The following is a 57,671-nucleotide window of genomic DNA, read 5'->3' as shown; positions in this document are numbered from 1 at the left end:
ACGAACTTTTGTCAACATACCACCACTGCCCAACACCCCAGCACCACCACTCGCCATAGCTTCCAAACGCTCATCGGAAGCAAGAGCATGCGATATTAATATTGCATCTTTATGATCACGGGGATTTTTATCAAATAGCCCCTGCTGGTCCGTCAAAATAATCAATACATCCGCTTCTACCAAGTTGGCAACCAAAGCTCCCAGAGTATCGTTGTCACCAAAACGAATTTCATCGGTTACAACCGTATCATTTTCATTCACTATGGGTACAACACCAAGACCAAGCAAGGTTCTCAAGGAAGACCGTGCGTTTAAGTAACGTCGACGATTGGACAAGTCATCATGGGTAAGCAAAATCTGAGCGGTACATAAGCCATGTTTTTCAAAATGCGACTCATACACACCCACCAACTCCATCTGTCCAACCGCGGCAGCGGCCTGCAACTCATTAACCTGAGTCGGTCGAGAAGAAAAGCCAAGGCGCTTCATACCCGCCGCAATGGATCCAGAAGACACTAAAACCACCTCCTTACCTTGCGCACGCAACTGCGCAATTTGCGCCACCCAGAGGCCAATTCGAGCAACATCCAAGCCCTGACCATCATTGGTCAATAATGCGCTACCTATTTTGACAACTAGACGTTGCGCCTTTGCTATTTTATCTCGCGTTCCCATGCCTTCACTTCACCTACTAAGCCACTTCACTCATCAAACCAACGCACCGGATCAATTTAGCCAACGTACTCTACATCTACGTCGTAATCATCTTCATCAAAATCGTCATCATCCAACAATTTGCCCGCTTTACGACGCTTTTCACGCAACGACATAATACGGTTGCGACCTTCCTCATCAATCAAAGCACGCATCGCCTTCTCTTGTTCACGTGCCTCAGGATCCTCCGCTAGCAGCTCACGCTGAGCCTCCAGAGCAGTCATTAAGTCAAGGCAAAGCACTTCTGTTCCCTCACCTGATATGGCCGAGATACGATAAGCCTTACCTTCCCACCCAAGAGCATCAATCACACTCTGGCAGCGTCCTTCTAATTCATCTTCAGGCACCATGTCAGTTTTATTCAAAACCAACCAACGATCACGCTGTGCTAAAGCAGGACTAAATTGATGCAATTCATTCACCGCAATAACGGCTGCCTCAGCTGGAGTAATTTCATCCCAAGGCGCCAAATCAACAATGTGCAGCAAAATACGGTTACGCACCAAATGCTTCAAAAAGCGAATACCAAGGCCAGCCCCTTCTGAAGCCCCTTCAATAATCCCAGGAATATCCGCAATAACAAAACTCTGATGCTTTTTCACTTTAACCACGCCCAGATTAGGCACCAAGGTAGTAAAAGGGTAATCAGCTACTTTTGGTTTTGCTGAAGACACAGCACGAATGAAGGTCGATTTACCCGCATTAGGCAATCCCAACAAACCCACATCCGCTAGAACCTTCATTTCAAGTTTGATGGTACGCTCTTCACCAGCAGTACCTTTAGTCGTTTGGCGAGGCGCACGGTTAGTACTGGATTTAAAGCGAGTATTGCCTAGTCCGTGATGACCACCCTGCGCAACTTTCAATGACTGGCCAACTTTCACCAAGTCACCTAAGGTTTCACCTGTATCCTCATCAATAACCGTCGTCCCCACAGGCACCATTATTTCTAGATCAGGCCCCTTAGAACCCGTCATATCACGACCTTGACCACCTTCACCTGACTCAGCGATGTACTTTTTCGTAAAACGAAAATCAATCAAGGTGTTAAGAGACTCATCCGCCACCAGCACAACACTGCCACCGTCTCCGCCATCACCACCATCAGGACCGCCTTTTGCAACGAATTTTTCACGCCAAAAGCTCAAGCAACCATTTCCGCCTTTACCTGCTCGCACATAGATACTGGCTTCATCAACGAATTTCACAGAGACACCTCTTCGGTGGGTTATCAGAATTAACAAACTCTGATTATAGAATTTTTCCAAAAAAAAAGCCCCGCGTTGCGGAGCTCTTTTTAAGTTTTTAGTAGCTATTAAGCAGCGACAACAGAAACTGTACGACGCTTAAACTTACCTTTTACTTCAAACTTCACTTGACCTTCAACAACAGCGAACAAAGTGTGATCTTTACCAATTTTAACACCTGTTCCAGGGTGGAACTGAGTACCACGCTGACGAACAAGAATGTTACCTGGGATCACTACTTGACCACCAAAACGTTTGACACCTAATCGTTTCGACTCGGAATCGCGACCGTTACGAGTACTACCACCCGCCTTTTTATGAGCCATGACTTACCCCTTGAATTTGAATAATTTAGCTTAGCGCTTAGTTAATACCAGTTATTTTCACTTCCGTGAACCACTGACGATGACCCATACGCTTCATAGAGTGCTTACGACGACGGAATTTCAAAATTTTCACTTTGTCACCACGACCGTGTGCAACAACCTCTGCTGTTACCTTAGCGCCTTCTACAATAGGAGCACCAACTTTAACGTCGTCGCCATTGCTTACAAGAAGAACGTCATCGAATTGAATCGCGCCACCTTCTTCAACAGCTAATTTCTCAACCTTAAGGGTTTGGCCTTCTTCTACACGGTATTGCTTACCGCCAGTTTTGATCACTGCAAACATGTTCTTCTCCAATAAGATTTACCCGGCTACTGAAATTGAATTTGACCTACTTCTAGTGGTACCAAATCCCTGCCCTAACCGGACAAGAACTCACTAACCATATGATAGGGAGCAAAATGTGGGTAAATCGGACGCGAGATTGTACAAAATCACACCACTTAAAACAAGCACAAAGACAAAGCTTTGTGCATTTTTCGTATTTTAGGTTGACCGCAGCCACCCCCTTACCTAGCATGGTGCCCACTTGCTGTTCAGCTTGAGACTATTTAGCTTCGGAAATCGCATGCAACCTACAGAAATCCATGACGTTGTCGCCAATGAATTTGGTCAGGTCAATGAATACATAATGTCACAGCTTAGCAGTGATATTCCTTTAATTGAGCAAATCGGCTATTACATTATCAGTAACGGCGGAAAGCGCTTAAGGCCTCTATTAGTATTATTGGCTGCACGAGCCAGTGCACAGCTAAATAATATGCAATTGCATCAAAGCATACAGATGGCGACCATTATTGAATTCATTCACACTTCAACTCTATTACATGACGATGTCGTTGATGAATCAGACATGCGCCGAGGCAAAAAAACCGCCAACGAAGAATGGGGTAATGCACCCAGTGTTTTAGTTGGTGACTTTCTCTACTCTAGAGCTTTCCAGATAATGGTAGATGTGGGCAGCATGCAGTGCATGGACATCCTCGCTAAAACCACCAATGTGATTGCTGAAGGTGAAGTCCAGCAACTCATAAACTGCGGCGACCCTGATACAACAGAAGAAAGCTACCTAAAAGTCATTCAATACAAAACAGCCAAACTGTTTGAAGGCGCTGCCTTATGTGGTGCTGTTATTGCGCAAGCCAATACAGAGCATCAAGAAGCACTAAGGTGCTACGGAATGTATGTCGGTACCGCATTTCAATTAATTGATGATGTGATGGATTACACTAGTACGGCAGAAGAAATGGGCAAAAGCGTTGGCGATGACCTTGCTGAAGGTAAACCTACTCTGCCTTTGATTTTTACCATGAAGCACGGAACCCCTGAGGCAATAAAACGAGTGAAACAGGCCATTTTAACCGGCGGCCTCGAGCAACTGGAGACCATCATCAGTGATGTGCAACACTGTGGTGCCATCGAATACACTCAGCAAAAAGCACAACAACAAGCCGATTTGGCAATTAAAGCCCTTACCTGCTTACCTGAATCTAAATATAAAACAGCACTTATTGCATTAGCCAATGCATCAGTGAAACGTCGAAACTAACTTCCTACTCCATGTTATGGTCACCAAGGGATAAAACACACATCAAGATGTGCTTCTTTATCCCTTACTTTCATCTAAAACATCCAAAACCAATCGCGCTGCCTTCTCAGTATCTTGCAACATAAAGCAATGTCCACCTTCGGCTTCAACAACCCTAATATTAGGATTCAAATGTGCCGCAAGCTGATAAGCTTCCTTGAAATGCTTATAAGTATCCTTACCTTGAATAATAAAAGTCGGCACCGATATTCGGCGAATAGCTCGCCAGACACCCTTTGGGGCAGAAGCAAAAATAGCCGCCTCCATCCAAGCAGGGCAACCAAGCTGATAATGTCCTTTACTATCTTGCTTCGTTGCATAAGTAATATAATCGTCTAAACAGGCCTCTTCCCATCCTTTAAAGGTCCCCCGCTCATAAAAATTGTTTTTCACCTGAGCAAAACTGTCCCATTGAGTACGACGACGCAGCGCCTGCTTTGCTAAAGGAGTATGGTAAGCCACCCCTAGAAGCTTAGCGGCATGCATCATCCACAGAAGCCTCGGAGGAAAAAGAGCTGGATCCAACAACACAAGCCGACTAAACAGCTTGGGGTCTCGCTCACTCATCAAGGTCGTCATAACACCGCCGAAGCTGTGCCCTATTCCAATCAATTCCGAACTCTTTAATCTTTCTTTTTGAGACTTTAAAGAATTAGAGAAGCGTTTCTCGGTGCCATTCCAGCCGACAAATTGTTTTCCTGATGGCGACATTCCATGCCCTGCGGCATCCTGCATCAGCAAATTATAACCGTCCAGTTTTAACAAAAAGCGGCGGTAAGTTTGTACGGCAAAACCATTCCCATGAAGGAAGTGAAGTGTTGGTTTGTTTTCATCAATTTGACTGCGATAGCCCTGAATATAACCTTCCCCGAACTCATGTTTCCATGGCTCTAACGCTAGACCTTTTTCCCTATTCATACAGATACTCAAATTCACTTAAAAGGTTTCAAACCATTAGATTACCAGAAAAAAACAGGCCAATAATAACCAGAGCAAAATCAATGTTTTCTTCAATACACCACAAATACTTCACCAATCTCTAAATAAAAGGCAAAAACAATCAGATTTCATACAGTTGAGATGGTTTTTTTCAGCGCAAACATTCATATTAGAGCCCCAACCCGATATAATTAGCTAGATTTTATACTGCTAACTGAACCACGCAAATCAGCCAGGCTATTTAGGTCACCGGCTAGATGTGGATATAGGACTATAATGACTACAGCTTCATCATTTGAAAAAGACGAACTATTAAAGTGCGGCCACGGAGAAATGTTTGGTGCAGGTAATGCACAACTTCCTGTCGGTAACATGCTAATGATGGATCGTATCACAAACATCACAGTCGACGGCGGCGAACACGGTAAAGGCGAAATCATCGCTGAACTCGACATCACTCCTGATCTTTGGTTTTTTGCTTGCCACTTCCCTGGCGACCCAGTTATGCCTGGTTGTCTTGGACTAGATGCTATGTGGCAATTAGTTGGCTTTTTCCTTGGCTGGAAAGGCAACAAAGGTCGCGGGCGTGCTTTAGGTTCAGGTGAAGTGAAGTTCACCGGACAAATCCTCCCAACCGCTAAAAAAGTCACCTTCCACATTCAACTTAAGCGTGTCATTGAGCGTAAGTTGGTAATGGGAATTGCAGATGGAAGCGTATCCGTTGATGGTCGTGAAATTTACACAGCAAAAGATTTGCGTGTAGGTCTCTTCACTTCTACAGATAACTTCTAAAGACTAAGAACAAAAAGAGGCAAATATATGCGTCGTGTAGTAGTAACAGGCCTTGGCATTGTCAGCTGCCTAGGCAATGACAAAGAGAGCGTTTTAAATTCCTTGCGCGAGGGCCGTTCTGGTATTCGTTTCGCTGAAGATTACAAAGAATATGGCTTTCGTAGCCATGTTTGTGGTCGCATTGATTTAGACGCAGAGAGCATTGATCGTAAAGTTCGCCGTTTTATGGGCGACGCTGCAACATATGCCTATGTGTCTATGCAACAAGCCATCTTGGATTCAGGATTAACAGAAGACCAAGTGTCCAACATCCGTACTGGCTTAGTCGCCGGCTCTGGCGGCGCATCTGCTAAAAACTTAGTAGATTCAGCGGACACTCTTCGCAACAAAGGCGTCAAACGCGTCGGTCCTTACCGTGTGACCCAAACCATGGGCAGTACAGTCTCTGCTTGTTTAGCAACACCTTTTAAAATCAAAGGCGTTAACTACTCAATCACATCCGCTTGTTCTACCAGTGCACATTGCATTGGTAATGCCATGGAGCTTATCCAATTAGGCAAGCAAGATGTTGTTTTTGCTGGCGGCGGCGAAGAAGAAAGCTGGACTCAAACCTGTATGTTTGATGCCATGGGTGCTCTATCTTCTAAGTACAATGAAACACCAGAAAAAGCCTCTCGTGCTTACGATGCAAACCGTGATGGTTTTGTTATTGCTGGCGGTGGCGGCATGCTCGTTATTGAAGAACTAGAACATGCAAAAGCTCGTGGTGCAAAAATCTACGCGGAACTAGTTGGCTACGGCGCAACATCCGATGGTTATGACATGGTAGCCCCTTCTGGTGAAGGCGCAGTACGTTGTATGCAAATGGCAATGAGCACCATTGATGGTGACATTGATTATATCAATACCCATGGTACAAGCACTCCCGCTGGAGACATGAAAGAGCTACAAGCTGTAAACGAAACCTTTGGTGAGAACATTCCATTGGTTAGTTCTACGAAATCTTTATCAGGCCACTCACTAGGTGCCGCAGGCGTTCATGAAGCTATCTACTGCTTGCTCATGATGGAAAACAAGTTCATCACGGCTTCTGCAAACGTAGACGAGCTTGACCCTGCTGCTGGCAATATACCTGTAGTGACAACTCGTAAAGATAATGCAGATCTTAACTTGATAATGTCGAACAGCTTCGGATTTGGCGGCACCAATGCTAGCCTAGTATTTAAAAAATACGACGCATAAATCTACCTGTTTCTGAAAAATCAAAAAAGCCGCATTATCAATGATGCGGCTTTTTTATTATTCTTGTCCCGTCCTGAAATAGGTTTACAGCTGGCTAACTAAAATTAGTCTATTCCTTTCGGCAATTTTGCCATTTCTGCTCGCATCCACGCACTCATTTCATCATGTAACTCAGATGTTTTCTTACCTTCCGATTCAATCACGGGACCAATCACCAGACGAATCGAGCCAGGAAATTTAAAAAAGCTCTTACTTGGCCATGCATATCCCGCATTGTGTACAACAGGTAAAATCGGCACCTTAGCTGAAGTCGCCAACATAGCCGCGCCTTTATTAAACTCTTTCTCTTCCGTAGGCTTAATACGTGTTCCTTCAGGAAAGATTAATACCGACCGTCCATCCTCTAATCGCTCTTTACCTTGGCTAATAATTTGTTTTAGCGCATTGGTGCGTTTGGAGCGGTCGATGGCAATAGGCTGTACCATTTTCAATCCCCAACCAAAGAAAGGCACAGACAATAGCTCTTTCTTTAACACTGTTGATACCGGTGCCATTAACACTTGCAGTACATAGGTTTCCCATTCACTTTGATGGTTCGCCACCAGCACAACAGGACGATTTTTATCAATATGCTCTCGACCAATAATTTCAACCTTCACACCACAAAAAATCCGAAAGACAAACAACAAACCTTTGTTATGCTGATTAAGTACTGGCTGGCGATAATCTTTTGGCAATAGTAGCGTCGCAATCGGTGCGAGTATCCCAAACAGCGCCGTGGATAACATATAGTAAACAAAGAAAATGATTGAGCCGACCCGTGATCTTAATGACATACCTACACTCACAATAGCTACCTCAATTCTTATACATTTAGATATTTTTTCTGCTGTTTCAACGGGTTGGCATACATTGCCAGCACAGTCTCTCGAAGGTCTTCTGGGCAGCTATCAAGGTAACCAGAAAATGCACTGTCAGTTGAGGGCAAGCCTTGCTGAAGAGCCAACGCTGCCTGATGGGTCGGTTGGATGGCATAATTCGTAATAATCTGGCGATCCACCTCCTCTACAAACTCTTCAGCCGTTTCAAAGCCTTCTTTAATCACATCACCAAAGGTAACAACTACCTTACCTTTTTGACCGACAATGCCATTTTTAATACTGTCAATATCTTCAAACTCTGCTTTTTCATAATTTCCTGTGGTCGACTTTTGATGGAGCTCATTGGCTTTATCAAAAGCACAAGGGTCATATTCATAGGAAATAGAAACAGGCACCACTTTCAAATTCGCCATGGCAGTAGAAAAAGAGACTTTTTCTTTCTTTTGACTCATGAAAAACATTTTAATAATAGCGGGGTCGGTTTGATCAAGACCGTCTTTAGCCCGACCCTCTTTTTGCGCAATCCAAATATTGCATTGATCCTGCGTTAAAGATTGTGTGATATAGCCCGATAGCTGGCCAAAAGCCGCCATCATTTCACGAATACCATTTGCCGAACGTTTAACGATAAAGCTTTTATTCAAACGCATCAGATCCGACACAAAAGGGCGGCGTAAGAGGTTATCACCTATCGCAATTCGTACCGTATTCAACCCCGCCAAATACAGACCATAGTTAACAAAAGCGGGGTCCATCGCAATGTCTCTATGGTTCGAAAGAAACAAATAACCCGTTTCTTTATCCAGTTTTTCAATACCACGATACTCCACACTAGATGTCGTGGTTTTGATCATACGTTCCATATAGTTTGCAACAATCATCTGAAAATCATGGACGTTAGAAATTTTGGATATTTGACGCTTTAGAACCAACTTCACACAAAAAGCCAAAGGCGCTTGTAGAAACTTCGGCCACTGGGCGAAACGAAAACCAATAATCGTATTAATAAAGTCTGGCGTTTCTACCAGGTTACTCAATACCTCAGCAACTTCAGCGTCGTTGTAAGGGCGTATATCGTGAAACTGATCCATTTAATTTTCCGTAAGTTAAAAAACTAGCTCGTTTTTATTATCTGATTTTATGCTTCAAGTGCTTGAATCTCGAAGCCTAAAGCCTCTAATTCATCGCGTTTCGCTGTTGCCGTTACCACTGCAACACTTTCATTTTCTTTTGTCAGATAAGCTCTCGCGACTTTCTTCAACTCATCGATCGTCACCGCTAAAATATTAGCTCGGTACTTTTCTCGATAAGCCAAAGAGCGACCATGCAAATCCACATAGAAATCGCCTTGCGCTTCACCTGCGGGAGAACCAGGCTTATCCATTGAACCTATTACACCAAGAATCGCTTCTTCTAAAGATTCCTCTGAATGGTCTTCACTTAATAGCCACTCAATGGAAGCATCAAAGTCCGCTAAGGTTTCTGTTAAACGCGGGTCACGATAGGAATAAAAACGGAAAGCGCCGGTGCTGCCATCAAAACTAGCACCACCACCGTAGGCACCACCTTGCTCACGAATAGTACGATGCAGGAAACCATTACGTAGAAAACCACCCAATACGGTTAACGCCGCTACATCAGGGTGATCACCAGACACGGTACGAAAAGCCTTACTACAGAAGCTTACTTGTGTGGAGGTTAACCATGCTGTTTTAATTGATTGATTCACTTTAGGGAAAGTAAAGTGATTAACATTTTCGCCTTGCGGTAAATCAGCAAATACAGGTAGAACATCCGTTAAAATCTGCTCTTCGTATTGCGGCTCTGCCACCATAAGTAATTGCTTCGATGCTTTTAATATCTTGCCATGTAAGCGAGAGAAAATAGTCAATACCGCCATTGCGGCACTATCGTCTGCCTTCAGAGCATCATCCAATGCTATCGCAGAGCGAATACCCGTCATACCTCCCCATGCTTCTTGCTGCGCAGAATAACCAGAAATACCACTTGCTGCGGCCGTCATTGCTAAAGAGTGGCCTTGTCCAGTAATAGACTGCTCACGACGAGCACGACGTTGAGCCACCAGCTCTTTTACTCGTGAAACTTCGTCAAAGCGCACATTCATGATGGTGTCTTTTAACAATTCACTCATCGCCACTACGTTGGACACCAAAGCTTTTGAGTTCAATACAAAGTAACCGTTAACCGACTGGCGATCTTCCAAGGTAGCACGAATTGAATTAGACGCACCCAAACCACCACACACCTGAGCCTGACGCTCCTGAACCGCTAAATAATCTTGCTCACCCACACCTAGCTCGGCAATTAAAGAAGAAAACAAAGGTAAATAGCTCATTTCCTCTTCATCCAATTCAGGTAAGGCAATCACTAACTGTTGATAAACTAAACCATTCGTACCCTGTGGATAAAAAGTAACAGGCAAATCACCTGCTTTTTTATGCTTATCGTATTGAGGCAAACGCGCCGGGACATCCTCTAAACCGACCTTGGGTAAGATACTCATATCATCGACTTGCGACTGACGCTCTTTCAACGCCGCACTACGCTCAATAATGTTTTGTTTTTGCTCATCCGATAACGCCGCTTTAATTCGGCTCAAGCGATCTTTTTCCGCCTTATTACGGCGTGCCTCAAGGACGTCATCAGGGCTCAATGTTAAGGTCACTCGATGAGCATTCGATAACAGCAAGCTTTTAATCAAATTAGGAATATATTGGCGATCAAGCACCTTCCCACGCATGTCCGCAATCACAGGGTCCAAATCAAGCTGAGCAATCACATCACCAGAATGCACCGCAGTAGATAACCCAGCCAGAATCAATTGCAAACCGTAAGGGTAGCCGTCACCACCAATTTCACGTTGGCTCAACTCCAGTTGATGCAACATGGCATCAACCATATCCTGCGGCACGCCATTTTCAGCAATGTCTTTCAATGTCGATACAATAAGCGCTTCGACTTTTCCTGCATCTTCTCGCTTCACACCTTCAAGACCACACATAAAACTCATTTCTTTATTGCTGTCTTCTAAGCCACATAACGGCGAAGGTGCTCGGCCTAGATCGCTGCCTTCCAATACACGAAGCAATGGCGAAGCACTGTTATCTAGCAATACATTAGACAACAACTGGGCTTCAAACTGCTGCGCAAGATCAGTGCTCTCACCCAACAACCAAGCTAACACCACATGGCTACCATCTTCCTTCACTTCTTCTGCCGCATAGCCTTCTTCGACACGAACGGGAGAGAAATAACGCTTAGCATTTGGCACACTAATCTGTGTATCAAGACGCTCAAAACGACTCAAAACTTTCGTTTCAAATTCGGCTTGTAAGGCTTCAGCAGAAATATCGCCAAAAGTCATAAATACAGCGTTAGAAGGATGATAGTGAGTGCGATAAAAGGCCAAAAGGTCCTGATAAGACAAATCAGGAATGTCCGTTGGCTCTCCACCAGAATTAAAGTGATAAGTATTACTGGGGAATAAATACTTAGTTAACGTCTGCCACAGTACTGATGTAGTGGAACTCATCGCACCTTTCATCTCATTAAACACAACGCCTTTGAAAGTCAGATCAGACTCAGCATTCTCCGGTTCAGCAAACTCCAAGCGATGCCCTTCCTGAGAAAAATCCAATTCATCAAGACGAGAGAAGAACACAGCATCTAGATAAACCCCCAAAAGGTTATTAAAATCTTTTTTGTTCTTACTCGCGAATGGATAAGCCGTCCAATCTGAAGACGTAAAAGCATTCATAAAGGTGTTCAGGGAACGACGAATCATCATAAAGAAAGGGTCACGGACAGGAAAACGCTCAGAACCGCACAATACAGTGTGCTCTAAAATATGTGCGACACCACAGGAATCTGTCGGTACCGTTTTTAGTCCCACCAAAAAGACATTTTCGTCATTATCAGAGGCAATATGAAAATGCTTAGCACCAGTAACGGTATGTTCAAACTCTTGAACGGTAACATTAAGAGCGTCGATGAACTCACTGCGAAGAAACGTGAACGCAGGATGGTGCGCGGTGTGATTTGCCATTATCTACCTCGATAGAATTAGAATACGATGACTAAAATGTTTGGGGCAGCTTGAACAATCTCAAGACAGCAAAGTGACGGGATTATAGCAAAATTATGGCTTTTACTGCACGAACAAACGTGAAGCTTTCATTTTGAAACACGCAAGAAGTTAACGCTTTTGATGCTGCTCCCAATTCTCCAAACGTACTTTTTCACTTTTTTTAAAAAGAACGTACACAGCGCCTAGACCACCATGATGCTTTTGCGCACTATGAAACGCCATCACAGTATCAAGATCCCGCAACCACTTATTAATATAACTCTTAATCATCGCCTGATTCGCAGGATCTGGAGTACGATCTCCCTTACCATGCACGATAATAGCAACACGAATGTCGTTACGCAGACAATCGTCAGCAAATTGATATACCTGATCACGGGCCTGAGCCACAGTATGACGATGTAGATCTAACCGCGCCTCAATACCATATTTTCCTTGTCGAAGACGTTTAAATACCCCCTCCTGAACACCAGATCGTTTATATCCCAGCACATCATTAGGTTCGACTTTTTCGACATAGTCTTGTGACAAATGATTTTTATCTGCTTCTTTAACGATCAAAGCTGCTGTTTGACGAACTTGAAAATCAACCTGAGGACCTTTCTTCCTCAAATACACCTCGTTCTTTTCAAGTTGCTTAATACCAGCCACTTCTTCAGCAAACAAAGATGCATCATCTTCGTCATTCACAACCTACACCCTCTTTGAACCCATTCATCACATTAATGATACGACCCGTTACTAACAAAGGCCCCAAAATAGGAGCCTTTACTAGGAAAACATTAGCTTTTCAAAAAATCAAAACGGAATATCATCGTCAAAATCATCAAAATTTGGTGCTTGTTGTGGCTTTGGCTCAGGAGCTTTAGGGGCTGGAGCACGTTGCGGTGCGGCTTGAGCTGGAGCCTGTTGTGGTGAGTTGCCCCAACTACCGAAAGATTGTGGTTGAGCCTGAGGAGCAGCTTGTGGCGCTGCTTGAGCTGGAGCTTGATAACCTCCTTGAGGCTGATTAAAGCCTTGCGGTGCTGCCGCAGCAGGCGCTTGCCCATAACCACCCTGTTGAGGGGCTTGTTGTGGCGCATTACCATAACCCCCTTGACCAGCATCATAACCACCTTGCTGAGCATTCCCCGCGTCATTACGACCATCTAGCAATTGCATTTCACTGGCAATAATTTCTGTCGTATAACGTTTAATGCCGTCTTTTTCCCACTCACGGGTGCGCAATGAACCTTCTACGTAAACTTTTGAACCTTTCTTAATGAAATCACCCGCAATTTGCCCTAGGCGGAAGTTACCACGATCCATAAAAGACACTCGGTGCCATTCTGTACGCTCTTGCATCTGACCTGTTTGCTTATCACGCCAGCTTTCGGTTGTTGCCAAACTAACATTGGCAACCGCTGCACCAGATGGCATAAAACGTACTTCGGCATCGTTGCCTGCGTTCCCAACTAAAATTACCTTGTTTACTCCACGAGCCATGATGTTCTCCAACTAAAATACAATAATGTTTTTTAAAGATTCACTTGCGGTGCAAGACTCGACAAAGTGTCTTTATCTAATATTTTTTTATCTACTTTAAGATAAGCCGTTCGCTCATCTATAAAAATTTGCATATCTTCCACGCCTTGGACTTGAGCCAACTTATCCGCCAGACTAGAAACATCCTCGTCACTAATATCTGGCAAGCTAAATGCTAAACTACTCAACTGAGGTGGTTTAGGCTGAATTAGAGATACCAACGCCCACGCGGCAAACACAACGCCAACCACCCAAAATACAGCACTACTAGAATGATGTTGCAGCAACCAACCACCGACGACACCACCAATAAAAGACCCCATGAATTGGTGGGTTGAAAATACCCCCATTGCGGTACCTCGATAACCAACAGGAGCAAGCTTACTTACAAGAGAAGGTAAAGTGGCTTCTAGGCTATTAAAACCAACAAAATAGACCCATAACAATAGACCAAACACCCAAACATGGGGCGCCCATTGTAATAATACAGAACTAAAGCCTAACAGAACCATCACCGCCACCAATACGGCTTTCATTTGTCCCTTAGACTCAGCAATAATCACTAATGGTAACATACCGACAAAGGCAAAACCCATGACAGCTAGGTAAAGCCAGCTATGACTAGGTAAAGGGAAATCATACTGATTAATGAGCAGATTGGGAATGGTAATAAACAAAGCCGTCAAGCTAGCATGCAATAACAACACACTGATATTTAAAAAACGTAATTGCGCATTTTTTAATACTCGACCTAGTGCAACAAGGCTCGGGGTCGTATCACGACGAAAAGTATGCTGCACCACATTAGGCACAGCAAACAAAATGAGCAAAATACCAAACAAAGAAAAGACAAATGATAGGTAGAAAAGACCTGACAAGCCAACTAGAGAAAACACCCAAGGTCCTAACACAAGAGACAACATAAAAGAGGCTCCTATACTAATACCTACCATCGCCATGGCTTTGGTCCGATTTTGCTCACGGGTCACATCACTCAATAACGCCATCAAGGTACTTGCAATAGCACCTGCACCTTGAACTGCCCGTCCCATAATGAGTATCGTGATGTTATCCGCATTGGCACAAATCAAACTGCCTAAAGCAAACAGCACGAGGCCAATGACAATGACACGCTTACGACCAATCTTATCCGACCACATTCCCATAGGAATCTGCAAGCTAGCTTGAGTGAAACCATAGATGCCAATCGCCATGCCAATAAGGGCCGCATCTGAGCCATCCAAACCATCTGCCGCGACACTAATCACAGGTATAATGAGGAATAAGCCAAGCATTCTGAACAAATAAATTAACGCTAACGCCAATACAGAACGTCGTTCGAGTAGATCCATAAGGAGATTTACAACCGCTTAACTTAAAGATGAATAAAGAAAGATGTCCATTTTACAAAAAATACCGTTGAAGCTCCATTTCAACTACTGTAAAAATAGACAGTTATTTAATTTACTAACAGATTCTCTCTGTTGATCGAATTCACATTGGAGACACATGGATACCATTACCATTCGCGGGGCCCGCACCCACAACCTAAAAAATGTGGACCTAGATATTCCAAGAGACAAGCTTGTGGTGATTACTGGCCTTTCTGGGTCAGGCAAATCCTCCCTCGCCTTCGACACCTTGTATGCAGAAGGACAACGTCGATATGTGGAGTCCCTATCGACTTACGCTCGACAGTTCTTATCCATGATGGAAAAACCAGACATCGACCACATTGAAGGTCTATCACCAGCCATTTCTATTGAACAAAAATCCACCTCTCACAACCCTCGCTCAACCGTAGGAACCATCACAGAAATTTATGATTACTTACGCTTGCTGTTTGCACGAGCAGGTCAACCCCGTTGCCCAGATCATGGTGAGCCATTAGAGGCGCAAACCATATCACAAATGGTTGATAAGATACTCTCCCTGCCCGAGGAAACAAAAATGATGCTGCTGGCACCGATCGTAAAAGATCGCAAAGGCGAGCACTTACACACCATCAGCGATTTGTTATCCAAGGGTTTCATCAGGGCTCGTATTGACGGCATAGTGGTTGATCTAGATGACGCCCCTGCTCTAGAAAAAAACAAAAAACATACTATCGAAGTCGTCATTGACAGATTTAAAGTAAGAGCAGACCTACAGCTACGCTTAGCAGAATCTTTTGAAACCTGCTTAGGCCTGTCCGATGGTATCGCCAAAGTCATCAACATGGATGACGAAAAAGATGTCCATATTTTTTCTAGCAAATTCGCCTGTCCAGTTTGCGGCTACAGCTTAACTGAGCTAGAGCCTAGACTATTCTCCTTTAACAACCCCAATGGAGCCTGCCAAACCTGTGACGGCCTTGGCACCCATCAGATGTTTGACCCAGATAGAATCATTCAAGACGAAACCCTAACCTTAGCGGAAGGAGCAATTCGTGGCTGGGGACGACGTAGCATTTTCTATTACCAACAACTATCTGCGCTGGCAAAACATTATGGCTTTGATATTGACTCAAAATACCAAGACATTCCAGAGGATTTCAAAAAGCGCATTTTACAAGGCTCAGGAAAAGATAAAATAGACTTCGTCTATATTAACGAACGCGGCGATAAGATGATCCGCTCACACGCCTTTGAAGGAGTCATTCCAAACCTGCAGCGTCGTTACCATGAAACAGAGTCTGACAGTGTTCGAGATGATTTATCTCAGTATATTAGCAATCGCTCTTGTCCTGACTGCCATGGTTCGCGGCTAAATCGCTCCGCACGTAATGTTTTCATAGATGAGCAAACATTACCTGAAATTGTGACTTACCCTATTGCTGAATGCTTACAATATTTTGAAGAGCTTATTCTGCCGGGTTCACGCGGTGAGATCGCGTCAAAGATCCTCAAAGAAATTCGTGACCGCCTCACCTTTTTAGTCAATGTCGGCTTGGAATACCTAACACTCGACCGTAAAGCAGATTCGCTTTCCGGTGGCGAAGCTCAGCGCATTCGATTAGCAAGTCAGATCGGCGCTGGTTTGGTTGGTGTTATGTACATACTTGACGAGCCCTCCATTGGCTTACATCAAAGAGATAATGAGCGTCTCATTGCCACACTGACGAGATTGCGAGACTTAGGTAACACAGTCATTGTTGTTGAACATGATGAAGATGCCATACGTGTCGCTGACCATGTCGTTGATATTGGTCCAGGCGCTGGGGTTCATGGTGGTCAAATCATTGCCAGTGGTACACCGCAAGATATTATGGCTTGCACAGAATCCATTACTGGCCAATTCTTAACTGGCAAACGTAAAATCGAAATCCCCGCCATTCGACACCAAGCAAAAGAGAAACAATCCCTTAACTTAATTGGCGCAACAGGGAACAACCTCAATACTGTCGACTTAAAAATCCCCGTCGGTGTCATGACCTGTATAACTGGCGTATCGGGCTCAGGTAAATCGACCTTAATTAACGGCACACTATACCCGCTTGCCGCCACAGCATTAAATGGCGCAACCACATTAAAAGCAGCCCCCCATGAGCGCATTGAAGGTTTAGATTTATTTGATAAATGTGTCGATATAGATCAGAGCCCAATCGGTAGAACACCACGCTCTAACCCTGCCACTTACACTGGCATCTTCACCCCAATGCGGGAGCTCTTCTCGGCAACACAAGAAGCTCGCTCACGGGGCTATAAACCAGGGCGTTTTAGCTTTAACGTAAAAGGTGGACGCTGTGAAGCCTGCCAAGGTGATGGCGTTATCAAGGTTGAGATGCATTTCTTACCAGATGTCTATGTACCATGTGATATCTGCAAGGGCAAACGCTATAACCGTGAGACATTGGAGATTCATTACAAAGGCAAAAACATCCATCAATGCTTAGATATGACTATTGAAGATGCCCGTGAATTCTTTGACCCCGTCCCCTCTATTGCTCGAAAATTGCAAACCTTAATGGATGTAGGGCTGGGCTATATCCGCCTTGGACAAGCCGCAACAACACTTTCTGGCGGTGAAGCCCAACGGGTCAAGCTAGCCAAAGAATTATCTAAACGAGACACAGGCACAACACTTTATATTTTAGACGAACCAACTACCGGACTACATTTCGCCGATATCGAACAGTTGTTGAAAGTACTACATAGACTGAGAGACCATGGCAATACAGTCGTTGTTATTGAACATAACCTAGATGTAATCAAAACGGCAGATTGGATTGTTGATTTAGGCCCTGAAGGCGGTAGCGGCGGGGGCTATATCATTGCAGAAGGAACACCAGAAGAAATTGCCAAGTCTAAAAAGTCTCACACTGGACGTTTTTTAAAAGAGGTGCTCAATCAATAGAGAAAAACCTCTACCAAAGAAAACAATACAAATAGCCCAGAAGTAATTCGCGGGCTATTTTTTTGTGTCTGCTTTTTAGACAAAATTCAGGCACAAAAAAAGCCGAGCTAAGAAGCTCGGCTTTTTTGTTACAAACTGATATTACTCAGCCGCTTCCGTAACTGGTCTGTCGACCAATTCAACGTAAGCCATAGGTGCATTATCACCAGTACGGAAGCCACATTTAAGAATGCGAACATAACCGCCTGGACGAGTTTGGTAACGAGGACCAAGCTCAGAAAACAATTTACCTACTGCATCTTTGCTACGAGTACGAGCAAATGCAAGGCGACGATTCGCAACGGAATCAATTTTCGCCAGTGTGATCAAAGGCTCAGCAACACGACGTAATTCTTTTGCTTTTGGCAACGTAGTCTTAATAACTTCGTGCTCAAACAAAGAAGCAGCCATATTTTTAAACATCGCTTTACGATGTGAGCTAGTACGGTTTAAGTGACGTCCACTCTTACGATGACGCATTTTATATTCCTTACCAAACTACGGTGGTCAGGGAACAATGACCTAGCGAGCTAGAACTTTGCTATCGTCTTTCAAACTAGCCGGTGGCCAATTTTCTAGACGCATTCCCAAAGACAAACCACGCTGTGCTAAAACATCTTTGATTTCAGTTAACGACTTTTTACCCAGGTTAGGCGTCTTAAGAAGCTCAACCTCAGTGCGTTGAATCAAATCACCGATGTAATAAATGTTCTCTGCTTTTAAACAGTTAGCACTGCGAACGGTTAATTCAAGATCATCAACCGGGCGTAGCAAAATTGGATCAATCTCATCTTCTTCTTCTTCAACAGGTGTTTCACTTTCGCTTTCAAGGGCGACAAAAACAGCAATCTGTTGTTGAAGAATAGTCGCAGCACGACGAATAGCTTCTTCAGGATCGATCGTACCATTAGACTCGATGTCTAAGACTAACTTATCCAGATCAGTACGTTGCTCTACTCGAGCATTATCGACACTGTAAGCCACTCGGCGCACAGGGCTGAATGAGGCATCCAGTTGCAAGCGACCAATAGGACGAGTCTCATCGTCACCAGCAACACGAGCGTCAGCAGGCTCATAGCCTCGACCACGTGCTACTTTGATCTGCATATTTAATTCTGCAGTATCATCTAAGTGAGCAATAACATGATCTGGGTTAGCGATCTCTGCATCAGCAACTAACTGAATATCACCAGCCGTTACGATACCAGGACCCTTCTTACTTAAAGTAAGAGTTGCTTCATCTTGCCCGTGTAGAGCGATCGCAACTCCTTTCAGGTTAAGAAGAATCTCAATTACATCTTCTTTAACCCCTTCGATTGCACTGTATTCATGTAATACACCGTCAATTTCGACTTCAACAATCGCACAACCAGGCATTGAAGACAAAAGAATACGGCGTAACGCGTTACCTAAAGTATGACCAAAACCACGTTCTAGTGGTTGTAGCGTCACTTTAGCACGCGTATTACCCAGTTCTTGTACTTCAATGTTGCGTGGGGTTAACAATTCGCTCACTGAACGCTGCATAGATCCACCTATTTCTTAATCCCAATCACCAACTTACTTAGAGTAAAGTTCGACGATTAGGTTCTCATTAATTTCAGCTGATAAATCGGCACGTTCTGGGGCAGCTTTATAAGTTGCTTCCAGTTTAGTTGAATCAACTTCGATCCAATGGATCGGTGCACGACCTTTAGATAGCTCTAGTGCGTTTTGTACACGCAATTGCTTCTTGGCTTTTTCACGAATCGACACTACATCACCAGCTTTAACTTGGTAAGAGGCAATGTTAACTGTTGCGCCGTTCACTAGAATGCCTTTATGGCCAACTAGTTGACGAGCTTCGGCACGTGTAGAGCCAAAACCTGCACGGTATACAACGTTATCTAAACGTGATTCCAAAAGTTGCAAAAGGTTTTCACCAGTTGCGCCTTTTAGACGAGCGGCAGATTTGTAGTAATTACTAAATTGTTTCTCAAGAACGCCGTACATACGACGAACTTTTTGCTTCTCACGTAATTGTAAGCCGTAATCAGAAAGACGACCGCGACGTGCACCGTGCACACCAGGAACCGTATCTGCTTTACATTTTGACTCAAGAGCGCGAGAACCGCTCTTCAATTGCAAGTCGGTACCTTCACGACGAGACAACTTACAAGTTGGACCTATATAACGAGCCATGTATCTGTCTCCTCAGTTAAACGCGACGTTTCTTAGGTGGACGGCAACCGTTGTGCGGGATTGGCGTCACATCTGTGATGTTATTGATACGCAAGCCCAATGCATTCAATGCACGAACTGCGGACTCACGACCAGGACCTGGGCCCTTAATCATTACGTCAACGTTTTTAAGGCCGAATTCTTGTGCGACAGTACCGGCACGTTCCGCGGCTACCTGAGCTGCGAAAGGTGTACTTTTACGAGATCCGCGAAAACCAGAACCACCGGCAGTAGCCCAAGACAAAGCGTTGCCTTGGCGATCGGTGATAGTCACAATAGTGTTGTTAAATGATGCGTGTACATGAGCAACACCATCGACAACCGTCTTTTTGACTTTTTTCTTGGTATTGCGCGTAGCTGGCTTAGCCATATTGCACTTTCCTATTTAATGCTCAGCTTTAACTAACTTATGTAGTTAAAGCGAAAACGCGTTTAAATTACTTACGAATAGGCTTACGAGGGCCTTTTCGTGTACGGGCGTTCGTTTTGGTACGTTGACCACGAACTGGTAGACTGCGGCGATGACGAATACCACGATTACAGCCTAGGTCCATCAAACGTTTGATAGACATACTGACTTCACGGCGTAAATCACCCTCTACAGTATACTTAGCAACTTCGCCACGAAGTTCATCTAGCGTATCATCGCTTAGAGAACCAATCTTGGCAGTCTCTGCAACACCTGACGCGGCGCAAATTGCGCGTGAACTAGTGCGACCAATTCCGAAGATGTAAGTCAGAGAAATGACCGCATGTTTATTGTCAGGAATATTGACACCGGCTATACGAGCCATTCAATTTACTCCGTTGTTATGGATGATTAATCATCACTTTGCTTTCACGAGGGCGGCTGATTATGCCTATCTTTAGACTATAAATCAACCACCCTTACCTATCATTGAGCGAGCTCGTTCTTAACCTTGACGCTGTTTGTGACGAGGCTCAGAACAAATCACTCGAACTGCACCGTTACGACGAACGATCTTGCAGTTACGACAGATTTTCTTTACAGATGCACGTACTTTCATGTTCAACTCCAACCCATGCTATGGCATTAGGCTATTTGGACCATAACCAGTCAAATTAGATTTCTTCATTAATGACTCGTATTGCTGACTCATCAGATGACTTTGCACTTGCGACATAAAGTCCATGACAACCACCACTACGATCAACATAGAAGTACCGCCAAAGTAGAATGGAACATTCCACGCAACAACAAAAAACTGAGGCATCAGAGACACTAGAGTGATGTATAAGGCACCAAACAATGTCAAACGGGTCATTACACCATCAATATATCGAGCTGTATGATCGCCTGGACGAATACCCGGTAGGAACGCACCGGATTTTTTCAAGTTATCTGCCACATCTTTAGGATTAAACACCAGCGCTGTATAAAAGAAGCAAAAGAAAACAATTGCTATCGCAAACAACAGCACATAGAGCGGTTGTCCAGGAGCTAGTGCCAAAGAGATGTTTTGCAACCATTCCATTCCTTCACCTTGACCGAACCATTGTCCAATCGAAGCAGGAAACAAAAGGATACTTGAAGCAAAGATAGGTGGGATAACACCCGCCATGTTCACTTTAAGTGGCAAATGACTCTTTTGTGCGGCAAACACTTTTTTGCCTTGCTGACGTTTAGCATAATTAACCGTAATGCGACGTTGACCACGTTCGATGAAAACAACGAAAGCGATTGTCGCAATGGCCATGATACCAATCAGCAACAAAGCAAGAATATTAATATCGCCTTGACGAGCCGACTCAAATGAACGACCTAAAGCAGAAGGAAGACCTGCAACGATACCGGCAAAAATCAGAATGGAAATACCATTACCAATGCCTTTTTCCGTTACCTGCTCACCTAACCACATCAAGAACACAGTACCAGCAACCAGAGTCACTACAGCAACGCCGTAAAACTCTAAACCACTGTTAAAGGAAATACCTTGACTGGCCAAGCCAACCGCCATACTGGCAGACTGAACAAGTGCAAGAAGCACCGTGCCGTAACGAGTGTATTGAGTAATCTTACGACGACCCGCTTCACCCTCTTTCTTTAACTGCTCTAGCTGCGGACTCACAACCGTCAATAACTGCATAATAATAGAGGCAGAAATATAGGGCAGAATACCGAGCGCAAAAATACTCATACGCTCGAGCGCGCCCCCTGAGAATACGTTAAATAAACTCAGAATTGTGCCTTCATTTTGATCAAACAATGCAGACAATCTATCAGGATTAATCCCTGGAACAGGAATGTGTGCACCAATGCGGTATATAATAATTGCTAGAAAAACGAAACGAATGCGAGCCCAAAGCTCGCTTAATCCATTTTGCATTCCAGCAGGTAGTGAGCCACGCTTTGCCATCTATTCCTCGACTTTTCCGCCAGCTGCTTCAATAGCGACACGAGCACCTTTAGTCACTTTAAGACCACGAATAGTAATCGCTTTGTCGATAGAACCTGACAAAATTACACGCGCTGTCTTAATTTGATGACCAAGAATGTCGGCGCCTTTAAGAGCAGCCAAATCTACAACTTCAGCATTTACAGCAGCAAGTTCGTTTAAGCGAACCTCAGCAACATATTTTGCCTGACGTGAAGTAAAACCAAATTTTGGCAGACGTTTCTGCAAAGGCATTTGACCACCTTCAAAACCAGGTTTTACTGAGCCACCAGAACGAGACTTAAGACCTTTATGACCACGTCCGCCGGTTTTGCCCAAGCCGCTACCAATACCGCGACCAACACGTTTAGCAGCATGCTTGCTGCCTGCAGCAGGTTTAATAGTATTCAAGAACATTTTATTCCCCTACCACTTTAACCATGTAATAAACTTTATTAACCATACCACGTACAGAAGGAGTATCTTCCAACTCACGTGTTTGGCCAACTTTGCGCAAACCCAAGCCTTTAACGGTTTCACGGTGTTTTGGAAGACGACCGATCGGGCTACGGGTTAGTTGAACTGTGATGGTATTATTCGCCATGACACATTACCCCAAAATTTGATCGACTGACTTACCGCGTTTTGCCGCGATTTGCTCAGGCGCTTTCATATCCTGCAAACCTTTAATCGTAGCGCGAACTACGTTTACTGGGTTTGTAGATCCATAACATTTTGCCAATACATTGTGAACGCCAGCGATTTCTAGAACCGCACGCATTGCACCACCGGCGATAACACCAGTACCTTGAGAGGCAGGCTGCATGTAAACTTTAGAAGCCCCATGAGACGCTTTAACAGGATACTGAAGAGTGTCACCATTAAGTTTCACAGAAACCATGTTGCGGCGAGCCTGTTCCATAGCTTTTTGAATTGCTTGAGGAACTTCACGCGCTTTACCGCGACCAAAGCCAACTTTACCATTACCATCACCCACAACTGTCAAAGCAGTGAAAGAGAAGATACGACCACCCTTTACAACTTTAGCAACGCGGTTTACTTGAACTAGCTTCTCTTGGAGGTCGCTAGTTTGTTGATCATTTGCCATTTGCTACCCCTTAAAACTCTAAACCGGCTTCACGAGCAGCGTCAGCAAGAACTTGAACGCGACCGTGGTATTTAAAGCCAGAACGGTCAAAAGCGACCGCAGTGACACCTGCTTCTTTAGCGCGTGTAGCAATCAAAGTACCGACTTCTTTAGCCGCTGCTTTATTGCCCGTCGCTGTAGCACGTAGAGCTTCTTCCAGTGTAGAAGCGCTCGCTAGCACTTTACTACCACATGGAGAAATCACTTGAGCATACATATGGCGCGGTGTGCGATGTACAGTAAGACGATTCGCACCTAGGTCACGAATATGCAAACGCGCACGGCGTGCACGACGAATTCGAGATTGTTTCTTAGTGTTCATGAATGCTTACCTACTTCTTCTTAGCTTCTTTACGACGAACAATTTCGTCAGCATAGCGAACACCCTTGCCTTTATATGGCTCAGGCGGACGGAAACCGCGAACTTCTGCAGCGACCTGACCAACGGCTTGCTTATCAATACCCTTGATCACGATTTCTGTTTGAGAAGTACATTCAGCTGTTATGCCTTCAGGTAATTCGTAATCTACTGGGTGAGAAAAACCCAGAGATAGGTTAAGTACTTTGCCTTTAAGCGCAGCACGGTAACCAACACCTTGAAGAATCAATTTTTTCTCAAAACCTTGGCTTACACCAACAACCATGTTGTTAACCAAAGCACGAGTAGTACCAGCTAAGGCACGGCTTTGTTTTGCACCATCGCGGGCAGCGAAGGTAATAACATTTTCTTCTTTAGTCACTTGAACGCTTGTGTGAGCGTTAAACTCCAAAGAACCTTTGCCGCCTTTAACAACGACAGATTGGCCTTTCAGAGTAACATCTACACCACTAGGAAGCGTCACGGGACTATTAGCAACTCGAGACATACTAACTCCTAGAAAACAGTGCAGATTACTTCGCCACCGATACCAGCAGCACGAGCTGCACGGTCTGTCATAACACCTTTAGAGGTAGAAATGATTGCAACACCAAGGCCTGCTTCTACTTTAGGTAGATCAGAAGTGCCTTTGTATTGACGCAAGCTTGGGCGAGATGCGCGTTTAATTTGTTCGATAACCGGCTTACCTTCGTAGTATTTCAACTCGATAGTTAGGGTCGGTTTAACGGCTTCATCTACAGAAAAGTCACCTACGTAACCCTCTTCGCGTAGAACAGAAGCAACTGATGCCTTCATTTTTGATGAAGGCATGCTCACAGAAGTCTTTGCAGCCATCTGTGCATTACGGATACGTGTAAACATATCCGCAAGGGTATCTTGCATACTCATTTAAGAGCTCCTAATTGAAAAAACTATTGTGCAGCAAATAGAGCTCGCGCATAGTACACAGCAGCGAGCGGAATGTCCAGCTTTTGAACACCCCCTCACTGCAATGTATTATGATCGCGCTCTACTTACTTACCAACTAGCTTTCTTCAAGCCTGGTACGTCACCGCGCATAGCTGCTTCACGTAGTTTGATTCTTGACAAACCAAACTTACGATAAACACCATGTGGACGGCCCGTTATTTGACAACGGTTACGCTGGCGAGAAGAAGATGAATCGCGTGGAAGCGCTTGTAACTTAAGCGATGCTTCCCACTTTTCATCGTCCGATGCATTAACGTCGCTAATGATCGCTTTTAGAGCAGCACGCTTTTCAGCATACTTAGCTACTAATTTGGTGCGTTTTGCTTCGCGCTGAATCATTGATATCTTTGCCATGATTCCTACCTCTTATTTCTTGAAAGGGAAACTAAAGGCGGCTAGCAAAGCACGACCTTCTTCGTCGGTACGAGCAGTCGTTGTAATGGTGATGTCCATACCACGTACACGGTCCACTTTATCGTAGTCGATTTCAGGGAAGATGATCTGCTCTTTAACACCCATGCTGTAGTTACCACGACCATCGAAAGACTTTGGATTAAGTCCACGGAAGTCACGGATACGTGGAATAGCAACATCAACCAAACGGTCGAAGAAATCCCACATACGCTCACCACGTAGAGTTACTTTACAACCGATCGGGTAACCGTCACGGATCTTAAAGCCTGCTACTGATTTACGCGCCTTAGTTACTACAACTTTCTGGCCGCTAAGTGCTTGAAGATCATTTACCGCATGCTCAAGAAGTTTCTTGTCTGCGATAGCTTCACCAACACCCATATTTAATGTGATTTTAGTGATTTTCGGCACTTCCATCACGTTTCCGTAGCTAAACTCTTCAGTTAACTTTGCTACTACTTGATCTTTATAAACTTGCTTAAGTCTCGCCATGGCTATAATTCTCGCTCTTAGGCGTCGATCGCTTCACTGTTTGATTTAAAAATACGTACTTTCGTACCATCTTCATTCAATTTAAAGCCGACGCGATCCGCTTTACCAGTAGCACTATTAAAAATGGCTACATTAGAAACCTGAATAGGTGCTTCTTGTTCAACGATGCCGCCAGTTGTGCCCTTCATAGGGTTTGGCTTTTCGTGTTTCTTAACAGTATTAATGCCAGAAACAAGAACACGACTCTCGTCTACTACCTTAACAACCTTACCGCGTTTGCCTTTATCTTTACCTGCAATCACAATAATTTCGTCGTTACGTTTGATCTTACGCATAATGTCCCCTTCCCTCTTACAGCACTTCAGGTGCAAGAGAAACAATTTTCATGAATTGCTCAGTTCGCAACTCACGTGTTACAGGGCCAAAGATACGAGTACCAAGTGGCTGTCCCGCAGCATTCAATAAAACCGCAGAATTTACATCAAAGCGGATAATTGAACCATCTGGACGACGAACACCTTTCTTAGTTCTAACGACAACTGCGTTAAGAACCTGCCCTTTTTTTACACGACCACGAGGGATCGCTTCTTTCACTGTGACTTTAATAACGTCACCGATAGCAGCATAACGACGATGTGAGCCACCCAGTACTTTAATACACTGAACACGCTTTGCGCCGCTGTTATCTGCAACATCAAGCATCGATTCTGTTTGAATCATTTCTGCTCTCCAATCAAATTAGATAACAAGTCTCACGAAGGAAGAAGCAGCTTATACAGCTGCAACTTTCTCGACAACTTGAACCAGATTCCAAGTCTTAGACTTAGAGTAAGGGCGTGTTTCTACGACCTTAACGGTATCACCGATCTGACATTCGTTGTTTTCATCATGAGCGTGTAATTTTGTTGAACGACGTACGTACTTACCGTATAGAGGGTGTTTTTCTGTACGCTCAACAAGTACTGTGATGGTTTTATCCATCTTGTCGCTAACTACCTTACCAGTAGCTATACGCGCTTTTGTTTCTGCCATCTTAGTTACCTGCCTTATCATTTAGCACGGTTTTAACGCGTGCGATATTGCGGCGAACTTGCGAGAGCAAATGAGATTGCGCTAACTGACCAGTGGCCTTCTGCATACGCAAAGTAAATTGCTCACGTAGCAACTCAACCAAGGACGCTTGTAGCTCTGCTACAGACTTTTCTTGCAGTTCTTTTGCTTTCATCTACATCACCGTACGCGTTACGAAAGTTGTGGACAGAGGAAGCTTAGCAGCAGCTAGTGCGAACGCTTCGCGTGCTAGTTGCTCTGATACGCCCTCAACTTCATAAAGCATTTTGCCAGGTTGAATCTGTGCAACCCAGTATTCTACGTTACCCTTACCTTTACCCTGACGAACCTCAAGAGGTTTCTGAGTAATCGGCTTATCAGGGAATACACGAATCCAAATTTTACCACCACGTTTGATGTGACGAGTCATTGCACGACGCGCCGCTTCAATTTGACGAGCAGTAATACGACCACGTTCAGTGGACTTCAATCCGAATTCACCAAAGCTAACCTGATTTCCGCGCAATGCAAGACCGCGGTTGCGACCTTTCTGCATTTTACGGAATTTAGTACGTTTCGGTTGTAACATGACTTACCCCCTACTTAGACTTCTTCTTTTGTGCGCCTTTATCAGCACGCACTTGTTCAATACCGCCCAAGATTTCGCCTTTGAAGATCCACACTTTTACGCCAATGATGCCGTAAGTTGTGTTCGCTTCATAAGGAGCGTAGTCGATGTCAGCACGTAGCGTATGTAGAGGCACTCGGCCTTCACGGTACCACTCAGCACGGGCAATTTCTGCACCGCCTAGACGACCACTTACCTGAACCTTGATACCTTTCGCACCAGCACGCATAGCGTTTTGTACTGCACGCTTCATTGCACGGCGAAACATAACACGACGCTCTAATTGGCTAGCGATGTTTTGCGCAACCAATTTCGCATCCAATTCAGGCTTACGAATTTCTTCGATGTTGATGTGGACAGGTACGCCCATCATTTCAGAAACTGCATTACGTAGTTTCTCAACATCTTCACCTTTCTTACCAATTACAATGCCTGGACGGGCAGTATAAATAGTAATACGAGCTGTTTGAGCAGGACGTTGAATCTCAATGCGAGACACAGAAGCCTGGACCAATTTTTTCTCCAAGTACTCACGAACCTGAAGATCATTTAACAATAGCGTAGAGTAGTTTTGATTGTTCGCATACCAAGTAGAAGTATGATCTTTAACTATCCCTAGGCGTATACCAGTTGGATGAACCTTCTGACCCATTGGGTTTCTCCTAATTAGTCAGCGACTTTGACTGTAATATGACAACCGCGTTTTAAAATACGGTCAGCACGGCCTTTGGCACGTGGCATAATACGTTTCAGAGTCATAGCCTCATCAACGTAAGCCGTAGATACACGCAAGTCATCAACATCAGCACCTTCGTTATGCTCAGCATTCGCTACAGCAGACTCAAGCACTTTTTTGACAATTACTGCCGCCTTCTTAGGACTGAACGTTAAAATGTTCAGTGCTTCGCTAACAGATTTGCCGCGGATTTGATCTATAACCAAACGGGCCTTCTGCGCTGAGAGGCGAGCACCCTTTAATGAAGCGCTTACTTCACTCATGTTAATACCCCTTATTACCGTTTGGCTTTCTTGTCCGCAGCATGACCACGATATGTACGGGTCGGAGCGAACTCACCCAATTTATGACCGACCATATCTTCAGTTACAAGAACTGGAACATGCTGGCGACCATTATGGACAGCGATAGTCAACCCTACAAAATCAGGGAAGATAGTAGAACGGCGCGACCAAGTCTTAATTGGACGACGATCTTTTTTCTCTACCGCAGCCTCTACCTTTTTCAACAAATGAAGGTCGATAAAAGGACCTTTTTTTAGTGAACGTGGCACAGTCGTTTCCTCTTATTACTTAGTACGGCGACGTACAATAAGTTTATCAGTACGCTTGTTGCTGCGTGTTTTGTACCCTTTAGTAGGCACACCCCAAGGTGTAACTGGATGACGACCACCCTTGCTACGACCTTCACCACCACCATGTGGGTGATCAACTGGGTTCATTGCCGCACCGCGAACGGTAGGACGAACACCACGCCAACGCGTAGCACCAGCTTTACCAAGAACTCGTAAGCTATGCTCAGAGTTTGATACCTCACCTAAAGTAGCGCGACATTCAGTCAGTACTTTACGCATTTCACCTGAACGTAGGCGAAGGGTAACGTAGCGACCTTCACGAGCAACCAGCTGAGCAGAAGCACCAGCAGAACGTGCAACTTGCGCACCTTTACCTGGCTTAAGCTCGATACAGTGAACCGTACTACCAACCGGAATATTTTGCAGAGGCAAAGTATTACCCGCTTTGATAGGCGCATCTGCACCACTAAAAACAACATTGCCAGCTACCATACCTTTGGAAGCGATAATGTAACGACGCTCACCATCAGCGTATCTAATCAACGCAATATTTGCAGAACGGTTTGGATCATACTCCAAACGCTCAACTACCGCTGAAATTCCGTCTTTGTTACGACGAAAATCAATCAAACGATAATGCTGCTTATGACCACCACCTACGTGACGCGTAGTGATGCGTCCGTTGTTGTTACGTCCACCCGACCTGCTCTGTTTTTCAAGCAAAGGTGCGTAAGGTGCACCTTTATGCAAGTCGTTGTTAACAACTTTAACAACGTGACGACGGCCTGCAGACGTTGGCTTACTTTTTACAACAGCCATTGACCTATCTCCCCTTATTCAGCGACCATGAAATCAATTTCTTGACCTTCGGCCAAACGTACATACGCTTTCTTCACGTCTTTACGCTTACCTAGACCACGAACTGTACGCTTTGTTTTACCTTTTTGGTTCAACGTGTGCACAGACTCAACTTTGACTTCAAAAAGCGCTTCGATAGCTTGTTTGATTTCAGGTTTCGTTGCGTCACCAGTTACACGAAAAACATACTGACCATTGCCTTCGGCGACGATTGTTGCTTTTTCGGAAATGTGTGGACCCAACAGAACTTTATAAATGCGTTCACCGATCATGCTAGTGCCTCCTCAACTTGTTTCAGAGCACCAACAGTCACCAACACTTTGTCGTAAGCAATCAAGCTAACAGGGTCGATAGACGCTGCATCACGCACATCTACGTTCGGGATGTTGCGAGCCGCTAAAAATAGATTGTCATCCAATTCATGGGAAACAATCAAAGCGTTCTCAACATTCAATTCTGCCATTTTTGCTATGAAGAGCTTAGTTTTTGGAGCCTCTAATTTCAGCTCTTCAACTACAACAAGACGGTCTTGACGTACAAGTTCAGACCAGATGGTGCGCATTGCTGCACGATACATCTTCTTGTTCACTTTCTGAGAGTGATCCTGTGGTTTCGCCGCGAAAGTTACACCACCAGAGCGCCATATAGGGCTACGAATAGTACCAGCACGAGCACGACCAGAACCTTTCTGTTTCCAAGGTTTACGGCCACCACCAGCTACTTCAGAGCGAGTTTTTTGAGCGCGTGATCCTTGACGAGCACCAGCCAAGTAAGATGTAACTACTTGGTGAACTAATGCTTCGTTGTATTCACGAGCAAAGGCTACTTCGGAAACTTCAACAGTCCCTTCAGTGCCTGTAAGATTCAAGTTCATTGTCTACCCCTCTTAGCGAGCTTTAACAGCTGATTGAAGAATAACATCACCGTTTACTGCACCAGGAACCGCACCTTTCACTAAGATAAGGTTACGTTCTGTGTCTACACGAACCACCTCTAGTGATTGAGTAGTTACTTGAGCAGCACCCATGTGACCAGCCATCTTTTTGCCTTTCCAAACACGACCTGGTGTTTGACATTGGCCGATGGAGCCAGGAGCACGGTGAGACAATGAGTTACCATGTGTTGCGTCTTGCATACTAAAATTATGACGCTTGATGGCACCTTGGAACCCTTTACCCTTTGATTGACCAGTTACATCAACCACTTGGATAGATTCGAAATCAGCAACAGTCAGCTCATCACCAACATTGATTTCTTTTTCGTCACCTGCCAGGCGGAACTCCCACAAACCACGACCTGCTTCAACGTTAGCTTTTGCGTAATGACCTGCTGCAGCTTTGTTGACGCGGCTCGAACGGCGAGAACCAACAGTAACCTGAACAGCTTGATAGCCATCCGTTTCTGCTGTTTTCACCTGAGTAACGCGGTTCGGTTCTACCTCGATAACGGTTACTGGCACGGATACACCTTCTTCATTGAAGATACGTGTCATTCCGGCTTTGCGTCCGACTAATTGAATAGTCATTTTTTACCTCACTTGCCAGTTGTGTACGGGGCTATCACCCGCTACGGCTGATCATTCCAGACCATTCCACTATTGTGCATAAGCCGACTGATACCAGTCGGTTCTCGCACCCCAAACTTTGAGCTATTAACCCAAAGAGATTTGTACTTCCACGCCTGCCGCAAGATCTAGCTTCATTAGGGCATCAACTGTTTTTTCAGTTGGCTCAACGATGTCTAGAACACGTTTGTGTGTACGGATTTCATACTGATCACGCGCATCTTTATTTACGTGTGGAGAAATCAATACTGTATAACGCTCTTTGCGAGTAGGAAGCGGAATCGGTCCACGTACTTGCGCACCTGTGCGTTTCGCTGTGTCCACAATTTCTTGTGTTGAAGCGTCAATCAGACGATGATCGAACGCTTTCAGACGAATACGGATTTTTTGGCTTTGCATTTCCAACTCCAAATACAATGTTTATATGGCTTAACTGTACATTTATTAAACCACAATCCTTTTTTAAGGACGGCGAATATTAGCCATTCGAAAACTGGTTGTCAAGTAACCAATTTTCGAAAGAAACAAAATAACCAACAAACAAAAAAGGCCACCCTTAAAAGAGTGGCCTTTTTCTAAACCTTAAACAGTACGATATAAATATCGGTTACTTAATGATTTTCGCTACAACACCCGCACCAACTGTACGGCCACCTTCACGGATGGCAAAACGTAGACCATCGTCCATTGCAATCGGGTGAATCAGCTCAACAGTCATTTGAATGTTATCGCCAGGCATAACCATTTCAACACCATCAGGAAGCTCACAAGCACCCGTTACATCCGTAGTACGGAAGTAGAACTGTGGGCGGTAACCTTTAAAGAATGGTGTATGACGACCACCTTCATCTTTACCCAATACATATACTTCCGCTTCGAAAGTAGTATGAGGAGTGATAGAACCAGGCTTAGCCAATACTTGACCACGCTGAACATCTTCACGTTTAGTACCACGTAGCAAGATACCACAGTTCTCACCAGCACGACCTTCGTCTAGAAGCTTACGGAACATCTCAACACCAGTACAAGTTGTCTTAGTAGTATCAACGATACCAACAATCTCAACTTCTTCACCGATTTTAATAATACCGCGCTCAACACGACCAGTTACAACCGTACCACGACCTTGGATAGAGAATACGTCCTCGATAGGCATGATGAATGCACCGTCGATTGCACGCTCTGGCTCAGGAATGTAAGCATCTAGAGTTTCAACTAGTTTAGTAACAGCAGTTGTACCCATTTCGTTATCGTCTTCGCCGTTCAATGCCATCAAAGCAGAACCTGGAATGATAGGAGTATCATCACCTGGGAAGTCATATTCAGAAAGAAGGTCACGTAGTTCCATTTCAACCAACTCTAGCATTTCAGCGTATTCTTCAGAATCCGCACCGCCACAATCTTCAGCAAGAAGGTCTGCTTTGTTTAGGAAAACAACGATGTAAGGTACACCTACTTGACGAGAAAGAAGGATGTGCTCACGTGTTTGTGGCATAGGACCATCAGTCGCACCACATACAAGGATAGCGCCGTCCATTTGAGCAGCACCAGTGATCATGTTTTTAACATAATCGGCGTGTCCTGGGCAGTCTACGTGTGCATAGTGACGATCAGGTGAATCATACTCAACGTGAGAAGTTGCGATTGTGATACCACGTTCGCGCTCTTCTGGAGCATTATCGATACCGTCAAAAGCAACAGCCTCACCACCGTAAACTTCTGCACATACACGAGTTAGCGCAGCTGTTAGGGTTGTTTTACCATGGTCAACGTGACCGATTGTGCCAACGTTAACATGTGGTTTATTACGTTCAAATTTACTCTTTGCCATGATACAAACACCTTAAGAATTAGTAAGTATGATGATTAATCTTCATTTTTGATGATCGCGTCTGCCACACTAGCCGGTGCTTCAGCGTATTTCTCAAACTCCATTGCATAACTCGCACGCCCTTGCGACAAGCTACGCACATCAGTTGCATACCCGAACATCGCCCCAAGAGGCACTTCCGCACGAATAATTTTCCCTGACGGGGAATCGTCCATCCCCTGAACAACACCACGACGACGATTCAGGTCACCCATCACATCGCCCATGTACTCTTCAGGAGTTACAACTTCCACTTTCATTATCGGCTCAAGGACACAAGGATCAGCATCTAATGCACCCTTCCTTAATCCTTGAGAAGCAGCAATTTTAAAGGCCATTTCGTTAGAGTCAACATCATGGTACGAACCATCGAACAATACAGCCTTGATACCCAACAAAGGATACCCACCAACCACACCGTTCTTCATTTGCTCCGAAATACCCTTCTCTATCGCAGGGATGTATTCCTTAGGAATAGCACCACCAACAATCTCGTTAACGAACTCAAGCCCTTCTTTATCAGTCGGAATTAACTTCATTACGACGTGACCGTACTGACCACGACCACCAGATTGACGCGCAAATTTGTGATTAACCACCACTTCTTTGCGAATTTTCTCCCGGTAGGCAACCTGAGGCTTACCAATGTTTGCCTCCACTTTAAACTCACGACGCATACGGTCAATAAGAATATCAAGGTGCAATTCACCCATACCGGAAATAATTGTTTGACCTGTCTCTTCATGCGTTTCAACACGAAAAGAAGGGTCTTCCTGCGCTAATTTACCTAGCGCAACACCCATTTTTTCTTGATCCGCTTGAGACTTAGGCTCAACCGCAACAGAAATAACAGGCTCAGGAAATTCCATACGCTCAAGTACAACCACATCCTTCATGTCACAAAGCGTGTCACCTGTCGTAACAAATTTCATACCGACTGTCGCGGCAATGTCACCAGCAAGAACTTCTTTGATTTCTTCACGGTTATTGGCATGCATTTGAACCATCCGACCAACACGCTCACGCTTCTGCTTAACAGAGTTGTAAACCGCATCGCCCGAGTTAAGCACTCCCGAGTACACCCGAATAAATGTCAAGGTACCCACAAATGGATCAGTTGCAATCTTAAACGCCAATGCAGAGAACGGAGCCTCATCATCAGCGACACGAGTCACAACGGTTTCACCATCTTCGAGCGTGCCTTCAATCGCTTTCACTTCAAGCGGCGAAGGCATATATTCAATAACAGCATCTAGAACAGCCTGCACACCTTTATTTTTAAAGGCCGAGCCACAGGTCACCAAAACAACTTCATTGGCTAATGTACGTACTCGCAGACCACTCTTAATCTCGTCAATGGACAACTCTACCCCTTCGAGGTACTTATCCATTAATTCATCACTCGCTTCAGCCGCCGCTTCGACCATCTGCTCACGCCACTCACTCGCTTCGTCAAGAAGGTCAGCAGGTATTTCTTCCAATCTGAAAGTCATGCCCTGATCTTCTTCACTCCACATAATGGCTTTCATCAATACCAGATCAATCACACCTTGGAAATCTTCCTCAGCGCCAATATTGATCTGAATTGGTATAGCGTTTGCATTTAGTCGATCCTTCAACTGCTCAACGACAGAGAAAAAATTAGCCCCTGTACGATCCATCTTATTGACGAACACCATACGAGGAACAGCATATTTATTCGCCTGACGCCAAACAGTCTCAGTTTGCGGCTGAACACCCGAGGAACCACAAAGCACAACAACAGCACCATCCAAAACACGTAATGAACGCTCTACTTCAATAGTAAAGTCTACATGCCCTGGCGTATCTATTATATTGATACGATGCTGGTCAAACTGTTTACTCATACCACTCCAAAAGCAGGTTGTTGCTGCTGATGTTATGGTAATTCCGCGCTCTTGCTCCTGTTCCATCCAATCCATGGTAGCTGCACCATCGTGCACCTCACCAATTTTATGAGATAAACCAGTATAAAAGAGGACACGCTCAGTTGTCGTCGTTTTACCTGCATCAACATGCGCACAAATACCGATATTTCGGTAGCGGTTGATCGGTGTTTTACGTGCCACTGCGTTTGCTTCTCCGGACGATTAGAAACGGTAATGCGAGAATGCTTTGTTCGCTTCTGCCATGCGATGAACGTCTTCACGTTTCTTAACAGCAGAACCTTTATTTTCAGCAGCATCTAGAATTTCACCTGCTAGACGTAATGCCATGGATTTTTCACCACGCTTACGAGAAGCTTCAACCAACCAACGCATAGATAACGCTGCGCGACGGGCTGGACGCACTTCTACAGGGACTTGATAAGTCGCACCACCCACACGGCGAGATTTAACCTCAACCATTGGCTGGATAGATTCTAGGGCTTTTTCGAAGATAGCCATAGGCTCTTCAGTTTTAGCGCGCTCTGAAACAGTGTCTAGTGCATTGTAAACAATGCTTTCTGCTACAGACTTCTTGCCACTAACCATTACGTGGTTGATGAACTTAGCAAGAATTTGGCTTCCGTGTTTAGGATCCGGAAGTATCTCACGCTTTGCGACGACGCGTCTTCTAGGCATGTCTATATCCTCTTCAGGTTCGTCCGAGACAATAAAATTACTGCTCGGCCTTACTGTATTAAAAAATTATGTCTAAACGATGAACCAAGTAGTGTTAACTTACTTAGGACGCTTAGTACCGTACTTAGAACGGCCTTGCTTACGATTTTGCACGCCTGAAGTATCCAAGCTACCACGAACGGTGTGATAACGAACACCAGGTAGATCTTTTACACGACCGCCACGAATCAGCACGACGCTGTGTTCTTGTAGGTTGTGACCTTCACCACCGATGTAGGAAGTTACTTCAAAGCCGTTAGTCAAGCGAACACGACATACTTTACGCAAAGCCGAGTTAGGCTTTTTAGGGGTAGTAGTATATACGCGAGTGCAGACACCGCGGCGTTGCGGACAAGCCTGTAACGCAGGAACGTCACTCTTTGCCACTTTACGTTTACGTGGTTTACGAACCAACTGGTTAACGGTTGCCATTAAACAAGCTCCACAGATCCAATTCTTATGGCGGAAATCGCCAAAATTTAGGAGGCGCAAGTGTAATTTGCGCCTATAAAACAGTCAATAGGGAGGCGACTAAAAAATCACCTCCCTTGCGATTTAGCAGTAAATAACTAGTCTTTCAGTGCTGCGCTTAGTGCTTCCTCTACATCAGAGGCACTAATTGTTGCACTTCCTTCCTTCGCTGCTAATGCAAGCTCTTTCTTACGCTTGCGTTCATTGTGGTAAGCCAAGCCTGTACCAGCTGGTATCAAACGACCTACTACAACGTTTTCTTTCAAGCCACGTAAGTGATCTTTCTTACCAGTTACCGCACCTTCCGTTAAGACTCGAGTTGTCTCTTGGAAAGAGGCAGCTGATATAAAGGACTCAGTAGCCAAAGAAGCTTTAGTGATACCTAAAAGTACACGCTCGTACTTCGCAGGGAACTTACCTTCTGCTTCTGCTTTTTCATTCGCATCCAGCAATTTAGTAAATTCAACCTGATCACCTTGGATAAGATCAGTATCACCCGACTCCCCAACATCTACTTTACGCAACATCTGGTTAACGATAACTTCAATGTGCTTATCGTTAATTACCACGCCTTGTAAACGGTAAACCTCTTGCACTTCGTTGGTAATGTAGTCAGCCAAAGCCTCTACACCTTGAAGACGCAAGATATCATGAGGACTCAAAGGACCATCGGCGATAACTTCACCTTTCGCCACTTCTTCACCATCAAAGATGTTGATTTGACGCCATTTAGGAATCAAGGTTTCGATTGGATCACTGCCATCTTGTGGCGTGATAACCAAACGTATCTTACCTTTTGTTTCTTTACCGAAGCTCACAACACCCGTTGCTTCTGCCATAACAGCAGGATCTTTCGGACGGCGAGCTTCAAATAGGTCTGCCACACGAGGCAAACCACCGGTAATATCTTTGTTACCAATGGATTCTTGAGGGATACGAGCAAGAACCTCACCTGACTTCACGGTAGCCCCATGATCCAAGCTTAATAATGCTTTCTCAGGCAACATATATTGCACAGGAGAATCAGTACCCGGAATCAACACCGGATTACCATCCGTATCAACAACAGCAATCATTGGACGTAAATCTTTACCTGCCGCTGGGCGATCACGCACCTCTAAGACTTCAATCGTTGTCAAACCAGTCATTTCGTCAGATTGGCGACGAATCGTCACGTTCTCTTCCATACCACTGAATTCAAGACGACCTTCCATCTCAGAAACGATTGGGTGTGTATGTGGATCCCAATTTGCTACGACTTGACCCGCCGTCACTTGATCACCTTCACGTACACTCAATACCGCACCATAAGGAAGCTTATAACGCTCTTTCTCACGACCCGCTTCATCAGCAATCGCCAACTCAGAAGAACGAGACGCAACCACCAAATGACCAGTGTGACGCTCGATACTTTTCATTTTATGGAAACGAACCGTACCCGCACTCTTAACCTGAACACTGTCTACCGCAGATGCTCGAGATGCCGCACCACCGATGTGGAAAGTACGCATGGTCAACTGAGTACCAGGCTCACCAATGGATTGCGCTGCCACAACACCAATGGCTTCACCGATATTCACCTGATGGCCACGTGCTAGATCACGACCGTAACACTTAGCACATACACCATGACGGGTATCACAAGTAATTACAGAGCGGATAATCATTTCATCCACGCCTGCCGCTTCGATCGTACGAACATTATGCTCATCAATCAAAGTACCGGCACTAAGAACCTCATTACCTTTTGAATCAATAACGTCTTGAGCAACAACACGACCCAATACACGATGACCAAGAGGAACAACAACGTCACCACCTTCAATCATGGCCGCAACGGAAATACCGTTAGAAGAACCACAATCAATCTCAGTAATTACCAAATCTTGTGCCACATCAACTAGACGACGTGTTAGGTAACCAGAGTTGGCTGTTTTCAAAGCGGTATCGGCAAGACCCTTACGAGCACCGTGAGTGGAGGTAAAGTACTGAAGTACCGATAGACCTTCACGGAAGTTCGCAGTGATCGGTGTTTCGATGATGGAACCATCCGGTTTCGCCATCAAACCACGCATACCACCCAACTGACGCATCTGAGCAACACTACCACGGGCACCGGAGTCAGCCATCATATAAACCGAGTTGAAAGATTGTTGATCAACCGTTTCACCCGCCTTATTGACAGTGGTTTCTTTTGCCAAATTTTTCATCATGGCTTCAGTAACGGTTTCGTTAGTACGAGACCATAAATCGATTACCTTATTGTACTTTTCGCCTTGCGTCACAAGACCATCTGCATATTGGTATTCGATTTCTTTTACTTCCGCTTCAGCTTTGGCAATAATGTCAGCTTTCTCTGGCGGAATAACGAAATCATCCACACCAACAGAACAACCTGATGAAGTTGCATAAGCAAAACCTGTGTACATCAACTGGTCAGCAAAAATACAGCTCTCTTTCAAGCCAACTTTACGGTAACACTCGTTGATCAGGTTGGAGATCGCCTTTTTCTTCATGCTCTGATTAACAACAGAGAAGGGAAGGCCATCAGGAACAATATCAAACAACAGAGCACGACCAACAGTCGTGTCAGCAATAAAGGTAGAAGGCACTTTCTCGCCCTCTAAAGTCGTATCAACTTGGTTAATACGAACCTTCACTTTAGCGTGTAACTCTACTTGCTTCGCACCATACGCACGATGTACTTCTTTGATGTCAGAAAATGCCATGCCTTCACCCTTGGCATTGATTTTCTCACGAGTCATATAGTACAGACCCAATACAACGTCCTGCGAAGGAACGATAATTGGTTCGCCGTTTGCTGGTGACAAGATGTTATTGGTAGACATCATCAAAGCACGGGCTTCTAGCTGAGCTTCAATCGTCAACGGAACGTGAACCGCCATTTGGTCGCCGTCAAAGTCAGCGTTATAAGCCGCACACACAAGTGGGTGCAACTGAATCGCTTTCCCTTCAATCAACATAGGCTCAAACGCTTGGATACCCAAACGGTGAAGTGTTGGCGCACGGTTCAACATTACTGGATGTTCGCGGATCACCTCATCAAGGATATCCCACACTTCAGGTGTTTCGCGCTCAACCATTTTCTTCGCTGCTTTGATCGTCGTCGCCATGCCACGAAGCTCAAGCTTAGAGAAAATGAATGGCTTAAATAACTCAAGTGCCATTTTCTTAGGTAGACCACACTGATGCAGGCGCAGTGATGGACCTACGGTAATAACCGAACGACCAGAGTAGTCTACACGCTTACCTAACAAGTTCTGACGGAAACGACCTTGCTTACCTTTGATCATATCAGCCAAAGATTTTAGAGGACGCTTGTTAGAACCAGTAATCGCACGACCACGACGACCATTATCAAGCAAGGCATCAACAGATTCTTGCAACATACGTTTTTCGTTACGTACGATGATATCTGGAGCCGATAGCTCAAGTAGGCGTTTTAGGCGGTTATTACGGTTAATCACTCGACGGTAAAGGTCGTTCAAATCAGACGTCGCAAAACGACCACCTTCAAGCGGCACCAATGGACGAAGATCTGGCGGAAGAACAGGCAATACTTCTAACACCATCCACTCTGGGTTGTTACCAGAATGGAAGAAAGCTTCAACCAGCTTAAGGCGCTTAGAAAGCTTCTTAATACGCGTTTCAGAGTTTGTGCTGTTTAGCTCTTCACGCATGCTGTTAATTTCTTCAGGCATGTCTAGATCACGCAACAACATCTGAACCGCTTCCGCACCCATGCGGGCATCGAATTCGTCACCGAACTCTTCTAGCGCTTCAAAATATTGCTCGTCATTTAGCAGTTGCCCTTTGTCAAGCGTCGTCATACCTGGATCAATCACGATGAAAGATTCAAAGTAAAGCACGCGCTCAATATCACGCAACGTCATATCAAGGATAAGACCTATGCGGGATGGAAGAGATTTCAAGAACCAAATATGAGCAACAGGCGATGCAAGCTCAATATGTCCCATGCGCTCACGACGCACTTTAGACAGAGCTACTTCAACGCCACATTTTTCACAAATAACACCGCGGTGTTTCAAACGCTTGTATTTACCACACAAGCACTCATAGTCCTTGATAGGACCAAAGATTTTGGCACAAAACAATCCGTCACGTTCTGGTTTGAACGTACGATAGTTGATGGTTTCCGGCTTCTTAACTTCACCGAAAGACCATGAACGAATCATATCTGGTGACGCCAAGCCAATGCGGATCGCATCAAACTCGTCAGAATGTCCTTGTGATTTCAGAAGACCCAATAAGTCTTTCATGTATTATTCGCCCCACTCATAAGGCCGGGGAGTCTAGCTCCCCAGCAGATCAAATGTGATTCGTGCTTATTCAGCTTCCAGCTCGATATCGATACCAAGAGAGCGAATCTCTTTCACCAATACGTTGAAGGACTCAGGCATACCAGGTTCCATGCGATGATCGCCGTCAACGATGTTTTTATACATCTTAGTACGGCCATTCACATCATCGGACTTCACTGTCAGCATTTCTTGTAGAGTGTAAGCAGCACCGTATGCTTCTAGTGCCCACACTTCCATCTCACCGAAACGCTGACCACCAAACTGAGCTTTACCACCCAACGGCTGCTGAGTAACCAAACTATAAGAACCGGTAGAACGCGCATGCATTTTGTCGTCAACCAAATGGTTCAACTTAAGCATGTACATGTAACCAACGGTGACAGGACGCTCAAAAGAATCACCTGTACGGCCGTTGAACAACTTAACCTGACCGCTTTCGTTGATTCCCGCTAAGCGCAACATGCGTTTGATCTCAGACTCTTTTGCACCATCAAAGGCACCAGACGCCATTGGAACACCACCTTTTAGATTGGCAGCCAAGGTCAATATTTCTTCGTCTGTAAAGCTATCTAGATCTTCAGTACGCGCACATTGCAAATCGCCTTCATAGCCATTGTAGATTTCATCCAAGAAACTACGTAGCTCAGCAACCGCTTCCGCTTTTTCACGTTCTACAGCTAGCATCTCATTGATCTTACGGCCCAAGCCTTTAGAGGCAGCACCTAAGTGAGTTTCTAGCACCTGACCTACGTTCATTCGTGACGGAACACCTAGAGGGTTCAGCACGATATCAACAGGGTCACCATTCTCATCGTAAGGCATGTCTTCAACAGGCATGATCTTAGAGATAACACCCTTGTTACCATGACGACCGGCCATTTTATCACCAGGCTGAATACGACGTTTAATAGCCACATAAACCTTAACAATTTTCAACACACCAGGTGCTAGATCATCGCCAGTTTGCAGTTTACGTTTCTTATCTTCAAACTTCGCATCAAGCTCCTTGCGGCGCTCGATCAGAGCAATCTGAGCTTTTTCAAGCTGTTCAGTCGCTTCTTCATTGGCAACACGAATTTTAAACCACTCAGGGTGATCTAAGTTCGCCAGGTATTCTTCATTGATAATCGCATTACGTGCCAACCCTGGACCACCTTCCGCTTGCTGACCAACCAAGGTTTCAGCTAAACGCTCAAACGTGGCCTTCTCAACAATACGGAATTCTTCATTCAAGTCTTTACGAACTTGATCAAGCTGCGACTTCTCAATGAACTTCGCACGTTCATCTTTTTCGATACCATCACGAGTGAAAACCTGTACATCGATAACTGTACCGCGAGTACCTGTCTTAACACGCTGAGACGTGTCTTTCACGTCAGACGCTTTCTCACCAAAGATAGCTCGCAAAAGCTTCTCTTCAGGCGTCAGTTGCGTTTCACCTTTAGGCGTCACTTTACCGACAAGAATATCGCCAGGCTCAACTTCTGCACCAATATAAACGATACCGGATTGATCAAGCTTAGAAAGCGCACCTTCACCCACATTCGGGATGTCAGAGGTAATTTCTTCTGGCCCAAGCTTAGTATCACGAGCCACACAAGTTAATTCTTGAATATGGATCGACGTGAAACGGTCTTCTTCTACCACTCGTTCAGAAACAAGAATCGAGTCTTCGAAGTTGAAACCATTCCAAGGCATAAAGGCAATACGCATGTTTTGACCAAGCGCCAAATCACCCATATCAACAGAAGGGCCATCAGCCATAATATCGCCAACAGCAACCTGCTCGCCCTTCAACACCAAAGTACGCTGATTGATACAGGTATTTTGGTTAGAACGCACATACTTAGTTAGGTTGTAGATATCTACACCCGCTTCACCAGCCACTGTTTCTTCGGAATTAACACGAACAACAATACGGCTTGCATCAACAGACTCGATCACACCACCGCGATTAGCGACGATACAAACACCTGAGTCTTTCGCGACATTTTTCTCCATACCCGTACCAACAACAGGCTTATCCGCCTTAAGCGTTGGTACAGCTTGGCGCTGCATGTTTGATCCCATCAAGGCACGGTTAGCATCATCATGCTCTAGGAACGGAATCAAAGATGCCGCAACCGAAACAACCTGACGCGGTGAAACGTCCATCAAATTTACTTTTTCTTTTGGAATCAAAGTGGTTTCGTGCATATGACGCACCTGAACCAACTCATCAACCAAACGCCCTTCACTATCAACATTTGCTGATGCTTGAGCAATAACATATTTTGCTTCGTCAATCGCCGAAATATAAACCGTATCGTCAGTCATCTTGCCATCAACAATTTTACGATAAGGCGTTTCTAAGAAGCCGTAGCTATTAGTACGCGCGTAAGTTGATAGCGAGTTAATCAAACCGATGTTTGGACCTTCTGGCGTTTCGATAGGACAAACACGACCATAGTGAGTAGCATGCACGTCACGCACTTCAAAACCAGCACGTTCACGTGTTAAACCACCAGGCCCTAACGCCGAAACACGACGTTTGTGTGTCACTTCAGAAAGCGGGTTGTTCTGATCCATAAACTGAGATAGCTGGCTAGAGCCAAAAAATTCTTTGATTGCCGCAGCCACAGGCTTAGCATTCAATAAATCTTGAGGCATTAGGCCATCCGCTTCTGCCATAGAAAGGCGCTCTTTAACAGCACGCTCAACACGCACCAAACCAACACGAAATTGGTTTTCAGCCATTTCACCAACAGAGCGAACTCGACGGTTACCAAGATGGTCAATATCATCAACCATGCCGTTACCATTACGAATGCCCAGCAAGGTCTTAAGAACAGCAACGATATCATCATTATCCAGAATACCTGGACCAGTATCTTCATCACGACCCAAACGACGGTTGAATTTCATTCGACCAACGTTAGATAAATCATAACGATCTTCAGAGAAGAACAAACCTTGGAACAAACCTTCAGCCGACTCTTTAGTTGGCGGCTCACCAGGACGCATCATACGGTAGATTTCTACCAATGCTTCTAACTGGTTGTTAGTAGGGTCGATGCGTAGCGTGTCAGAGATGAAAGGACCATTATCCAAATCATTCGTATAAAGCGTGTCAACTTCAGCAATACCAGATGAAACTAACGCCTCTAGTAAGTCAACAGAAAGTTCTGTATTCGCTTCTGCAATCAACTCACCCGTTGCAGGGTGAACCAGATTTTTCGCCGTCACTTTACCAAGCATATATTCCAGCGGAACAGATAAGCGTTTAAGACCCGCCTTCTCCATAACACGAATGTGCTTAGCTGTAATACGACGACCTTCTTCAACAATCAATTCGCCATTCGCATCAGCAATATCAAACAATGCGGTTTCACCACGAAGGCGATTGGCAACTAGATCCATCTCAAACCCATCACGCTTCAAATAGAAACGCGTTGAATCAAAGAAAGTATCTAGAATTTGTTCTGTTCCGTAACCCAAAGCACGCAACAATATTGTTGCAGGTAGCTTACGGCGACGGTCAATACGAACGAATACGCAATCTTTTGGATCAAACTCGAAATCCAACCAAGAACCGCGATAAGGAATAATACGAGCAGAATGAAGTAATTTACCTGAAGAGTGCGTTTTACCACGGTCGTGATCAAAAAACACACCAGGCGAACGGTGTAATTGAGACACGATCACGCGCTCAGTTCCGTTAATTACAAAGGTACCGTTTTCAGTCATGAGTGGGATTTCACCCATGTAGACTTCTTGCTCGCGGATGTCTTTGATGGCTTTGTTTGACGACTCTTTATCATAAATGATAAGTCGTACACGAACACGCAAAGGTGCCGCGTAGGTTACACCACGCAACTGACACTCTTTAACATCAAATACTGGCTTACCTAAACGGTAATCGACGTATTCTAGTGCCGCACTACCTGAAAAACTGACCATTGGAAAGACAGATTTAAAGGCCCCATGCAGCCCCAATTCCCCACGCTCTGCCAGAGTCTTACCTTCTTGCAGAAAATTACGGTAGGATTCAAGCTGAATTGCCAGCAAGTATGGCACATCCAAAACGGGCGGCAGTTTACCGAAATCCTTACGGATACGTTTTTTCTCAGTATATGAGTAAGCCATCAGCATTCCCCAGCTTGTGCACATTGACGCAAAAGGCCCAAATCAGGCCTTACCATATATGGGAGTATAATCTCCCATTTAAAAATTCTTTGAGACTTTATTTGAGTTTTAGAAACCCAAAAAGGCCGGTGACAATAATGTCACCAGCCATTTCGACTATTGGTCGAAATCTGGAAATACAAGTATCATTACTTGATTTCGACAGATGCACCAGCTTCTTCAAGAGCAGCTTTAAGTGCGTCAGCGTCTTCTTTAGAAACGCCTTCTTTAACAGCAGCAGGAGCGCCATCAACAACGGCTTTAGCTTCTTTCAAGCCGAGGCCAGTTGCAGCACGAACTGCTTTGATTACGTTAACTTTCTTGTCGCCAACAGCAGTAAGCATTACGTCAAACTCAGTTTGAGCTTCAGCAGCACCGCCAGCATCAGCCGCTGGGCCAGCTGCCGCAGCAACAGCCGCAGTTACGCCAAATTTTTCTTCCATTGCTGAAATTAATTCAACAACGTCCATTACAGACATTTCTGCTACTGCATTGATGATATCTTCTTTAGATAGAGCCATGACTCAGATTCCTAGCATTCTTTTCAAATCACCCGAAGGCGATAAAATAAAATTTTGTATCAAGAGGGGCAAGTAAATAAACTACGCCGCTTCTTGCTCTTTATGATCGCGAATCGCTGCAAGCGTACGTGCAAGTTTGCTTGTCGCACCCTGCATGACACTCATCAACTTCGCAATAGCTTCATCGTATGTAGGCAGTGTTGCCAAACGATCAATGTCGCCAGCTGGGATCAACTCACCGTTGAACGCCAATGCTTTTACTTCAAACTTGTCATTTTGCTTCGCAAAAGACTTTAACAAACGAGCAGCCGCACCGGGATGTTCGTTAGAAAAAGCAATTAGCGTAGGGCCAACAAAGCTCTCTTGTAAGCATTCGAAGTCAGTGCCTTCCACTGCACGGCGAGCCAATGTATTACGTACTACTCGTACATAAACACCCGCTTCACGCGCTTCTTTACGAAGTGCAGTCATGCTGCCCACGGTAACACCGCGAGAATCAGCAACTACTGCAGACAACGCAGTTTTAGCAGCACCGCTAACTTCGGCGACAATGGCTTTTTTGTCTTCTAGACCTAATGCCACTGGTTTTCTCCTGGATTAGCAGGGAATAAAATTCCCCTATTTTTTACCAACTCTCCGATTTCTCGAAGTACTTGCTGGTGAGTTAGATCCAGTCAATCTGAATCGGGCCACACCATCTGCGCAGGACAAGCATTTTTCAATACTAGATTAAACCCCTAGGGTTCCTACGGTCTTTGACGGCCTACACACCAAACAAATGATGGCAGACCCCAAAGCGCATGATTTAGAAGCTTACTTAGTTGAACTAAGCGCGCCTAAATCAATTTGTAGACCAGGTCCCATTGTAGAAGACAAGGTCACTTTTTTCAGGTAGACACCTTTTGAAGAAGCAGGTTTAGCACGACGTAAGTCAGCTAAAAGCGCCTCCAAGTTGCCTTTGATAGATTCTGCAGCGAATTCAATAGAACCAACAGCCGCATGAATAATACCGTTTTTATCTGTACGGTAACGAGCTTGACCTGCTTTTGCATTCTTAACTGCAGTTGCAACATCAGGCGTTACTGTGCCAACTTTAGGGTTAGGCATTAGACCGCGTGGGCCTAAGATCTGACCAAGTTGACCAACAATACGCATCGCGTCTGGAGAAGCAATAACCACATCAAAGTCTAGGTCGCCAGCTTTAACTTTCTCAGCTAAATCTTCAAACCCAACAACGTCTGCACCTGCTTCTTTCGCCGCTTCAGCGTTCGCACCTTGCGCAAACACAGCAACGCGAACATCTTTACCTGCACCATGAGGCAAGACAGTTGAACCACGAACAGCCTGATCAGATTTACGCGGATCAACACCTAGGTTCACAGACACATCAACAGACTCTTTAAACTTAACAGTAGAAAGCTCAGACAAAAGAGCAACAGCCTCTTCTACAGAGTATTGCTTTGCCACATCTACTTTTTCTGCGATCAAACGAGCGCGTTTAGTTAGCTTAGCCATTAGTTCACACCCTCACAATCTAGGCCCATAGCGCGTGCACTACCAGCAATAGTACGAACCGCTGCATCCATATCAGAAGCAGTCAAATCCGCCTGTTTAGCCGCAACAATCTCTTCAAGTTGAGCACGAGTAACCGTACCTACTTTTTGAGTATTTGGACGTGGGGAACCACTCTTCAAACCAGCAGCCTTCTTAAGAAGCACTGAAGCAGGAGTAGATTTGGTTTCGAATGTGAAGCTACGATCACTGTATACAGTGATAATAACTGGCGTAGGAAGACCTGGCTCAACACCCTGTGTTTTGGCATTAAACGCTTTACAGAATTCCATGATATTCACACCGTGCTGACCCAATGCTGGACCAACTGGTGGACTTGGGTTCGCTTGACCCGCTTTAACTTGAAGCTTGATATAAGCTTGGACTTTCTTAGCCATTTTTTTAACTCCAGATGGGTCACCGCCCGAAGGCTACCCGTTCAACAAAATCAGGCTTTTTCAACCTGACCAAAATCCAAATCAACCGGTGTCGAGCGCCCAAATATAAGCACCGCCACCTTGATTCGGCTTTTATCATAATCAACTTCTTCTACAACACCATTAAAGTCAGCAAACGGCCCTTCATTAACACGAACCACCTCACCCACTTCAAACAGAGTCTTAGGACGAGGTTTATCAACACCGTCATTAACACGCTGCAAAATAGCATCCGCTTCACGACTAGTAATCGGCGACGGCTTATCTGCCGTACCACCAATAAAGCCCAATACGCGAGACGTACCTTTAACCAAATGCCAAGAGGCGTCATTCATATCCATCTGAACCAAAACATAACCTGGATAGAACTTTCTCTCACTCCTGCGCTTTTTACCATCTCGAATTTCGACAACTTCTTCTGTCGGAACCAAGATCTCACCAAAATTCTCTTCTTGCCCCATAACCTGCACTCGCTCAAGAAGCGAGCGCATTACGTGCTTTTCGTACCCTGAGTACGCCTGTACTACATACCATCGTTTGGTCACGAACAACTCCTAACTTATTACCGAGGAAACGATCCAACCAAGAAACGAATCCACTCCCCACAGCACAAGAGACATAAAAACAACAACCGCCAAAACAATCAAAGTTGTCTGGATCGTTTCCTGCCTTGTTGGCCATACAACCCTACGAATTTCAGTTTTCGCTTCTTTAGCTAATGTAAAGAACGCTCTACCCTTCGCAGTCTGTAACGCAACAAAACAAGCAACACCAGCTAACACCAAGATTGCTATTAAGCGATACAATAGTGACTCAGCAGAATAAAAGTTATTGCCAATTACGCCTACCGCAACCAACAGAATAACAATCGCCCACTTAAAAACATCTCCACGAGACGCTTGAGCTTCAGCATTCGAACTCATACTTTAGGTGATCCCTAACTAAAAAATAGGATACGAAATTTGGCAGGCCAGGAGGGACTCGAACCCCCAACAGCCGGTTTTGGAAACCGGTGCTCTACCAATTGAACTACTGGCCTACAGTCGTATGGGCGGAGGATAATACCCAAAACAGCTAAATTTAGCAAGGGTATTTGCCCAAAAAACAGACAATAAAAAAGGCGGAAAAACCACCCATCTTTTGCATTGATAATACTGGAGCTCATGAGCAGATTTGAACTGCCGACCTCACCCTTACCAAGGGTGTGCTCTACCAACTGAGCTACATGAGCATTGGAGCGGGTAGCGGGAATCGAACCCGCCTCTTCAGCTTGGAAGGCTGAGGTAATAGCCACTATACCATACCCGCAATTGGTGGAGGGAGGTGGATTCGAACCACCGAAACTTTCGTGGCAGATTTACAATCTGCTCCCTTTGGCCACTCGGGAACCCCTCCACGTACTCAGTGCTATAACGCGACACCCCAAAAGGTGGGAGCCATTATATTTATCGAGTCTGTAATTGCAAGCGCTAGCAGGGATTTTTTTCCAACTTTATCATCATCTTGGTCAGATCTAGCCTCGCCATGAAGCGCTCCCAATCTTCCAGCTCAATAGGCTGCCCAATATCAATCTGTTGAAGTGACACATTACGCATATGTTCATACACATTCACGTCATGACCAGACAGCTTCTTTATCCCCAAACGAGATTGCTCTGCACGTGTTTCTGATGAATATAAGCCTAGAGAAATTCTATTTTTCATTTCACCACGATTGATAACAAAACTATCAATCGATTTAGCCGCCAACTCTTTAACTATATCCTTAGCTATTTCAGGTGTTTCCGGTGCATTAATATAAAGCCAAAACTTGGGCCTTTTACCCGTCACTTCCTTCTCCTGATAAGGCCAAGCAAACTCTTTCAATACCTGAACGATAATTTTTTTGTCACTTTGCCTTTCCGTTTCAATACGAGGACAGAATAACTCAACCGAACTTTCATCCGCATTCACCTGATCTACCACTTTACTAAGTGCTGCCTCTAAACTTTCATTTGATACAACCTCTGCATTGTAATCTTGCTCACTCACTGCAGGCTCTTCAGACAATAGGTGAATCGTCTCACTAACAGGCGGTGCATACACAGACTCTTTATCAGCATTAGGAGAATCTTGATTAAAACTATGCCAGCTCAAAAAAGCCGCATTCAATAACACCACGAAAAGAAACAACCACTTCATTTATCGCCTCTTACCTGTTCATCACCCACTAATTTAGCCCCTAGCGCTATCAAATTGGGTTGAAGCTCTAAAGACACACCAAGCAAACCCAAAAGCGCTTGTGCATCACCACCTGTCACTACCCATCGATAATCTTGATAGCATTGATAAATTCGCTCTAGAAAACCCAAAGCCATTTCGTGACAACCTTCCGTCACCGCTCTAGCCGTTGAATTAGGCAAGCCTTCTCCTTTTACCACTTCATGAGCATCATAACGTATGCGACCTGTTTTAGAGAGCAACACCTCTTCCATCATAGCCAACCCAGGCACTATATAGCCACCAAGGTGGTCACCTTCTTTATTAACTAGATCCACCTTAATTGCCGTTCCTGCATCAATTACCACCACATCACCAGTAACAACATGATGAGCCGCCACCACCCCAAGCCACCGATCGACCCCTAGTCTTGCGGGCTCAAAATAAGCATTTTTCACACCACAGGCATAGGACTGGCTAGTTATCACCAGCACCCGACTTTTAGGGAATTCAGCTTGAATACTTGCCTGTAATAACTCAGTCAAAGCGTGGGAGCGTACACTTGCGATATAGATATTTTGCGGGTCAAAATCCGTTCCACTGGGCAACTCATCCCCGCGCCTCATCCATAATACGTCATCATCCTGAAACGCTGTAAACTTAATACTGGTATTACCTGCATCAACAACCAGTACATTAGCCACGTCGGACACTCACCTCTCCTCCATGCAAAGCGACAACTTGCCCATCGGTTTCCACTAATAAAGCCCCTTTTTCATCAATCCCTCTGGCAACCCCTTGATGTTGCTGACTAATGGAACTCACTGCAACCACCTGATTATATAGCACATCATAAGCCTGCCACTGAGACTGGAAGTGCTTCATTCCATAACCACTTTCAAATCGCTTACACACTTCTACAAGCTCACAAGCCAACTCAGCCAAAATGCCATTACGGCTAGGGCGGTGCTTAAGCTTAGAAAGCAAATCCGTCCAAGGCTGATCAACCTGAGTCATAAAACCAGCATCCATCTCGACATTGATACCAATACCAATAATGACATGACACACGTCTTGATCAGCGACCATTTCCAACAAGATACCACAGACTTTCTCACCGTCTACCTGCACATCATTAGGCCACTTCAAACCGGGATTAGATATACCTTGTTTTTTCAACACTCGAGCAACCGCGACACCAGCCGCCAGACTCAACCCCTCCACCACACTAGGGCCATTATCAAAACGCCATGCAAAAGACATGGTGATATTTTTTGCTACACCAGATTCCCACTGGCGACCACGGCGACCTTTACCTTGCGTCTGACGTTCTACAGAGACCAACACAGGAAGTGGCAACCCATTCGCAATATAAGCTTTAGCATCACTATTGGTCGATTCCGTTTCGAAGGCCAACTTTACCCCCACCTCGTTAGGCAACCCCTTTTCACGCAACACTTCCTCTGACAATAGCTCCAAAGGCACAGGTAAACGATAACCACGCCCTTTAACAGAATGGACGGTGACACCAATCGCTTCTAATTTCTTTAACTTTTTCCAAATCGCGGCTCGGGTTACTCCAAGCGCCAACCCTAACTCTTCACCTGAATGAAATTTACTATCACTCAATAGGGCTAAAATGGCCTGCATTGCTTTACTCCAATTATAGGAAATAGGGTATTAAGCGGTTCGAAAAGGTAAAAAGGCTTTGCCCTGACTTGGCTGCAGCCAATTTTCTTCTGGGTATTCACAAACCTGATCAATAGCATGTATAGCATAGGCATGACGAGATTTATTTGACCTATTGGCATAACTCAAATGCGGAAACTCGCCATTCAATATCACCAAAGAGCCTTTAGGAACCGGCAAAGCGACAAGCTCATCTTGATTCCATTGATGCTCCTTTATTGTCACCATCTTGGTGGTAATAGATCCCGGTGTTTCACGCTCAAAACGCTTTAGCAAACCTTCCCTATGGCCTTTTGGAACCCCCCAGAGACAGCCATTTTCAAGCGTAGCTTCTTCAATCGCAAACCAAAGACCAATAACACTCATCGGTGTAGTGTAGAGAAAAGTGCTGTCTTGATGACAATTCACTTCACCACCAATGCCCGGCTGTTTGAAAATATACATGGACTGTACAGCACAAGGCTTTTTCATCCCCAACTGCTGCAAAAGCGAGTGCCATACACAAGAAAGAGAAAAATCCCTGAACACATCATCCTGGCTATGCAAACCATGCCCTATTTTATTAATAGAAAGTGCTAGGGACTGTTTTAGATTACCAGAAGCATCAAACGCCTCTTCTTCAAAAAAGAAAGACACCTTTTCTGCTGATTCCATAAAATAGCGATCAGCATGTCGAGTTTGCTCATTTGTCGTAAAGATAGAACGCACAGAATCTGGGTCAAAGTCACCCATTAAAAAAGCGACTCTCTCCTTCAATGCGCCACAAACACTTTCCAACACAAGAGACTCTATGACAAGATAGCCCTCTTCATGATACTGACTGATCTGTCGAGCAGTAAGATCAACTGTCTTTAAATCAAGCCCTGCATTTACCATTAACTTACTTCCTTAGCCTAAATTATTGAGCCACAACACCCACATTTTCTTGCATGAAAAAAGTAACCTCCTTCATCAACGAGTTGAAATCAGGATTCCACGACACTCTTGCGGCATGAGGGCTTTTTTCTAACAGCTCATCGGATTTCTCACCAAACCAGTTATCAGGGTCGGTCCGACAAGTCTGGTATAAAGACTCATTGGATAGATACCAGCCACAGATACGATATTCACCTTTTGCACCGTAATAAGGATTATCTGGGCTTCCATGTACCGCCATATGCGACAAGCCAAAGATTTTTTGCTCAGGCCACTCGGAGTTATACACCTTCATACGCCCCGTTTTGCTACTATGATCCCTGCTATAAAGCACCATTTGGCTCTTAGCACCAACAATCGCCTTATTAAATACGACCTCAGTAACAGAGGAGTCTACCGTTTGATCCTCTTCAGATAAGGCAATAAAAATAGGCAGCTCCTTAGGTTTTTTAAGCATCGATTTACGCACTTCTTTTGATAACTTATACACCTCGGCAATAGCTGGGACCGGTATTGATGCATATTTAGCAAAATCATCACTCGGATGATGATCTAACCAATCGATAAATGGCTTAAGTAAAGGAGCAAGCCAGTCGATACTACTGTTCACCTTAAATACCGGAGAAAACAAAACAGCGCCCACGATCTCATCAGAATGCTGCCACGCATATTCTGCTGCTAATGCCCCTCCTGTAGAAAAACCACCGACATAGAGCGCATCAAGTTTTTTACGAAATTGATTTGCTGCATTTTCAAAAGTCACACGCCAATCGTTTCGACTGACTGTTAAAAGATCTTCTGCTCTCGTTCCATGACCTGGCAATAAAATGACCCGCACATGATAACAGGCAAGTTGCAACGCCCGAGCAGGATCTCTCATTGAAAAAGGAGAATCCGACAATCCATGAGAAAGGAGAATGCCAACTTTTGGCTGTCCGGCACAATTCTTTTCATCTGGTAACATCTCAAACGGCATCACTGCAGACAATTCACGCGGCCAATCTTGCTCATTAACCCATTGTTTATTCTCTTTTAAGTAACCCTCGGCCCGAACCATATAATGAGAGAAAGACTCATTCGTTTGATAAACAAAAGACGCATTCTCTTCCGCTGCAAATAGTGGCAATGTAAAAAAACACAAGAACCACAACACCATCTGTTGTCGCATGACTCATTTTCTCCCATATAATGAATACCTTAATCCTACCAAAGTCCTAGCAAGAAGACTCTATGCTATTATCCAAGATCTCATGCAAGGCATATATTTACCTATGAATACCTTCTACCCCAGCGCCGAACTCGTTCCTGCTCTCTGGTTTCCCCTAGTAAAAAAATTTTACCAAGCATATTACCCCAGCGGGAAGCCCAATAAAGCAGACCCAATTTGGGTAATACGAAATAAGGGGAAAGTCCTATGCGCAGTTCGACTTAAACAGTTTTCTAATTGCCAACTGCTTACCGCTATGGTGACAGCACCAGAATATAGAAACAAAGGCCTAGGCTCTCATCTCATCAGCAATATCCACTCACCATTAGAGCAATCAAGCAGCTACTGTTTTGCCTTCACACACTTGGTAGCATTTTATACTCGCAATCATTTTCAAGAAATACCTCCCATAGAATTACCAAAGGAACTTTTCAACCGCTTCTATGCCTACACATCACAAGGAAGAAACCTCACACCAATGCGCTACAAATCATCTTAAAAAACACTTAAACCCACTTAAATCACTAAATACAAGACCTTCTGATTGACCCCTTTTATGCTCCTCCATTACCTTTGTTGCCACTTAACTGTTCAGCCCAAAATAAATCAAAATTTAGAGGACGTCATGTCGATCAAGCTACCATCAAATTCTGAAATGCTCTCACCTGATTTCACCTTCGGCGTCGCCACGGCAGCCTTCCAAATAGAAGGGGCAAATACAGCAGATAATCGACTACCTTGTATCTGGGATACATTTTGCGCCACCCCGAATAAGGTAAAAAATGCCGATAACGGTGCAATCGCTTGCGATCACTACCACCTATGGGAACAAGATGTCGAACTCATCAAAAACCTAGGTGTAGACGCCTATCGCCTATCCATTGCCTGGCCTCGTGTGATGGACGAAAAAGGCGAGCCGAACCAGGCTGGGTTAAACTTCTACCAAAACCTGCTCAAAAAACTCAAAGCTGAAGGTCTAAAAGTCTTTGTTACCCTCTATCACTGGGATTTACCACAACACCTTGAGGATAAGGGCGGCTGGTTAAACCGTGAGACAGCCTATCTATTTAAAGCCTACACAGACTTAGTAACAAAAGAATTAGGGGAGTGGGTAGACAGCTGGGCCACCTTTAACGAACCATTCTGTGCTGCAATTCTTGGCTATGAGCTTGGTATACATGCCCCAGGATTAGCAAAACCGAAATATGGCCGCCAAGCGGCTCATCACATATTGCTTGCTCATGGCTTAGCCTTACCAGTCATTCGAGCAAATACACCGCAGGCAAAAGTGGGTATCGTACTCAATATGAATCAATCTTACGCAGCCAGTGAAAAAACAGAAGACCAGTTCGCCTGCCTAATACGTGAAACATTGGATAATCAATTTTTTATTGAACCGCTCATGAAAGGCCAATATCCTCAAATTCTAAAAGATGTAGCGCCTCAATACTTGCCCACTATTTTACCCGGCGATATGGCAATCATTTCCCAGCCTCTCGATTTTCTAGGTATGAACTACTACACCTGTAATCACAACGCCTATGAGCCACAAAACCTATTCAAAGATGTAAAAAATACCAGTCCTGTTGAATACACAGACATTGGTTGGGAAATCGCTCCCCATGCTTTCGAAGAACTATTAGTAAATCTTCACAAACAATATGAACTCCCCCCCATATACATCACAGAGAATGGCGCAGCTTGTGCAGACGAAATAACTAATGGTGAAATTGATGATAACCAGCGGGTTCGCTACCTCAACAGCCATATTAATGCTGTCAACAATGCTATCGAAGCTGGCGTCGATATTCGTGGCTACTTTGCCTGGAGCTTAATGGACAACTTCGAGTGGGCAGAAGGCTACAGTAAACGATTCGGCTTGACCTATGTCGATTACACTACACAAGAAAGAAGCATTAAACGTAGTGGCTATGCTTATCGTGAATTACTCAACAGCCGAAAGAACCAATTTAGAACTCAAAAGGCCTCTAGCTAGCGGGGTCGTTCTATCAGCACTTACATAACGACACAGGTCAATACTATTTGACATACAACTGAAAACCACTTAATCCTTTATGATAAACAACAGGTAGCAACATAATGTAGTACTTTATACGCGAATAAGGTTAATAGCGATGACAATTCCTTGGGTTACGACTTTTGGCTATCTAGTTGCCTCATTTCTATTAATCATTCTAATAAGAAAACATTTTCAGCTCAGAACAAAAAACCATAACCTGAGTAAACAGCTTGAACTTTTACAGCAGCAGCCCACTCAAATAACGATAGCCTTTGAAGCCTCACCTATTCCTATTTGGATAAAAGACAACGACAGTATCTATCTTTTTTGCAATCAAGCATTCGAACAACTTATTGGTATAAATAGATCTAAAATCATCGGCCATACAGATGAAGAAATTCTGTCCTACAACTCCCAAGCAAAAACCATTATTCCAACTATTACATCAGCGACAAAAACCAGAAAAACAGAACAATGCGTTTTTTTAAAAGACAACAAGACGGCCTATTTTAATGTCCTCACCACTTCCACTTATGATAAAAACAACAACCCTACTGGCTTAATTGGGCATGCACATGCCATAACAGCATTGAAAGAACGTGAAATAAAATTGATTGAAACGGAACTACGTATCAGTGAGGCTCTAAAATTAACTAAGGTAGGCATATGGGAATGGGACATTGCTAAAGATGTCTGGTTTGCCACTCCGTCCTACTTTACTATGCTCGGCTATTCCCCAGTAGAAGGGCTAGCAGACAGAAAAGCTGAGCTTGAAAAGGTTCACCCAGAAGACCGTGAGCTCATCTTAAATACCATTAAAAGCGTACTTAACAACGAAGAGCCTTCGAACTATTACAAATACCAAGCTAGAATCAAGCATATCAATGGTGAATATCGATGGGTGAGTGTACGCTGTATTGTTACCGAGTATAACGAGCAGAATGAGCCCACCCTGCTACTAGGAGTACGTATTGATATTAATGAAATTAAAAAAACATACGAAAAAATGGAATGGCTAGCTCATCACGACTCCATCACCAAACTCCCAAATAAAGCAGCATTGAATAAAACCTTTAATCTAATTGCTCAAACCGACAAAAAGTTGGCACTACTATCTATTGACCTAGACCATTTCAAAAACATCAATAATACGCTAGGCCACAGTATTGGAGACCAACTAGTACTCACAGTCGCCGACCGAATGCGCACCTTAGCCAAAGACGATCACTATGTAGCAAGACAAGGTGATGATGAATTTATTATCTTATTGTCCTCAGAAAACGAAAAAGAACTCAAACTAAAAGCAATTGAAATAAAAGAAGCCTTAGCTGAACGTTATCATATAGACCAACACCAATTCTTTATCACTCCCTCAATCGGAATCAGCCTTTACCCACAAGATAGCAAGAATTTTGATGCGCTTTATAAACAAGCTGACACTGCTAAATATCACGCAAAAAATGTAGGCAGAAACAGCTATGCCTTTTTCACTCAAGAAATGCAGGCAACATCAACCCGTGCTCTTCTCCTAGAAAACGCACTTCACGATGCAATAGCAAGAGACGAATTTACCCTGCATTACCAACCCCAAATATCCCTATCTAGTGGCAAAATTACTGGGGCAGAAGCGTTAATTAGATGGCATAGCAGGAACTTAGGTAATGTCAGCCCCTCCGAATTCATTCCTCTAGCGGAAGACAGTGGGCAAATCTTAGCCATTAGCGAATGGGTATTACGTGAAACTACTCGCCAAATAAAACAATGGATAAACGACGGTTTTACCGCCATCAGAGTCTCAGTAAACCTATCCTACGCACAATTCCAAGTAGATAATTTTCCAGGTCTCGTATCCCAAATACTCGTTGAAAATAACCTACCCCCTCATTACCTAGAGCTTGAGCTTACCGAACGAGTCGCCACAAGAGCCCCAGAAAATACAATCAAGGTATTAGAATCCTTCCAACAACTTGGTATACAAGCTGCTATTGATGACTTTGGAACTGGCTACTCATCTTTAAGCTATCTACAACGCTTTCCCGTACATAAACTCAAAATAGATCAATCATTTGTTCGCAACATGACCACCAATAAAAATGATCATGTCATTGTTGGCACCATCATACTACTTGCTCAACAGTTAGGAATGACCACCATAGCCGAAGGCGTCGAAACCAAAGCCCAACTTGACGCACTAAAAAATATAGGCTGCGACGATATCCAAGGTTACTTCATCAGTCGCCCCATCCCACCAGATGAATTTCAAACCACCTTCCTTAATAAAGAACTCTCTCTTAACTCTAAGAGTAAATAACAACTCCTTTTCAAGTTCCCACATCCCTTTTCTACAGACGAAAAAAAGCCCTGACAGCATAGCTATCAGGGCCTTCTTAATGTAAGGCTTGACGACGACCTACTCTCACATGGGATCTCCCACACTA

Annotated in this window: 63 protein-coding genes and 4 tRNA genes (1 of these 67 running past the window's edge); 7 read left to right on the top strand and 60 right to left on the bottom strand. The window is 44.5% G+C overall.

The genetic code is table 11. The annotated features are described in order from the left end of the window. From proB to rplU, 4 genes are all read right to left on the bottom strand, one after another. Nucleotides 1–675: the 5' portion of a glutamate 5-kinase gene (gene proB, locus I8J31_RS17960; RefSeq protein WP_199469962.1), read on the bottom strand. Its footprint begins 450 nt before the window's first position; only the first 675 of its 1,125 coding nucleotides appear in the window; the start codon lies at nt 673–675; the stop codon falls past the left edge of the window. Between the two features lie 56 nt (nt 676–731). Then, the gene (gene cgtA, locus I8J31_RS17955) at nt 732–1,922 is read right to left on the bottom strand and encodes an Obg family GTPase CgtA (RefSeq protein ID WP_199469961.1); all 1,191 of its coding nucleotides are present in this window, start codon (nt 1,920–1,922) and stop codon (nt 732–734) included. Nucleotides 1,923–2,029: 107 nt separating this feature from the next. Continuing rightward, a complete protein-coding gene (rpmA, locus tag I8J31_RS17950) occupies nt 2,030–2,287 on the bottom strand; it encodes a 50S ribosomal protein L27 (protein ID WP_199469960.1) in 258 nt (85 codons plus the stop codon). A gap of 37 nt (nt 2,288–2,324) precedes the next feature. Beyond that, on the bottom strand, nt 2,325–2,633 hold the full coding sequence (gene rplU / locus I8J31_RS17945) for a 50S ribosomal protein L21 (RefSeq protein ID WP_199469959.1): 309 nt from the start codon (nt 2,631–2,633) through the stop codon (nt 2,325–2,327). A 283-nt stretch (nt 2,634–2,916) separates the two neighbouring features. Here rplU and ispB point away from each other — a divergent pair, with 283 nt between their 5' ends. After that, nucleotides 2,917–3,897, top strand: coding sequence for an octaprenyl diphosphate synthase (gene ispB, locus I8J31_RS17940; RefSeq protein WP_199469958.1), 981 nt, complete (start codon nt 2,917–2,919; stop codon nt 3,895–3,897). Between the two features lie 57 nt (nt 3,898–3,954). Here ispB and I8J31_RS17935 read toward each other — a convergent pair whose 3' ends face one another. Continuing rightward, on the bottom strand, nt 3,955–4,854 hold the full coding sequence (locus I8J31_RS17935; protein WP_199469957.1) for an alpha/beta fold hydrolase: 900 nt from the start codon (nt 4,852–4,854) through the stop codon (nt 3,955–3,957). Between the two features lie 297 nt (nt 4,855–5,151). Here I8J31_RS17935 and fabA point away from each other — a divergent pair, with 297 nt between their 5' ends. After that, on the top strand, nt 5,152–5,667 hold the full coding sequence (gene fabA / locus I8J31_RS17930; protein WP_199469956.1) for a bifunctional 3-hydroxydecanoyl-ACP dehydratase/trans-2-decenoyl-ACP isomerase: 516 nt from the start codon (nt 5,152–5,154) through the stop codon (nt 5,665–5,667). Between the two features lie 27 nt (nt 5,668–5,694). Next, nucleotides 5,695–6,909 carry a beta-ketoacyl-ACP synthase I gene (fabB, locus tag I8J31_RS17925; RefSeq protein WP_199469955.1) on the top strand — a complete coding sequence of 405 codons (1,215 nt, stop codon included), beginning with the start codon at nt 5,695–5,697 and terminating at the stop codon, nt 6,907–6,909. A gap of 104 nt (nt 6,910–7,013) precedes the next feature. Here fabB and I8J31_RS17920 read toward each other — a convergent pair whose 3' ends face one another. The 6 genes from I8J31_RS17920 to I8J31_RS17895 all read right to left on the bottom strand — a co-directional run bounded on the left by I8J31_RS17920 (nt 7,014) and on the right by I8J31_RS17895 (nt 14,774). Beyond that, the gene (locus I8J31_RS17920) at nt 7,014–7,745 is read right to left on the bottom strand and encodes a lysophospholipid acyltransferase family protein (protein WP_233402884.1); all 732 of its coding nucleotides are present in this window, start codon (nt 7,743–7,745) and stop codon (nt 7,014–7,016) included. 29 nt (nt 7,746–7,774) lie between these two features. Then, nucleotides 7,775–8,881, bottom strand: a complete 1,107-nt coding sequence (locus I8J31_RS17915; protein ID WP_199469953.1) for a 1-acyl-sn-glycerol-3-phosphate acyltransferase — start codon at nt 8,879–8,881, stop codon at nt 7,775–7,777. A gap of 47 nt (nt 8,882–8,928) precedes the next feature. Beyond that, a complete protein-coding gene (locus I8J31_RS17910) occupies nt 8,929–11,856 on the bottom strand; it encodes an insulinase family protein (protein WP_199469952.1) in 2,928 nt (975 codons plus the stop codon). A 150-nt stretch (nt 11,857–12,006) separates the two neighbouring features. Beyond that, nucleotides 12,007–12,588: a DNA endonuclease SmrA gene (gene smrA / locus I8J31_RS17905; protein WP_199469951.1), complete on the bottom strand. Its 582-nt coding sequence runs from the start codon at nt 12,586–12,588 to the stop codon at nt 12,007–12,009. 108 nt (nt 12,589–12,696) lie between these two features. Then, nucleotides 12,697–13,383 carry a single-stranded DNA-binding protein gene (ssb, locus tag I8J31_RS17900; RefSeq protein ID WP_233402883.1) on the bottom strand — a complete coding sequence of 229 codons (687 nt, stop codon included), beginning with the start codon at nt 13,381–13,383 and terminating at the stop codon, nt 12,697–12,699. A gap of 32 nt (nt 13,384–13,415) precedes the next feature. Then, nucleotides 13,416–14,774 carry an MFS transporter gene (locus tag I8J31_RS17895; protein WP_199469950.1) on the bottom strand — a complete coding sequence of 453 codons (1,359 nt, stop codon included), beginning with the start codon at nt 14,772–14,774 and terminating at the stop codon, nt 13,416–13,418. Between the two features lie 157 nt (nt 14,775–14,931). On the opposite strand from I8J31_RS17895, the gene uvrA reads away from it, so the two are divergent. Next, nucleotides 14,932–17,757 carry an excinuclease ABC subunit UvrA gene (uvrA, locus tag I8J31_RS17890; RefSeq protein WP_199469949.1) on the top strand — a complete coding sequence of 942 codons (2,826 nt, stop codon included), beginning with the start codon at nt 14,932–14,934 and terminating at the stop codon, nt 17,755–17,757. Nucleotides 17,758–17,898: 141 nt separating this feature from the next. On the opposite strand, the gene rplQ is transcribed toward uvrA, so the two are convergent. The 49 genes from rplQ to I8J31_RS17645 form a co-directional block, all read right to left on the bottom strand. After that, complete coding sequence (gene rplQ, locus I8J31_RS17885) at nt 17,899–18,276, bottom strand: 50S ribosomal protein L17 (RefSeq protein WP_199469948.1); 378 nt, start codon at nt 18,274–18,276, stop codon at nt 17,899–17,901. A 42-nt stretch (nt 18,277–18,318) separates the two neighbouring features. Next, nucleotides 18,319–19,323 (bottom strand): DNA-directed RNA polymerase subunit alpha, encoded by a 1,005-nt coding sequence (locus I8J31_RS17880; protein WP_199469947.1) that lies wholly within the window; start codon nt 19,321–19,323, stop codon nt 18,319–18,321. A gap of 33 nt (nt 19,324–19,356) precedes the next feature. After that, complete coding sequence (gene rpsD / locus I8J31_RS17875) at nt 19,357–19,977, bottom strand: 30S ribosomal protein S4 (RefSeq protein ID WP_199469946.1); 621 nt, start codon at nt 19,975–19,977, stop codon at nt 19,357–19,359. Nucleotides 19,978–19,993: 16 nt separating this feature from the next. Next, on the bottom strand, nt 19,994–20,386 hold the full coding sequence (gene rpsK, locus I8J31_RS17870; protein WP_012071913.1) for a 30S ribosomal protein S11: 393 nt from the start codon (nt 20,384–20,386) through the stop codon (nt 19,994–19,996). A 67-nt stretch (nt 20,387–20,453) separates the two neighbouring features. Further along, nucleotides 20,454–20,810: a 30S ribosomal protein S13 gene (gene rpsM, locus I8J31_RS17865; RefSeq protein WP_199469945.1), complete on the bottom strand. Its 357-nt coding sequence runs from the start codon at nt 20,808–20,810 to the stop codon at nt 20,454–20,456. Between the two features lie 120 nt (nt 20,811–20,930). Beyond that, nucleotides 20,931–21,044 carry a 50S ribosomal protein L36 gene (gene rpmJ / locus I8J31_RS17860; protein WP_133013000.1) on the bottom strand — a complete coding sequence of 38 codons (114 nt, stop codon included), beginning with the start codon at nt 21,042–21,044 and terminating at the stop codon, nt 20,931–20,933. A gap of 18 nt (nt 21,045–21,062) precedes the next feature. Then, nucleotides 21,063–22,394, bottom strand: coding sequence for a preprotein translocase subunit SecY (secY, locus tag I8J31_RS17855; RefSeq protein ID WP_199469944.1), 1,332 nt, complete (start codon nt 22,392–22,394; stop codon nt 21,063–21,065). Further along, the gene (gene rplO, locus I8J31_RS17850) at nt 22,395–22,829 is read right to left on the bottom strand and encodes a 50S ribosomal protein L15 (protein ID WP_199469943.1); all 435 of its coding nucleotides are present in this window, start codon (nt 22,827–22,829) and stop codon (nt 22,395–22,397) included. Between the two features lies 1 nt (nt 22,830). After that, nucleotides 22,831–23,016 (bottom strand): 50S ribosomal protein L30, encoded by a 186-nt coding sequence (rpmD, locus tag I8J31_RS17845; protein WP_012071918.1) that lies wholly within the window; start codon nt 23,014–23,016, stop codon nt 22,831–22,833. 6 nt (nt 23,017–23,022) lie between these two features. After that, nucleotides 23,023–23,520, bottom strand: a complete 498-nt coding sequence (rpsE, locus tag I8J31_RS17840) for a 30S ribosomal protein S5 (RefSeq protein ID WP_199469942.1) — start codon at nt 23,518–23,520, stop codon at nt 23,023–23,025. 10 nt (nt 23,521–23,530) lie between these two features. After that, nucleotides 23,531–23,881 carry a 50S ribosomal protein L18 gene (rplR, locus tag I8J31_RS17835; RefSeq protein ID WP_199469941.1) on the bottom strand — a complete coding sequence of 117 codons (351 nt, stop codon included), beginning with the start codon at nt 23,879–23,881 and terminating at the stop codon, nt 23,531–23,533. 10 nt (nt 23,882–23,891) lie between these two features. Then, nucleotides 23,892–24,425: a 50S ribosomal protein L6 gene (gene rplF, locus I8J31_RS17830; RefSeq protein ID WP_199469940.1), complete on the bottom strand. Its 534-nt coding sequence runs from the start codon at nt 24,423–24,425 to the stop codon at nt 23,892–23,894. An 8-nt stretch (nt 24,426–24,433) separates the two neighbouring features. Next, entirely contained in the window at nt 24,434–24,826 is a 393-nt protein-coding gene (gene rpsH, locus I8J31_RS17825) for a 30S ribosomal protein S8 (protein WP_199469939.1), read from the bottom strand. A 129-nt stretch (nt 24,827–24,955) separates the two neighbouring features. Further along, a complete protein-coding gene (gene rpsN, locus I8J31_RS17820) occupies nt 24,956–25,261 on the bottom strand; it encodes a 30S ribosomal protein S14 (protein ID WP_036163133.1) in 306 nt (101 codons plus the stop codon). A gap of 12 nt (nt 25,262–25,273) precedes the next feature. Next, nucleotides 25,274–25,813, bottom strand: coding sequence for a 50S ribosomal protein L5 (rplE, locus tag I8J31_RS17815; protein ID WP_199469938.1), 540 nt, complete (start codon nt 25,811–25,813; stop codon nt 25,274–25,276). A 17-nt stretch (nt 25,814–25,830) separates the two neighbouring features. Further along, nucleotides 25,831–26,148 carry a 50S ribosomal protein L24 gene (gene rplX, locus I8J31_RS17810; protein ID WP_199469937.1) on the bottom strand — a complete coding sequence of 106 codons (318 nt, stop codon included), beginning with the start codon at nt 26,146–26,148 and terminating at the stop codon, nt 25,831–25,833. Nucleotides 26,149–26,164: 16 nt separating this feature from the next. Beyond that, nucleotides 26,165–26,533 (bottom strand): 50S ribosomal protein L14, encoded by a 369-nt coding sequence (gene rplN / locus I8J31_RS17805; protein ID WP_199469936.1) that lies wholly within the window; start codon nt 26,531–26,533, stop codon nt 26,165–26,167. A 51-nt stretch (nt 26,534–26,584) separates the two neighbouring features. After that, entirely contained in the window at nt 26,585–26,845 is a 261-nt protein-coding gene (gene rpsQ / locus I8J31_RS17800) for a 30S ribosomal protein S17 (protein ID WP_199469935.1), read from the bottom strand. Nucleotide 26,846: 1 nt separating this feature from the next. Beyond that, nucleotides 26,847–27,038: a 50S ribosomal protein L29 gene (gene rpmC, locus I8J31_RS17795; protein ID WP_199469934.1), complete on the bottom strand. Its 192-nt coding sequence runs from the start codon at nt 27,036–27,038 to the stop codon at nt 26,847–26,849. After that, entirely contained in the window at nt 27,039–27,452 is a 414-nt protein-coding gene (gene rplP, locus I8J31_RS17790) for a 50S ribosomal protein L16 (RefSeq protein WP_115898958.1), read from the bottom strand. Nucleotides 27,453–27,462: 10 nt separating this feature from the next. After that, entirely contained in the window at nt 27,463–28,143 is a 681-nt protein-coding gene (gene rpsC, locus I8J31_RS17785; RefSeq protein WP_199469933.1) for a 30S ribosomal protein S3, read from the bottom strand. Between the two features lie 14 nt (nt 28,144–28,157). Beyond that, on the bottom strand, nt 28,158–28,490 hold the full coding sequence (rplV, locus tag I8J31_RS17780; RefSeq protein WP_199469932.1) for a 50S ribosomal protein L22: 333 nt from the start codon (nt 28,488–28,490) through the stop codon (nt 28,158–28,160). Between the two features lie 14 nt (nt 28,491–28,504). Beyond that, nucleotides 28,505–28,780, bottom strand: coding sequence for a 30S ribosomal protein S19 (gene rpsS, locus I8J31_RS17775; protein ID WP_036163121.1), 276 nt, complete (start codon nt 28,778–28,780; stop codon nt 28,505–28,507). A 15-nt stretch (nt 28,781–28,795) separates the two neighbouring features. Then, the gene (gene rplB, locus I8J31_RS17770) at nt 28,796–29,620 is read right to left on the bottom strand and encodes a 50S ribosomal protein L2 (protein WP_199469931.1); all 825 of its coding nucleotides are present in this window, start codon (nt 29,618–29,620) and stop codon (nt 28,796–28,798) included. Nucleotides 29,621–29,634: 14 nt separating this feature from the next. Next, nucleotides 29,635–29,931 (bottom strand): 50S ribosomal protein L23, encoded by a 297-nt coding sequence (rplW, locus tag I8J31_RS17765; RefSeq protein WP_199469930.1) that lies wholly within the window; start codon nt 29,929–29,931, stop codon nt 29,635–29,637. Further along, nucleotides 29,928–30,533 (bottom strand): 50S ribosomal protein L4, encoded by a 606-nt coding sequence (rplD, locus tag I8J31_RS17760; protein ID WP_199469929.1) that lies wholly within the window; start codon nt 30,531–30,533, stop codon nt 29,928–29,930. Before rplD ends, rplW begins: the two co-directional genes overlap by 4 nt. A 12-nt stretch (nt 30,534–30,545) precedes the next feature. Continuing rightward, nucleotides 30,546–31,184: a 50S ribosomal protein L3 gene (rplC, locus tag I8J31_RS17755; protein ID WP_199469928.1), complete on the bottom strand. Its 639-nt coding sequence runs from the start codon at nt 31,182–31,184 to the stop codon at nt 30,546–30,548. A gap of 126 nt (nt 31,185–31,310) precedes the next feature. Next, on the bottom strand, nt 31,311–31,622 hold the full coding sequence (gene rpsJ, locus I8J31_RS17750) for a 30S ribosomal protein S10 (RefSeq protein ID WP_012071937.1): 312 nt from the start codon (nt 31,620–31,622) through the stop codon (nt 31,311–31,313). Between the two features lie 208 nt (nt 31,623–31,830). Continuing rightward, nucleotides 31,831–33,054, bottom strand: a complete 1,224-nt coding sequence (gene tuf / locus I8J31_RS17745; protein ID WP_199469927.1) for an elongation factor Tu — start codon at nt 33,052–33,054, stop codon at nt 31,831–31,833. Nucleotides 33,055–33,089: 35 nt separating this feature from the next. Continuing rightward, the gene (gene fusA, locus I8J31_RS17740; RefSeq protein WP_199469926.1) at nt 33,090–35,183 is read right to left on the bottom strand and encodes an elongation factor G; all 2,094 of its coding nucleotides are present in this window, start codon (nt 35,181–35,183) and stop codon (nt 33,090–33,092) included. Between the two features lie 21 nt (nt 35,184–35,204). Continuing rightward, nucleotides 35,205–35,678: a 30S ribosomal protein S7 gene (gene rpsG, locus I8J31_RS17735; RefSeq protein ID WP_199469925.1), complete on the bottom strand. Its 474-nt coding sequence runs from the start codon at nt 35,676–35,678 to the stop codon at nt 35,205–35,207. A 99-nt stretch (nt 35,679–35,777) separates the two neighbouring features. Further along, nucleotides 35,778–36,149 carry a 30S ribosomal protein S12 gene (gene rpsL / locus I8J31_RS17730; protein WP_013659444.1) on the bottom strand — a complete coding sequence of 124 codons (372 nt, stop codon included), beginning with the start codon at nt 36,147–36,149 and terminating at the stop codon, nt 35,778–35,780. A 137-nt stretch (nt 36,150–36,286) separates the two neighbouring features. Further along, complete coding sequence (rpoC, locus tag I8J31_RS17725) at nt 36,287–40,489, bottom strand: DNA-directed RNA polymerase subunit beta' (RefSeq protein ID WP_199469924.1); 4,203 nt, start codon at nt 40,487–40,489, stop codon at nt 36,287–36,289. A 66-nt stretch (nt 40,490–40,555) separates the two neighbouring features. Next, complete coding sequence (gene rpoB, locus I8J31_RS17720; protein WP_199469923.1) at nt 40,556–44,656, bottom strand: DNA-directed RNA polymerase subunit beta; 4,101 nt, start codon at nt 44,654–44,656, stop codon at nt 40,556–40,558. Between the two features lie 188 nt (nt 44,657–44,844). Beyond that, nucleotides 44,845–45,216, bottom strand: a complete 372-nt coding sequence (gene rplL, locus I8J31_RS17715) for a 50S ribosomal protein L7/L12 (protein WP_199469922.1) — start codon at nt 45,214–45,216, stop codon at nt 44,845–44,847. Between the two features lie 81 nt (nt 45,217–45,297). Next, a complete protein-coding gene (rplJ, locus tag I8J31_RS17710; RefSeq protein ID WP_199469921.1) occupies nt 45,298–45,798 on the bottom strand; it encodes a 50S ribosomal protein L10 in 501 nt (166 codons plus the stop codon). Nucleotides 45,799–46,029: 231 nt separating this feature from the next. Next, a complete protein-coding gene (gene rplA, locus I8J31_RS17705; RefSeq protein ID WP_199469920.1) occupies nt 46,030–46,731 on the bottom strand; it encodes a 50S ribosomal protein L1 in 702 nt (233 codons plus the stop codon). After that, entirely contained in the window at nt 46,731–47,165 is a 435-nt protein-coding gene (gene rplK / locus I8J31_RS17700; RefSeq protein ID WP_199469919.1) for a 50S ribosomal protein L11, read from the bottom strand. Before rplK ends, rplA begins: the two co-directional genes overlap by 1 nt. Nucleotides 47,166–47,215: 50 nt before the next feature. Next, nucleotides 47,216–47,749 carry a transcription termination/antitermination protein NusG gene (gene nusG / locus I8J31_RS17695; RefSeq protein ID WP_199469918.1) on the bottom strand — a complete coding sequence of 178 codons (534 nt, stop codon included), beginning with the start codon at nt 47,747–47,749 and terminating at the stop codon, nt 47,216–47,218. A 9-nt stretch (nt 47,750–47,758) separates the two neighbouring features. Continuing rightward, the gene (gene secE, locus I8J31_RS17690) at nt 47,759–48,127 is read right to left on the bottom strand and encodes a preprotein translocase subunit SecE (RefSeq protein ID WP_199469917.1); all 369 of its coding nucleotides are present in this window, start codon (nt 48,125–48,127) and stop codon (nt 47,759–47,761) included. 40 nt (nt 48,128–48,167) lie between these two features. After that, a tRNA-Trp gene (locus I8J31_RS17685) sits at nt 48,168–48,243 on the bottom strand. A 116-nt stretch (nt 48,244–48,359) separates the two neighbouring features. Next, a tRNA-Thr gene (locus I8J31_RS17680) sits at nt 48,360–48,435 on the bottom strand. A gap of 2 nt (nt 48,436–48,437) precedes the next feature. Further along, nucleotides 48,438–48,512: transfer RNA gene (locus I8J31_RS17675), tRNA-Gly, on the bottom strand. Between the two features lie 3 nt (nt 48,513–48,515). Next, a tRNA-Tyr gene (locus I8J31_RS17670) sits at nt 48,516–48,599 on the bottom strand. A gap of 74 nt (nt 48,600–48,673) precedes the next feature. Then, nucleotides 48,674–49,384, bottom strand: coding sequence for an SPOR domain-containing protein (locus I8J31_RS17665; protein ID WP_199469916.1), 711 nt, complete (start codon nt 49,382–49,384; stop codon nt 48,674–48,676). After that, nucleotides 49,381–50,115 (bottom strand): type III pantothenate kinase, encoded by a 735-nt coding sequence (locus tag I8J31_RS17660; RefSeq protein ID WP_199469915.1) that lies wholly within the window; start codon nt 50,113–50,115, stop codon nt 49,381–49,383. The genes I8J31_RS17665 and I8J31_RS17660 overlap by 4 nt, the downstream gene beginning before the upstream one ends. Next, the gene (locus I8J31_RS17655) at nt 50,099–51,052 is read right to left on the bottom strand and encodes a biotin--[acetyl-CoA-carboxylase] ligase (RefSeq protein ID WP_199469914.1); all 954 of its coding nucleotides are present in this window, start codon (nt 51,050–51,052) and stop codon (nt 50,099–50,101) included. Before I8J31_RS17655 ends, I8J31_RS17660 begins: the two co-directional genes overlap by 17 nt. A gap of 30 nt (nt 51,053–51,082) precedes the next feature. Beyond that, a complete protein-coding gene (locus tag I8J31_RS17650; RefSeq protein WP_199469913.1) occupies nt 51,083–51,967 on the bottom strand; it encodes a phytanoyl-CoA dioxygenase family protein in 885 nt (294 codons plus the stop codon). 22 nt (nt 51,968–51,989) lie between these two features. Next, a complete protein-coding gene (locus I8J31_RS17645; protein WP_199469912.1) occupies nt 51,990–53,174 on the bottom strand; it encodes an alpha/beta hydrolase in 1,185 nt (394 codons plus the stop codon). On the opposite strand from I8J31_RS17645, the gene I8J31_RS17640 reads away from it, so the two are divergent. The 3 genes from I8J31_RS17640 (at nt 53,173) to I8J31_RS17630 (ending at nt 57,544) form a co-directional block, all read left to right on the top strand. Next, nucleotides 53,173–53,712 carry a GNAT family N-acetyltransferase gene (locus I8J31_RS17640; protein WP_325101223.1) on the top strand — a complete coding sequence of 180 codons (540 nt, stop codon included), beginning with the start codon at nt 53,173–53,175 and terminating at the stop codon, nt 53,710–53,712. The genes I8J31_RS17645 and I8J31_RS17640 overlap by 2 nt on opposite strands. 126 nt (nt 53,713–53,838) lie before the next feature. Further along, entirely contained in the window at nt 53,839–55,209 is a 1,371-nt protein-coding gene (locus I8J31_RS17635) for a GH1 family beta-glucosidase (RefSeq protein WP_199469910.1), read from the top strand. Nucleotides 55,210–55,348: 139 nt separating this feature from the next. Continuing rightward, nucleotides 55,349–57,544 (top strand): sensor domain-containing protein, encoded by a 2,196-nt coding sequence (locus I8J31_RS17630; RefSeq protein WP_199469909.1) that lies wholly within the window; start codon nt 55,349–55,351, stop codon nt 57,542–57,544. The last annotated feature ends 127 nt before the right edge of the window (nt 57,545–57,671 follow it).

The sequence above is a fragment of the Marinomonas transparens genome, assembly GCF_016463975.1.
In the GTDB taxonomy this organism is placed as follows: domain Bacteria; phylum Pseudomonadota; class Gammaproteobacteria; order Pseudomonadales; family Marinomonadaceae; genus Marinomonas; species Marinomonas transparens.
This window is presented reverse-complemented; position numbering and strand designations above follow the sequence as displayed.

Excerpts from the sequence above, each read along its gene's own strand:
- rpsG (WP_199469925.1), bottom strand. The coding sequence starts at position 35,678 with ATGCCTAGAAGACGCGTCGTCGCAAAGCGTGAGATACTTCCGGATCCT.
- I8J31_RS17650 (WP_199469913.1), bottom strand. The coding sequence starts at position 51,967 with ATGGTAAATGCAGGGCTTGATTTAAAGACAGTTGATCTTACTGCTCGA.
- rpsK (WP_012071913.1), bottom strand. The coding sequence starts at position 20,386 with ATGGCTAAGCCAGCTACGCGCAATACCAAGAAAAAAGTCAAAAAGACG.
- rplK (WP_199469919.1), bottom strand. The coding sequence starts at position 47,165 with ATGGCTAAGAAAGTCCAAGCTTATATCAAGCTTCAAGTTAAAGCGGGT.
- I8J31_RS17655 (WP_199469914.1), bottom strand. The coding sequence starts at position 51,052 with ATGCAGGCCATTTTAGCCCTATTGAGTGATAGTAAATTTCATTCAGGT.
- rpsQ (WP_199469935.1), bottom strand. The coding sequence starts at position 26,845 with ATGGCAGAAACAAAAGCGCGTATAGCTACTGGTAAGGTAGTTAGCGAC.
- fabA (WP_199469956.1), top strand. The coding sequence starts at position 5,152 with ATGACTACAGCTTCATCATTTGAAAAAGACGAACTATTAAAGTGCGGC.
- secE (WP_199469917.1), bottom strand. The coding sequence starts at position 48,127 with ATGAGTTCGAATGCTGAAGCTCAAGCGTCTCGTGGAGATGTTTTTAAG.
- rplD (WP_199469929.1), bottom strand. The coding sequence starts at position 30,533 with ATGAACTTGAATCTTACAGGCACTGAAGGGACTGTTGAAGTTTCCGAA.
- I8J31_RS17895 (WP_199469950.1), bottom strand. The coding sequence starts at position 14,774 with ATGGATCTACTCGAACGACGTTCTGTATTGGCGTTAGCGTTAATTTAT.
- I8J31_RS17665 (WP_199469916.1), bottom strand. The coding sequence starts at position 49,384 with ATGAAGTGGTTGTTTCTTTTCGTGGTGTTATTGAATGCGGCTTTTTTG.
- ssb (WP_233402883.1), bottom strand. The coding sequence starts at position 13,383 with ATGGCTCGTGGAGTAAACAAGGTAATTTTAGTTGGGAACGCAGGCAAC.
- rpsM (WP_199469945.1), bottom strand. The coding sequence starts at position 20,810 with ATGGCTCGTATAGCCGGTGTCAATATTCCTGACAATAAACATGCGGTC.
- fabB (WP_199469955.1), top strand. The coding sequence starts at position 5,695 with ATGCGTCGTGTAGTAGTAACAGGCCTTGGCATTGTCAGCTGCCTAGGC.
- I8J31_RS17920 (WP_233402884.1), bottom strand. The coding sequence starts at position 7,745 with ATGTCATTAAGATCACGGGTCGGCTCAATCATTTTCTTTGTTTACTAT.
- uvrA (WP_199469949.1), top strand. The coding sequence starts at position 14,932 with ATGGATACCATTACCATTCGCGGGGCCCGCACCCACAACCTAAAAAAT.
- rplV (WP_199469932.1), bottom strand. The coding sequence starts at position 28,490 with ATGAGTGAAGTAAGCGCTTCATTAAAGGGTGCTCGCCTCTCAGCGCAG.
- rplQ (WP_199469948.1), bottom strand. The coding sequence starts at position 18,276 with ATGCGTCATCGTAAGAGTGGACGTCACTTAAACCGTACTAGCTCACAT.
- rplU (WP_199469959.1), bottom strand. The coding sequence starts at position 2,633 with ATGTTTGCAGTGATCAAAACTGGCGGTAAGCAATACCGTGTAGAAGAA.
- rplB (WP_199469931.1), bottom strand. The coding sequence starts at position 29,620 with ATGGCTGTTGTAAAAAGTAAGCCAACGTCTGCAGGCCGTCGTCACGTT.
- I8J31_RS17645 (WP_199469912.1), bottom strand. The coding sequence starts at position 53,174 with ATGCGACAACAGATGGTGTTGTGGTTCTTGTGTTTTTTTACATTGCCA.
- rplC (WP_199469928.1), bottom strand. The coding sequence starts at position 31,184 with ATGACTATTCAATTAGTCGGACGCAAAGCCGGAATGACACGTATCTTC.
- I8J31_RS17935 (WP_199469957.1), bottom strand. The coding sequence starts at position 4,854 with ATGAATAGGGAAAAAGGTCTAGCGTTAGAGCCATGGAAACATGAGTTC.
- rpsL (WP_013659444.1), bottom strand. The coding sequence starts at position 36,149 with ATGGCAACCGTTAACCAGTTGGTTCGTAAACCACGTAAACGTAAAGTG.
- rplN (WP_199469936.1), bottom strand. The coding sequence starts at position 26,533 with ATGATTCAAACAGAATCGATGCTTGATGTTGCAGATAACAGCGGCGCA.
- ispB (WP_199469958.1), top strand. The coding sequence starts at position 2,917 with ATGCAACCTACAGAAATCCATGACGTTGTCGCCAATGAATTTGGTCAG.
- rpsJ (WP_012071937.1), bottom strand. The coding sequence starts at position 31,622 with ATGCAAAGCCAAAAAATCCGTATTCGTCTGAAAGCGTTCGATCATCGT.
- rplE (WP_199469938.1), bottom strand. The coding sequence starts at position 25,813 with ATGGCGAGACTTAAGCAAGTTTATAAAGATCAAGTAGTAGCAAAGTTA.
- rplO (WP_199469943.1), bottom strand. The coding sequence starts at position 22,829 with ATGTTCTTGAATACTATTAAACCTGCTGCAGGCAGCAAGCATGCTGCT.
- rpmC (WP_199469934.1), bottom strand. The coding sequence starts at position 27,038 with ATGAAAGCAAAAGAACTGCAAGAAAAGTCTGTAGCAGAGCTACAAGCG.
- I8J31_RS17910 (WP_199469952.1), bottom strand. The coding sequence starts at position 11,856 with ATGGCAAATCACACCGCGCACCATCCTGCGTTCACGTTTCTTCGCAGT.
- rplF (WP_199469940.1), bottom strand. The coding sequence starts at position 24,425 with ATGTCTCGAGTTGCTAATAGTCCCGTGACGCTTCCTAGTGGTGTAGAT.
- I8J31_RS17915 (WP_199469953.1), bottom strand. The coding sequence starts at position 8,881 with ATGGATCAGTTTCACGATATACGCCCTTACAACGACGCTGAAGTTGCT.
- rpsH (WP_199469939.1), bottom strand. The coding sequence starts at position 24,826 with ATGAGTATGCAAGATACCCTTGCGGATATGTTTACACGTATCCGTAAT.
- tuf (WP_199469927.1), bottom strand. The coding sequence starts at position 33,054 with ATGGCAAAGAGTAAATTTGAACGTAATAAACCACATGTTAACGTTGGC.
- rpoC (WP_199469924.1), bottom strand. The coding sequence starts at position 40,489 with ATGAAAGACTTATTGGGTCTTCTGAAATCACAAGGACATTCTGACGAG.
- rpoB (WP_199469923.1), bottom strand. The coding sequence starts at position 44,656 with ATGGCTTACTCATATACTGAGAAAAAACGTATCCGTAAGGATTTCGGT.
- rplX (WP_199469937.1), bottom strand. The coding sequence starts at position 26,148 with ATGCGTAAGATCAAACGTAACGACGAAATTATTGTGATTGCAGGTAAA.
- rplL (WP_199469922.1), bottom strand. The coding sequence starts at position 45,216 with ATGGCTCTATCTAAAGAAGATATCATCAATGCAGTAGCAGAAATGTCT.
- rpsD (WP_199469946.1), bottom strand. The coding sequence starts at position 19,977 with ATGGCTCGTTATATAGGTCCAACTTGTAAGTTGTCTCGTCGTGAAGGT.
- rpmD (WP_012071918.1), bottom strand. The coding sequence starts at position 23,016 with ATGGCGAATAATACCATCACAGTTCAACTAACCCGTAGCCCGATCGGT.
- rpsN (WP_036163133.1), bottom strand. The coding sequence starts at position 25,261 with ATGGCAAAGATATCAATGATTCAGCGCGAAGCAAAACGCACCAAATTA.
- I8J31_RS17640 (WP_325101223.1), top strand. The coding sequence starts at position 53,173 with ATGACTCATTTTCTCCCATATAATGAATACCTTAATCCTACCAAAGTC.
- rplR (WP_199469941.1), bottom strand. The coding sequence starts at position 23,881 with ATGAACACTAAGAAACAATCTCGAATTCGTCGTGCACGCCGTGCGCGT.
- rplA (WP_199469920.1), bottom strand. The coding sequence starts at position 46,731 with ATGGCTAAGCTAACTAAACGCGCTCGTTTGATCGCAGAAAAAGTAGAT.
- rplP (WP_115898958.1), bottom strand. The coding sequence starts at position 27,452 with ATGTTACAACCGAAACGTACTAAATTCCGTAAAATGCAGAAAGGTCGC.
- rpmA (WP_199469960.1), bottom strand. The coding sequence starts at position 2,287 with ATGGCTCATAAAAAGGCGGGTGGTAGTACTCGTAACGGTCGCGATTCC.
- rplW (WP_199469930.1), bottom strand. The coding sequence starts at position 29,931 with ATGATCGGTGAACGCATTTATAAAGTTCTGTTGGGTCCACACATTTCC.
- rpmJ (WP_133013000.1), bottom strand. The coding sequence starts at position 21,044 with ATGAAAGTACGTGCATCTGTAAAGAAAATCTGTCGTAACTGCAAGATC.
- I8J31_RS17630 (WP_199469909.1), top strand. The coding sequence starts at position 55,349 with ATGACAATTCCTTGGGTTACGACTTTTGGCTATCTAGTTGCCTCATTT.
- rpsC (WP_199469933.1), bottom strand. The coding sequence starts at position 28,143 with ATGGGTCAGAAGGTTCATCCAACTGGTATACGCCTAGGGATAGTTAAA.
- I8J31_RS17635 (WP_199469910.1), top strand. The coding sequence starts at position 53,839 with ATGTCGATCAAGCTACCATCAAATTCTGAAATGCTCTCACCTGATTTC.
- secY (WP_199469944.1), bottom strand. The coding sequence starts at position 22,394 with ATGGCAAAGCGTGGCTCACTACCTGCTGGAATGCAAAATGGATTAAGC.
- rpsE (WP_199469942.1), bottom strand. The coding sequence starts at position 23,520 with ATGGCAAATGATCAACAAACTAGCGACCTCCAAGAGAAGCTAGTTCAA.
- I8J31_RS17880 (WP_199469947.1), bottom strand. The coding sequence starts at position 19,323 with ATGCAGCGTTCAGTGAGCGAATTGTTAACCCCACGCAACATTGAAGTA.